Raw genomic sequence first — 57671 nt, 5'->3', positions numbered from 1 at the left:
CCTTCTCAATAGCGGACAAGCCGCCTATGCGCCGGTATATGATTTTACCCAACATACCCGCTCGGCCTCGGATACCGTTCATCTTAAACCAAACCGCATTGCCATTGTCGAGGGTTTATTCGTGCTCTATGACGAAAAACTCCGCAATTTACTCAATATCAAAGTGTTTGTGGACACGGATTCCGATGTTCGCCTGCTGCGTCGTGTTCTGCGGGATATCGAGGAACGGGGCCGCTCAATCCACTCCATCCATCAGCAATATCTAGCCACAGTGAAGCCGATGCATGAGGCGTTTATCGAGCCCTCCAAAAAATACGCCGACCTGATCATCCCCGAAGGCGGGCATAACGAGGTCGGCATCCAATTGTTGACCATATTAACGGAGAAGTACTTAACCGGCGGTGAAAACTGGCTGGTTTAGAATACTCATCCTATTTCATACCGCTAATCTCGCAAACCGGACCTATATGTATAGCCTGTCAGGATACGACCTCATAGGCTTGCAGCATGGTCCGGTTTTTTCCGCTTTTCTTGGCTTCGTAAAGCAGTGAATCCGCCTGCTCAAACAAATCCGAACGGGTCCGTCCTGCCCGGTATTCCGCCAGTCCGATACTGACCGAAATCCGGCGTCCGTCCATTTCCTCATGCCCGAGGCGCCAGATGTTCTCTCTAGCCTTTTCTGTCTCCCGGTAAGCCTCTTCCAGCGTTTTCCCCGGAAATATCACAACAAATTCCTCTCCGCCGTATCTTGCGATAATTTCATACGGGGAGAAGGATTCCTTCAGCGTACTCGCTACCCGGGCCAGGATGATGTCCCCTACCGCATGGCCGAACGTGTCATTGACGCTCTTAAAGTCATCGATGTCCAGGACTGCTAGCTGAAGCGGCATTTCGCAGTTATTGCTTTGCTCGATCAACTGATCCAGGTACTCATGCAAAGTCTTGTGATTGTAAAGGTCGGTCAATGCATCGATTTTTACCATCCGGTCCATCAACGCATTCTTGACCACCAGTTCCTGTTCGCTTCTTACCATGCGCATGAGGTCGTTCAGTATTTCCTCGCCCCTCTGAATAATGCCCCGCAAGATGTATAGCATCCCGACCATGGCAAAAATAAAGGCCGAAATCTCATATCCTCCCATGCTCTCCCGGATCCGGGGGAACGCCCAGTACACCATTCCAAAAGCCGCCATATTGACTGCAAAGGCAAAATAAAGCCTTTTAATGTTGAAATAGAACATGGAGACCAGTAATGAAAGAAGAAATATATATTGAAGATGAATTGTCTTATTGGCAATCATTAAAGCGGAGGCGATACAAGTGCCGCTTAGAATAATGAGCAAGGGCTGATCGATCCGAAACCGGTAGGCGACCTCATTGATTCCCAACACAAGGAGTTGAATAGCGGTTGGCAGGAACATCGTATGGACCAGATATTCGGAAACCCGATCGGGTTCAGTCGTAAATTTCACATAAAGGGCGACCATTTCCGCAATTACGGATATGCCAAGGACAACCCAATAAGTGATTAATATTTTTCTATGCAATGCCCGTGTATCGGATCTCATTATATAATGCTCCTCTGCTTCATCCACTCATCGATTTGCTCAATACTCATCGGCCTGCCGTAAAAATATCCCTGCATATTGCGGCAACCGAGCTGCAATAAAAAATCGACGTGTTCTTGGTTCTCGACTCCCTCGGCAATGACCTCCAGATGAAGATTCTCGGCCATGAGAATGATAGCGCTAATAATGGCCCGCTTGGTCGGGCTCTCCAAGTTATTCGTAAACAGGCGGTCCAGCTTGAGCGTATCCAGAGGAATCATGTCCAGCAGGCCAATGGAGGAATAGCCTGTCCCGAAATCATCCATCGAAATCTTGACCCCCATATTTCGGATGCCTTCGATTTGCCGGATAATTTCCTGGATGTCATACAGCACCATCGATTCCGTAATTTCGAGCTCCAGCCATTGCGGGTCCAAGCCCGCTTCGTCCAATATTCTTTGGACCGTCTTCTGCAAACTTCCCGTCTGAAACAAACGGACGGAGAGATTCACGGAAATCGGCTCCAGAACTCCTCGTGCCTGCCATTCCCGGCATTGTAGACAAGCCTTCTTCAGCGTCCAGTCCGTCATCGGTACAATCAGGCCGGTCTCCTCGGCGATAGGTATAAATTCACCCGGAGATATAATCCCGAGCCGGGGGTGATTCCAACGGATCAAGGCCTCCCAGCCGGCCAGACAATTTTCCTTCACATTCCATCTTGGCTGATATACCAAAAAAAATTGCTCATTATCCAGCGCCGGGTGAAGGTCCTTCTCCAGCTCCATTTTACGAAGCTCCTGTTTTCCCATTTCCTCGCTGTACACGCAATACCGGTTCTTTCCCGCTCCCTTGGCTCTATACATCGCCGTATCCGCAAATTTCAGCAAAACGGAACGGTCCGTATCGTGGATAGAGCTTATGCTGATCCCGATGCTTGCCGTAATGAACAACTCGTTACCTTGAATGGAATATACTTTTTTAATGCTCTTTAGAACTTGTTCCGCTAACCGTTCGGCCTGTTCCTGATCGCATGGCGCTACGGTAATCAAAAACTCGTCGCCGCCCATCCGAAACACTTCGAGCCCGCTATGCACGAATTTACTTAACCGTTCGCCTACCTGCTGGATGAGAAAATCCCCAATATGGTGACCCAGCGTGTCATTTACCGCTTTGAATTGGTCCAGATCCATAAACAAGACCCCGATGCTCTCTTCACCGGTATGCCTGTCAAAAAAACGGTTCATTTCATTCCGGTTAGGAAGTCCGGTGACCGTATCCAGGTAAGCCATCTTCTCCAGGAAATACCGGTCAAAGAATAACGCGCCCCACGACACCAGAAAAATACTAAAGATAACTATAGTAACGCCCAGCAACAGCATATAATCGGCTACAGGCTCCGGCTCTAACACCGCGCCCGCATGCTCGGTGAAATTGGCGGCTTTCATTCCCGTATAATGCATCCCGCAAATCGCAAGCCCCATTAGGCAGGCTGACAGCCACTTCAACCAGCTTGTTCCGTATTGGGTCCGGAACCGCAGCAGCAGAAACATGGCCGCATAGGAAGCAACTAGAGCAATGCCGGCGGACAAGGTCCAATACAACGGATCGTACGATATATGTGCAGACATCATCATTGCTTCCATGCCCACGTAATGCATGATTACAATCCCGCTGCCCATAGCGAAGCCGCCGACGGCAAATTTAATCCAATCTATATTTTTAGGCAGGGTCAGATAAAACGCAATAAATGAAGATATTATGCTCACCATCATCGAAAGCAAAGTGAGGCCTATATTATATTTGACAGTCATCTTCAAGTGGAATGCCAGCATGCCGACGAAATGCGTCGCCCAAACCCCCGTACCCATTACGAAGGAGCCGGCCATGATCCAATAAAACCGGGTCCTGCCCGTCTCCCGCGTAATTCTCGCTGTGATGGTTAGAGCCGAATAGGAAGCTAATATGGCAATAAAAATGGATAACACAACGATATAGGAGTTATAGCTGCCTTCTAAATACACTATCTTCATTCCTGCCTCTCATGATGCCTGTTGTGGATGCCTGTTGTGGATGCCTGTTGTGGATATCTGTAGTGATTATAATATGATAGTAATTCAAATGAATAGAGGATCATAGGCTTTTCTTGCGTAGGATCCAAAATATTTTAAATTTGAGTCCCGTCTATGGATTTCGAAGCGGAGATCATAGAAAAAACCGGCATTGGATTCATTCATCCTGTACCGGTCTTTACTTTTAGCTTGTCTCTATTAAACGCTCTGAAGCAGTTCGCTAACCGTCACCAGTTCATACCCTTCGGCTGTCAATTCGGATACTAAAATTCGAACGGCTTCCACGGACTGGGACCGGTCATCGTATCCATCATGAAAGATCAAAATACTGCCCGGTCTCACCTGCTCCCGGCTCTTGTCAACAATATGCCGGACGCCCGGCATCTCCCAGTCCGTCGCTGCTCCGTTAAGAGCCCCGATCGCCTTGTAGCCAAGCTCCTCAACAACTTCCGCTACCAGCTCGTTATATGCAAAATAAGGCGGACGGAACACTTTCGGAGCGACTCCGGTCAACTTCTCAATCAGCTTCTCGGTCTGGATCAGCTCTTCTCTGCATTCCTGTTTGAGAAGCTCCGGCAGGCTCGGATGCGTATAGGTATGGTTTCCGATCTCATGACCCTGCTCGTGAGCCTCCCTTACCAACTCAGGGCTCAACTCCATCTGGCTGCCAATCATAAAAAAGGTGGCCTTTGCTCCGGCCTCCCGGAATATATCCAACACCTGGGGCGTATAGACCGGGTTGGGACCATCGTCAAAAGTGAATGCAACCGCTTTCCTTTTGATCGGAACCTCATTGATTATCTCGAAATTGGACATGATTCTGACTCTCCTTAGGAAGATTGGACGCTGTACAAGGAAAGGATAATACTACGCTGCAAGTCCGTCAATCCCGAGTTTCTTATTTTCCCTTCTTCAAAGCCGCTTCCTGCTTCGCAGCAAACTCTTCGGGGGTAATCGCGTTGCCTAAAAGCGCTTGGATCAGGTTGTAATGCTCTTCCGCGGCGACCGGTTTCATTTGCACGTCCAGATACAGAATAACCTTGCTTGCATTGTTCAACTCGTTCAGCACATCGGTGAACATTAGCGGCAAATTCACGCTGGTCGTATCGACCTTCGTACCGGGGATGATTCCCGCTTCGGTTACCGAAAGCTCTCCCCACCGTTGCACGAAGAAGCTGACGAACTTCTTGGCGTCCTCTTTCACCTTGGAATTTTCGGCTACGAACAAGCCGACGCCAACGCCTCCGACCCAATCGTCGATGTTACCTTTCCCGCCTTCGATCGTCGGGAATTTAAAGAATCCGATCTTGTCCTTGAACTCCTGCGGAATGTCCGCCCTCGTCGTATAGTTGGGAACTTCCCACGTTCCCATCGCATACATCGCTGCCGTTTCATTCATAAATTCCAGTTTGGCCTCATCGTTGGACAATCCGTTAAAACCTTTGACGAACGCGTTGCTGTTCACCAGTTCCTGGGCTTCCCTCGCAGCCGCAATCAAGCTGGGATCACTAAAATTGCTGCTCGCAACCGCCCGGTCCTGCACATCAGGACCTCCAATCCTGTCGGCGAGGTACATATACCAGAACGATCCGGTCCAAGCATCCTTGGAGCCAAGGGCAATCGGAGTGATCCTGTTGTCGTTCAACGTTTTGATGATAGATTTTAATTCTTCATAGCTTTGCGGCGGTTGAAGATTGTATTTGGCGAATATTTCTTTGTTGTAGTAGACAGGAACGATGTTCAGTTCCACGGGAAGTGCATACGTCTTTCCCTCAAAAGCATAGGCTTCCGTCGTACCGGCCACGAATTTATCCTTCAGTTCCCCCTGCAGAAGATCATCGAGTGAAGCAAACATCTCGCCCTTCACATAGGGCTCAAGGAATCCCGCCGCCCAGGTAAATCCCACATCGGGCAAGCTGTTGGACGCGGACAACACTTTAATTTTGTTCTTGTACGGCTCGTTATCAAGAACTTCGGTTTCGATGTTCACGTTAGGATGGGCCTGCTCGTACTCGCCGATAATTTGATTTACCAGCTTGTTTTGCGCGGAATTGCTGCTGTCCGGCCAAAGATGCATCATTTTAATCGTCACTTTATCGCCGGTCGAAGCGGCGTTACTGCCCGAGTCCTCTGCGGATACGCCGTTACCGTTCAGGTTCGAATCTCTATTCTTAGTACCGCTGCTGCAGGCAGCCAGAATCAAGGCCAACACCAGCAATAACATGGATGCCGAAAACGCCTTTTCTTTCATGCAAGCCTGTCCCCCTTATCGTTGCGACTAAAATGTATGCGTTTTCCCTCCGAACCCAGTGTAACACCCTGCCTTATAAGGACATAAGGGTACAGCTTATGGATATTGTTCCATTTTATTTGGAATCGGCGCCAGGCCTCAGACTTCGGGATTCTGGTTCCTGACCTCGCTCCGGTACAATCCGGGACTGTGCCCTTCGTACTCCTTGAACACTTTGTTGAAGTACTTGGTCGTCTGATACCCCACGTGTTCTGCGATTTCCGCTACCGACAGCCTGGTCTGCAGCAGCAGTTCCTTGGCCTTTTGAATCCGCACACGGGTCAGGTATTCAATGAATGTCATCTGCATCTGCTCCTTGAACAGAACGCTGAAGTAGCTTGGATTCAAATGGACGTGATCGGCCACTTCGCGCAGACCGAATCCCTCATTTAAATGAGCCTCCACGTACTGAAGCGCCTCCCTGACCGGTTCGCTGACCGGCTCCATGTCGTCGGTCGCCTGGATCAGCTTGCTATCGACGATCCGCTGGATTCTGCTGATCCGGTTACGGTGCTCTCCAGCCTCCAAAGCCTGCTCCACGGCTTCGATCAGCTTGTCCTTGCGGATCGGCTTCAGTAAATATTCGACCACGCCCAGCTGAATGCCCTGGTGAGCGTAATCGAATTCGGCATATCCCGAAATGAGAATTACCGCAGGTTTATAAGTCAGAGAAGCCGACTCCAGTTGCTTAACCAGATTCAATCCCGTGATTTCCGGCATGCGGATGTCGGTAATCAACAGATGTACCGGCTCGTTCTCCAGTATCGTAATGGCATCCCGGCCATTATCCGCCGTCTTTACCTCAAAGCGTCCGCCGCCCCAGGCCTCCAGCATATTCTTCAGTCCCTGTCTGGTTCGCGGTTCGTCATCGACGATCAAAATCGTTTTCGGTTTAAACATAGTCCATCCCTCCCGTCTGGATTGGAATTACCAGGCTGACTGCAGTCCCCTCGTTCTCGCTGCTTTTGATCGAAAGTCCGGGTGTTTCTCCTCCCGAGTCGCCGTAGTAAAGTTTCAACCGCTGCTGTACATTGAAAATCCCGATACCGGACCCTTTGGCGGAAAGGGTCTTGCCAGTATTAAGCGCGGTAACTATAGTACGGAGCGTTTCACCGTTCATCCCCTTGCCGTCATCTTTAACAGTGACGACCAAGTGCGCGGCATCTTCGGCAAGCGAGACATGCACGGCAACCGTACCGGGCCCGATTTTGCCCTCGACGCCATGGAGAATCGCATTCTCGACCAGCGGCTGGATCAGCAGCTTGGGCATATTATTAGAGGCATAAGCAGGCGATGACGAGATCGACCAGGTCAACCGCTCGCCCAGCCGCATTTTCATAATCAGGAGGTAGCGTTCAATATGCTCCAGTTCATCCCCCAGCGTGACCCATTCTTCCTTGTTCGGACCGGTAATCGTATACCGGAACAAGTCGGACATCGCAACCACAAACTCTGCGAGCTCTTCCTCCTGCTTCTCCTGTAACGACCAGTAAAGCGCCTCCAAAGTATTGAACAGGAAATGCGGATGGATCTGGGCCTGGAGCGCTTTAAGCTCCGTTCGGCTCTGTATGATCTCTTTTTCATAGACCAGTTTGATCAGTTCGTTCATGTGCTCAACCATCTGATTGTAGGTATGATTCAGTTCGTTGATCTCAATGGTGGATGAAATTTGCGTAGTCGGCTTCAGACCTCCGAGCCGCGCACTGCGCATCGTCTTGATCAATTTAAAAATCGGGCGCGTAATGATCGTTGACATTAAAAAGGACAATACGATAAACAGGAGCGTGCCGATCCCCGCTGAAACGAGAATTGCCGTGCGGAGTACGGAAATACCGTCCGTAATGGCGCTGACCGGCGTCAGGATCAGGAAACTCCAGCCTGTAACCTCGGACTGCTGCTTGACCAGCATGTATTTCTTCTTGCCGAGCGCCACGATCGGTTCGCGGGCTTCCATCAGCATTTGGATCGAATCGACCGGAAAACGGTCGTCATTCGTCGCGATCAGGCTGTAATTGTGGCCGACGACCAGCATCGTCTCGCCCCCGGCTTCCCCGGCCAGCGATTCGCCGATTTTTAGCGCGGCCCGGTCCATCCGGACAAGCAGATACCCGCCTGATGTAAACCATTGATCCATCAGACTGACGCTGCGAATGGCCAGCAAGGAATTCGGATCCTTCGGGTCGATGCCAGCCCAGATCATCCGCCCCTTGCCTTCTCTTGCCTTCGTAATCCAGTTAAGACTTATTTTTTTCTCCAAATTGCTGCCATCCAAAGGAAACAGACGGCGATACTCGCTGCTGTACAACTCGACCGAGGTAATACCATCCGCATAGGTCTGAACGATTCTTATACTGGCAAGCAGTCCCTGCCGCTCGGAAAAGGTCGCTTGCTTCCCGTTCTTTTCGTTGAGAAGAAGTTGTTGTACATAAGCGCTTGTAGCGACCTGGGTCGTCAGCGAATCAATCTGATTGAGCACCGCCTCCAGCCGGCCGTTTGCCTGAATCGCCGTCTGCTGAATATGCTTTTCCGCATTATTTTTCAATAGCCGGGAAACCGAGTCGAAAGTGACGACACCCACTACGAACAAAATAATCATCATCACAAACAGGAACCCTACCAGCATCTGGTTTCGCAGGGTATTCCATCGGCTAATACGAGCTTTCATGTCCTTATCCGCCTTCTTTCGGTTCCGTCCTGCTGCATATTGCATTCGAGTTTATCTAATTCTAGGCTGGCTGCGGATTCCCCTTTTTTTGAGCTGGGCTGCTCCTGAATTAAGCCGTCTCCGGCTGGTACCCTAATTATCGCTTTTTAACAATGATAGTGTTATGGTAATTTCTAGAATGAGAGGTTCCAATATGAAGGGAGAACGAAAATGAGAATTTATGTCGCCCTGCTGCGGGGCATTAACGTCGGCGGCAAGAACAAGATCAAAATGGCCGATTTACGAGCGGAGCTGGAAAAGATCGGGCTGACCCGGGTACAAACCTATATTCAAAGCGGAAACGTACTGTTTGAATCGGAAAAGGACGAGCCCTCCCTTCGTCAGGACCTCGAGCGGATGATCGAGGCGGTATTCGGGATCAAGCTGACCGTGATGCTTCGAACGGCGGAGGAAGTGAAGGGGATCGTGGAACAATGCCCGTTCCCGGAGGAGCTTGTTGCCGAGGCAGCGGCCACGCGTGTCGGCGAAAGCCTGCATGTCGCCATGCTTACGGAACCGCCGGCCCCGGCGGGAGTGGACAAGCTGGAGGCGGTGGAACGCGGCACCGATCTGTACAGCATCGCAGGCCGCGACGTATATTTATTGTTCCGGGACAGTATCCGGGACTCGAAGCTGGCCGCCAACCTGCATAAACTGGGGGTGGAAGTAACGGTACGGAATTGGAAGACCATGAATAAGCTCGTTGAATTGGCGGAGGGAATGAAGCGCGCTTGAGGCGGAGCTGTTCATAAAAGACAAAAGCGACCCCGGAAGGTCGCTTCTGTCTTTTTAATTCAATAATAGACCAAAATATAATTGCTAAGGCTAGCCAATTGGACATTCTCGTATTGCTCATCAGATAAACTGCTTAAAGCCTTCCCCGTTTCGGTGGCCAAAGCTTCCTCATCTACCTTGCCCGCAAGACGAAGCACAATATAAGTTTCCCCTGCTTTAACTTTCTCTTCCAGCTTGGATCCGAACTCCTGTACACTTTTTACTTCCAATCCATTCGCCTTGTAATATTCCATGGAATCGTCTACCGCCGCGAATTCAGGTATTTCGGCATCTACCCAAAACTCGTTGTTGAGCGAATAATTAAGCGTTTGAGCCGTATCATCACTAGAATTGAACAACAAGTAAGGCACCCCGCTATTGGTCTCATTATTGGTGGAATCCACATGTACCCACCCGTTATTCAGCTTCACTTTGTTCCAGGCATGCGGCACGCCTCCCATGTCTCCGGTCACCACGACGCTTTCCAGACCGGCCAGATCTCCCAGCAGCTTGTAAACAGAAGCGTAGGAGGCACAGACTCCGACCTTTTTAACCAGAATACCGTAGGTTGTAAAAGAATCATCGAATTTCGAGTCAACGGTACGGTAGCCGTTTGCCTTCGCATCCTCCAATGCCGCGTCGTCATATTTGGTGTTTTCGTTCAGATATTCGTAAATGGCTTTGCTCTTATCCTCCGCCGACATCTCCGCAGTAATGACGGAAGCTACGACCTTCTTCGCCTCGTCGATGATTTCCTTCTGCTTTTTCTTAATCGAAGCTGCCGAGTCATTATATTTGATATGGAGGGTCAGCGTTTTGTAATCGTATTGGAAACCTTCTACGCCAAGCACAAGAGGATTTTGGTACATTACTTTTAAAACCATGTCGGATAAAGTCTCGAAGTTCTGCGCCTCCGGGAAGGCCTCTAACGACACCTCTTGCACAGTGTCTATCATACTTAGAGCGACGATTTCCTCCACAGCGGAGTCGGCGTTCACCGGAACCTCTTTGACGATCTCCGGCACTTGAACTTTCCCCTTGTCGCCATCCTCCACTCTTTTCTTCGTATTTTCCTTTTGCGACTCCGTAATGTTCTCCGGTTCCCCGCCTTGCTGCGCACCCGAGTCTCCTTCTTCTATGACCGTAGGAACATTCGGATCGGGAATATATTCGGTGTCATTCTTGGGTTCTACATACCCTGTACTCGGCTTAGCCCGACGCTGCTGCTCATTCAATTGATCAAGATCGGCGGCGGTGACGTTCTGTACGTAGACATACCCTTTTAACGCCGTTCCTTCCACTCCCACATAAATGGTGGGCCGGTAATCCTCCAGGTTGGTGCGGGAGGTATCGTAAATCAGGTTTCGGCTTTTCACGGAACCGTCAATGAAAGTAACCTCGGTCGTTGTCGGCAATTGTGAAATATCGCTATAGGCTTCGTAGGTGATGTTCCCCTCCCAATCCGCCGGAATCCGGGAAGACAAAGGATACGTGCTGACTACGTTACTGAAGTTTGACTCTTTGCCGCCGCGAATCGCGGTGACGTAGTACTCGCCGTATACCCCCGCATTTTGAAAGGAAATGTAATCCGGATCGGTACGATCCTCGCTCGAGTCATAAAAGAACTCTGTTGCCTTTACCTCTTCCAGCAGGCTCGGAATTCCTCCGGCATACGCCTCTTCCGGCCCGGATACCGGCAAATTCTCAATCGCCAGCAGGTCGCCAAACTTGGAATCGCGATAAATCCGGTAAGATTCGGCTCCCTCGACAGGGTTCCAAAGCAGCTTGAATTCTCCCTTTTCGTTGATTTCGTATCTTAATGTCGGCACTGGAATTTCGGATTTGATCGTGAAAGGAATGATGATCGGCTTCTCCAGCTTGGAAGGCTCCGGAGCGTCCAGATCGTAGTTGATTCGTATGTAGTAAATCGGGGCATTTCCCCATCCTCCAAAACCGTCGAGCGTATCGGACGAATCCAGCACGCTGCCCAGCGGACTGATCTCCACCGTATCGGTTTGGGTCATGTTCTTAAAGAAAGTGGAGGTTAGCACTTGGCTTTTGGGTAGTGCCTTAATGTCCGTATGTACGGTAACCACTTCCGAGGCCATCAGGTCATCGAACCTGCTTTTGAATTGGAACGTAAACCTTTCGTCCTTCGCCACATTGTACATCGGCATCATAGCCTGATCGGTATCCGATCCGTACTTCTTCTTGACGTCGAGCACGCTCAATTCTCCGGTAGCCGTATCTACGGCCTCAAGTTTATCGCTTTCGTTGTTCTCTGTCAGAGCCACCTCCGCAACGGAGCTCAAATCGGTTCCGGCATTTCCGAAACACCCCGTCAACGCTAACATGACTCCAATTAAAACCAACCACAACCTTTTCACTTCAACACCTCTTTCGTAAATAATTCATGCACCATTTGCACATCAACAATAAACTCACCCAATTTCCAGAATATAGGATGCCAGTGCCTCATACGCTAGGATACAATAAAACACTACATCATTCCATAAAAATTTCCTTTCATTCCATAAGGATACAAACAATCCATCCGTTTGCCTGAAACGCAAAAAAGGGCGATCGTCAGATCGCCCCTACTTCGTTTATAACGCTATTGTTTTACCGTCATTAACGTTAAATCAGCTTATGCGCATACCACTTCTTGCCGCGGAAACGCCACAGGAAGAGTGCTCCGCGCACACCCCACTCGCAGTTCATGGCCAGCCAGACACCGAGAATTCCGAAGCCCAGCACAATGCCGAGAATGTATCCGAGAATGACCCGGAACAGCCACATCGTCATCATCGAGGTAATCGAGGTAAACTTGGAATCTCCCGCAGCCCGGAGGGCGGACGGCAATATAAAGCTGATAGCCCAAAGCGGCACCTGGGCAATGGTATTAACCAGCAGCACCAGGAAGATATCATCGACGATTTCAGGCGGCGGATCGAAAATGCCCACCAACGGCCGGAATAACGGCATCAGAATCAGTCCGATTAACGCGAGAGAAGCAGAACCTAGCCAGAGAAAAGATTTGATAAATTTCCGGGCATCCTCAATATTCCCCCGCCCGATGCACTGGCCCACTACGGTGACGATGGTCAAGGACAATGCACTGGCGGGAATTTGAAACACCATGGCCAGCGAGCCGCTGATCGCGTTGGTCGCGATGGCGTAAGTGCCCAGGCTGACGATAAACACCTGGGTCAACAGCTTGCCCCCATTGAAAAACATCTGTTCGGCCGCGAACGGAACGCCGATGAACATGATTTTTTTAAGCATCGATAACGGAATATGAAAAAGATCGCGGATTCGCAAATGCAGCGTACCGTCCAGTTTAAACAAGTAATACAGCGCGCAAGCGGCCCCCGCATAGCGGGCGATATTTACCGCGAGCGTCATCCCAAGTACACCCATATCGAGGACGTTAATAAAGACCACGTTCAGCAATACGTACAGAAGATTCATGATCAGTGACAGGGCTAGCGACGCACGAGTCTTGCCGACTCCGCGGAGCGCCCCGCAGACCGCCTGAACCACCGCGATACCTACATAGGAGATGCTGCTCCCGATGAGATAAATCCGGGCGCTATCCAGTACGTCCGCCGAGGCTGATCCGAACAGGACATTGAGCACCGGGTTATGAAAGCCCATAATCAGGAGCCCGATCCCCAGGGCCAGCATGGACACTGAACTAACCGTACTCGCTGAAGCCCGGGACACCATCAGGTCATTGCCGCTGCCTTTATACTGCGCAACGACCACCGTCCCCCCGGTAGCCACGGCTACAAACACATTGATGAGGAAAATATTCAGCGAATCGACCATATTTACCGCACTCACAGCCGCCACCCCGGACGAACTGATCATGGCGGTATTCACCAGATTCAATCCGACGATGAACGCCTGGTCGATCAGAATCGGAAGAAATAAAGCTATAATTTGCCGGTAATCCATCGACTCCCCGGTAAAATATTTGTCCAGAAAGCCCTTCTGTTGAAAACGCAAGCGAAGCTGCTTCAAGATCATCACATTCTTTTCTCTAAAATGGAAAAAACCCTTCGTGTGAAGAGCTCTTAATCAGTGTATCGGTTAAATTACGACAAGATATGAATATATCCAGGTCTGCGCCCGATGCGGATCAATACCTGTTTGAAGATATCACTGACCGCAGGTTCTGTCAATGAAGGCGTTCGCTCATCTCATCCCATTTTCGGATAAACAATAGCTCCATCTTCCTCAATGATCGGCATGGCGCCCCATTTTCCAAGCTGGTGTTTGACGAGCTCAGATTCACCTCGGGAATTGTCTATAATGTGGTATACATCCCACCCATTTACCGTAAGCCAGTTGCTGATTAGCAGACGGTGACAACGCGCCGGATGCCTTTCTGAACACATATAAGCGAGATTCATCGAAGCTGCTTTATTCACTAGTTCCTCAATGCCTGCAGAGAATTCCTCGCTCAACGTATAGTCCGCATAATTATGAAAAGATGGATTATTCCATCCCTCGTTCAAACTTGTTCCCACCAGGGACGATTCCCCCCGCCTCCCGCCAAGCTGCGGAAAGTGCTGGTACCCGATATTTCCTCCGGACAGCCATTCTATCATATCTTCTTTCCTAAACTGGGGATGCTTCCTGCTGGCGGGGAAGGCACGAACATCGGCGACAAATTCTATATTGGCAACGCCTAACATTGCGATAAAGTCCTCTTGTGAATGATCGGAATGTCCAATTGTAAATATATTCATTAAGATTCCTCCATCCACAGGTCTCCTCTTATTTAACAACCGTTAAGCCAAAAGCGAGTAAATGGCTTTATGTTCTACATATCCATTGTTTCTGGTAGTGAACCACAAGGCCAAATCAGTCTTGGAAAGTACGCCATAATAAAAAAAAAGCCCGGCAATGCCCACCGGGCCCCTCACACCCGCCACCTGCCTGCGGCTTGTCTGACTTACGCGTACAACGAACCCAATAAACCCTATTTGACCAAAATACAGCCGACTGTGATTCTAAGGAACTTCAGAACCCTTATTCCAAACAAAGGGACACTTTTCATGCCTCAATTTGCTCAATAGCGCCGCTGGAGTTCGTTAAATTTGGTAATGAGCCATTTTCCTGCTAATAAAAACACTACGGTTCGTTAGAGTGAGAAGGCGTGCGTAGTAGAAAAGCAATGTGGCTGGTGGGAGGAGGAGTAATGTGGTACACGGAAATTCCTTACGGACATAGGAGACCTTAACTAGCTGTTTTTTGCGTCCTAAACATTCTAATGGTCACAAGAGCCCTTATTCGCCCGAAAAGTCCATTTTCTTCGAAATTCGGCTCGATTAAGGGCTCTGGTGTCCTTTAAAATAGTAAACCCCCGTTTTGGGAAGGTTTAACGTCTCTCACGTCCGTTAGGATTGTGAGCAGCTGTTACTTTACGCCATAGAGTGAAACGTGAGACTAAGCCGTCTTCATTTTCCAGGCTCCGTCTGTTTCTGGGAACCGACATCGGTTTGATCCTCAGACTCCTGCTTAGTAAATTCCATAACTTTATATTCGATCCCCTTCACGGTAATCACACTTCCGTCAGGAATGGATTGCTCCACGATGACGGTAACCCGGCCGGGATACTGTTCCGGTGTTTTTATTTCCGGTTCGGAAGCGGGATCCGTCCCGGTAGTTCCGGTATTTGTGCCTGTACCTGGAGCTCCTGCATCTGTACCTGAAGTTGCCGTACCCGCACTTGAATTTCCAGTACCAGTAGCTCCAGCACCTGAAGTTCCTGTGCTGTCAGTTTCTGAAGTGTCCGTTGAATCCTTGGTCCCTGTATCAGCAGATTCCGATTTCCCGGTTACCGGGTCCGCTACCTCGCCGGTCGCAGGATCCGTTTTCTTACCTGCCGCCTCATTTCCTTCGGCCTCTCCCTTGCTTCCATCACCATTCTGGGATGGGTCAACTGCATCTCCGTCATCGTTTGCCTCCGAGTTCCCGTTATCGGGAACGCCGGCAGAACATTCGGAGGTGAATTTCAGCATGGACAGCTCCTGCGGCTCTTGGCCCGTTACCTGAATGGACAGTGCGCTTGGATCAAATACTTTGCACTCGGCCAAATCATCGAAAGGGAAAACCAGGCGCGTTTCTGCCTTGCCGTCATCCTTGGTTTTCAATGGCTCGGCAAATACTATAGGTTCCGAAACCGGATCCACCGGATCACCCGCTCCGTCGGTCGTTGCAGGGGGATTATCATCCTTCCCGATCACGCCGGTCTCTTTCAATACCCACAATCCTCCTACGATAACGATCACCAACAAGCAGAGCACTGTCGATGCGGCAACGACGGCCTTCCGATTCTTAACCAATAACCGGCTCAGCGGAGATGACAACTCCAGCTTAGCCTTGTCGAATACAGACCCCAGCGCCTTTCCTGCCTTCGAAAAATAGTTCCGTCGATAATCGCGGCTCTTGAAGGCGGACTTATCATGTCTTTTGAAGTAGGCCAAAATCGCTGAGCCATAGGCAGGAACCAAGCCCCGGGGACGCGAAAAATGCGGGTGCGCTTGAGACCACAGCATAAACTCATAAATCATTTCCTTGTTATCGGCATTTCTGCGTAAATAGTCAAACAGCGCGACATACTCCACAAAGCCCGACTCCGACTCCCGATAGAAGGCTAAGGCAAGTCTATGGAATTCAGAAGGCCTGATCTCGCCCTGAAGCCATCTGCGAACAATCTGTTGAACGCGGTCCACTTCCATCAAGCCTAATCCGTCAAATACCTCAACGTCCGGTTTGTCCTCAGTAAACATCCGGTGGAGAGCGTACAGCATAGCTGCATTACCGCTTAAACGAGTATCCTTCTGATCCCGCACCCAGGCCTTGCCGTCGATCCGGCTCAAGAACTCGGCGCTTAGCAGCTGCTCTTTGGTAAGCCTGTCCAAATCCAATTCGCTTAGCAACGTCCGGCTAGCTGCCCTGGATAAGGTCTCTACCATACCCGAATCCTGTAATGCGCTATCCGCCGGAGAATGGCCCTCAGACCATTTGCCGGTTTCCAGCAAAATCAGATTCACGGCACGAAGCAGCTGCGAATTGCTGCGCAGCATATCCAACAACCGGTTGCGCGCAGCCTCCTGAAACGAAGGGTTGTAAAGCACCCGTGGGTGTTTAGCCCCCCAGGAGTAGGTCAAGTTCAAAATTCCCTTGATATCTCCCGATTTATTGAATTTATCTTGAATATAAGGCTCGAATAAAGCTCTGGAGAGCCCATCGTTAGCCAATATACTCGTAAAGAAAGCGGCATCCAGACCAGGGTGCCCTTCAATCAGCGCATAGAATGCATCGGCCGCATCCCGCCGTTCCTGCAGCAGAGCATTTCTCAAAGCCCGGACGTAATAAGCGATGATCTTATCCTCCTGCCCGGCTCCTTGAATGCTGAAGTAGTCGCGGAAGCATTCCGCTACAGCAAGGTCGGGGATTTGTCCCTGGCTGACCCGGTCAAACTCAAGATCGAAGCGGGACAGGAATAGATCGTTCAGTTCCATCCTAGTTTCCAGGGATCCGGCCGGCTGCAAATAGTCCAGCAATCCCCGCAATACCGCAAGCTTATGATCTTCATACATTGCGTCATCGCCGGACTTCACCTGATAGAATACGGCTAGTTCATGATAGCTGGACAGGGCCGACTTGCGCTCGCTGCCCATTCCTTCCAGCATTTCATCGGCAAAAACAAAGAAATCCTCCAGCCGGTCCCTGTGCTCCAAGCTATTCCAGGCAAGATCGAGGTACGGCTGACGCGACCAATCCAGATCCATTTGTCCGGTCCGTTCGGCAGCCAAATCAAACACAAAGTCTTTCTCGATATTGCGATCATGAGGGCGCAGGCTCCCTTTTTCCACAAACTGAAGATGAATATACTTCTTGTTGGTCGGTTCCTTAGCATAAGTAAGAAAGCCCAGACGTCTGCGGAACTCAAAAGGAAGGCAGGAATACAAAATGTCCAGCAAAGAGAGCGCCTCTTTGGAAATGTCCTCAATAGGGACGTTCAACGAGATATATACTTTCTTTCTGCCCTGGCCCGAAGCGGTCATTACGGCGAACAACAATTGTTTGAAAAGGAGTTCATCCAGACCGAGCCGGGCCAGACGTTCCTTCGCGGAAGCTTGTCCCGCTAGTCCCGCAGCAGCCATGCTCCCTTCCAAGTGCGGAATTTGCGGCAATTCAGGCAGTTCAAGCCCGCGCTCCACATCATACCCGCCTTCAAAGGCGGCTTCGATCAAGGACTTATAATTCGTTACAATCTCCTCGGAGCGTTCTCCGGGGATGACATAGTTATGCGTAAAAAAAGCGCTCCGCAAGCCGGTGAAATCCACCGGCTGGTAAATGCTGCGCCCAAGCACGGTTTCGCCGCCTTCGGCATGAAACAAATGGACGGACTCGGGATACAAGGCTCCGTCCTTTTCGCTGCGGGCAGTAAGTTCGGCAGGCGCATCGTACAAGCAGAACGGATGAAGGACCTTCTTGATGAAGGCTGCTTCAAGACCGGGAGACTTGGCTACCGTATCGAAGCCTTCGGCGGAGCGAAATATGCCCCGCCGCTCCCGGGTGTACATTTGCTGCTGGATGCTTCCTGGAGAGATGGACTTCAATTCGATTCTCTCCCCTCGATGTAATTCAACTGGTACAGCAGCCAGATAAACGGCTCATCCACCCGGATCGGGCTGACTACGCCTTGCAGCTTCTGATCCACCGGATTGCTCCCGAGCGCGGAAACCGCGAAATACGCCGTATTGGTAAAGTACACATCCATCGTGCCTTTAAACGGACGGTCGACTTTCTCGATAAAGCGCCGGATCTCTCCGTCGATATTTTCAAATTCGGCGACATTGAAGCTTTTGCGGTGGACGACATTGTTGAATACGTTACTGTTCGATTTGATGTATTCCCCATCCCCATCGCTCAATGCGCGAAGCATATCGCTCTTGGTCAGGACGACGGCCGTTGGAATATCGGTTTTCCCCTTTTCCTCATAGGCGATGAAATCCCCGAACATCGTCAGCACCACGTCCCGCGGTTCATCGTACTGGGAGACCCATTCGCCCGGCTCCCCGCCGATATTGATGCGGATCTTCTCGCGAATCGAGCGGATTTGCAGCGGATCGACCATAAATAGAATGCCGGAGGAATTCTTGATGTGCTGGCCCTGCAATCCCAGATAATCCTGATCCACCATTCCCTCGCCCGCCACATCAAAGAAGACCAGCGTCAATGGCGGCTTCCGGTCATCCTTAAACACAAACTGAAAAATAAACGGCTCCTGCATCTTCTCTTTCTGAGTCGAAGCGAGCAGATCTCCGCGTTCGAACAACGGCTCCTCGTACATACTGCGGAACTTCCGGCTGATCTCCGCATTCAGCGGCATACAGGCCGCATCGAAGTGATCCGCCGTCGTATTCTGAAGCGTATGAATCAGAGAAGTCATATACACCGACTTCCCGACCTGCGAAGCTCCGATGATGGAGATGATGTTGCTCGGCACTTTGCCGGCGGTAACCGGAAGCTCGTTATGGCAGTGCGGACATAACCTCCGGCGCGTGATGATCCCGTAGCGGTCATTTAGCCCGATCAGCACGTGATCCGAATAAATCCGGTGTTCCTCCGGAACCTGATGAGGAGCGATAATCGCCTCCATATCATAGACCGTGTCCAGGCCAAAGCGCTCCCGGTACTTGTTCAACGCTTCGTCCTCGCCCAGGGCGTAGTCCTCGTCGTCCTCCCGGTGATGTGCCGCCCGGAACACTACTTCCTCCGGTGAAAACTTACTGAAGCAGTAAGGACAGACAATATCGTAGAATAACGGCCGCGGCGCGGCCTGTGGTTTCTTCTTGAACATCTCGAAAATGCCCATGGTTCATTCCTCCTTCAGGCTCTGCGATTACTCCGCGATGAGCTCATACAATTGTCCGTATTTGCGCCCATCCGTAAAGAACAGCCGGACGTAATCGCCTTTGCCCACCTCGATGACAGGCAGAACGTTTCTCCCCGGAGCAAAGTCCTGCAGAAAATGATAGACGGTCCCATCCTCCTTGCCTGCCGGATACCCGCCCTGTTTCTTGACGTAACAGAGAACATCCTTACCGAGCGCCGTCTCCGTCATCACTTGAATTTGAATGCTTTTATATTTGCGGAACAGGCTGTTCTTCTGCGTAACAGAGTAATAAATCCGTGCTCGGCCGGCATTCATCACCAACCGGTTCTGCCCGTCCTGCTGATGGATCAGCTGCAATTCGTCGTCTGCCGTCAGGCATCCGTATACCGTATATAATACGCGTCCAATTCCGTCCAGACGCTCGCGATAGCCGCCGTTCGCCTTGTATTCCTCCCGCGTGTAGAGCTTCAAGTCCGTTTCCGCCGGCAATGTATCCAAGGAACCGTCTGCGGGGCCTTTGTGAATATACACCGCCTGGACTCCCTCCGGCCAACGCCATCGCAGGCATATCCAGTCTTCATCCAGACTGTAGTTCATTTCCCGAATTAACGGAGTTGACGGTGCCGCATCGATAACCCGCATGTTCTCTTCAACCTCCCTTGCTCTAGAATCCCCGGTTGACTCCGTCCCGCGGCCGTTCCCCGATGCCGTTGCTGGCCGGGGAGCTATGCCCGTTCCGACGGCGCCCGGATATTCTGCCTTGGTTCTCTTTTACAGGCACCACCAGCGTAAACAGGGCAATAACCCCCGCCAGCAGCAAGCAGGCCAACAGGCGGACGATTACATCAATAAACTCTTCTCCGGACAATCCGAATTCCAGAAGCAGCCCCGCCAGGATTCCTCCCGCCGCGCCGCCGATGCTGAAGCTCTTGGCCAGATACCGGTTATCAAACATAATGCCGAGCCCTAATCCGATCACCGCGCCGATCAGAAGGATCGATAAGATTCGCAGCGCCATGTAAATGCCGCTATCTTCCATCGGACCTGTCCGCTTCGTTACAAGGGTACGCTCCCCTATGTTGTCGTATATTTTCTGGAAGGCAAAAGTCAGCTGATCCGCTTCGGCCACATCCTGATATTGTCCGCCCGTTTGAGAGGCAATTTCCTTAAGCAGAGCGGAGCCTTCCGCATTATCCAATCCCAGACCGATCGCATTGATGGCGATTCCGTCTTTTTTATACTCGCTGAGCGCATTCGCCGTATCCACTTCGCTGTATCCGTCCGACAGCAAAATTACCAGGGTTCCCCGGCTAGAGGAGTTTCGCGATTTAATCTGGTCCATCGCTTCAGTCAGAGCCAGATCAATGTTCGTCCCCCCCTGCATCGGCTCAAGGCCGTCCAGTCTGGAGAACACTTCTTCCTTTACTCCTTGATCCTTCAGTCTCACAAAAGGCTGAATCAACTGGACCCTATCGTCAAATACGATGATGGCCGCCTCTTTATCCTGATCCATCTTGTTAATCAGCATTTTGGTTGCCCCGTAACGGCTATTGTCCGGATCGCTGGCCTCCATGCTTCCGGAGTCGTCGATGACAAACACGATATTCTTGACCTGCTTCAGCCCGCCGAGATTCAATTCATAAACGAATTCAAGCGCCAGGCCTACGACGAACACCATCACCAGGGTTGCCGGAACGACCAGCTTCCAAGAAGCGCCTACGTATCGTTGGCGCCAGGAAGACCCGTTTAGCCGCGGCTTGGTCATTTCAGCCACCAGACAGAATACGCCGATGCACAGAGCCAGAATCCCGAAATACAAACCGATGATCACCATGCCGGGCAAATCGCCGGGAAGGCGATTCAGCAGGATTTCGCCGACGACAAAACCGACGGCCCCCCCAACCAGACTGAACAACAACAGGAGCAAATTGATTTTACGCCTCATCTTGTTTGCTTCCTTTCCATTGATTTAATAGTTCTCTCAACGCAGTTCCGGCAGGCTGTCGGGTTGGATACCGTGAAACTCATAACCGTTCGCAAGATAGGTCTCGTAATACACCTTGCCATTGCGGTAATACATCAGGTCCTCCAAATGAAAACCGCCCATCAGGTTCAGCTTCACTACGCCGCTGCTGCGTCTCTCATGAAGGCATCCGAGCTTATAGATCCGCGACGTTTCATCGACGCCAAACACATAACGGACGAATTCACTTTCATAATCCCCGAAAATATACTTCTCTTCATAACGGTGTTCCTGCGTGTAATCATACAGCCGCAAATGGATGGCGGCGCGGTCTTCGAGGGTTCGATACAGCTTCTTGAACAATTCGTCCTTCGAAAGAACTTCCTTATTGCTGTAATCAATCGTAACATTCGAACGCTGCAGCAACTCTTCTTCAAACGTCAGCTTGAAATAGGATGAAGTCAGCAGAGTGTCCCGGCAAACCGAAATCAGTTTCGTCAGAAGGCCCTCTGTTCCGTTATGATCCAGCAGTTCCCGCTGATTACCAAGCATTCTATCTTCAAAAAATACGCCAGGTCCGCGCTTCGCCTTCCATTCGTCGATCACGCGTTTTGTCACCAGCTCGTAGTATTCCATAATATTTTGGCCGATGTAGTCGTCCGCCCAGGTTACGCTCTCCTGCGCCGCCTCTTTCAGCTGGCTTTCCAGGCTTTCCAGTTGAGTGATCTTACCGCCGTAACGCTTATGCAAGGCCTCGACTTCCGCCTCGATCCTCGTGATCAGCTTCAGCTTCATCTCCAGAACCAGCAGGTTCCGCTTTCTGTAATAGACGGTCTGGAACAGCTCCGAGATGCAGGCCCGCAAATTACGCTTATCCATAAACGGCACCCGCTTAAAAGACAAATGATCCACGATTCCTCCGGAAATCTGGTCCAACTCGGCCTTCGCCAAGTCCAGCTCCATTTGCGTTTCCCGGTACAGTGCTTGCAAAAACGGCCTTATTCCGCCGTTCTCTTTATGCTCACCACTCCAGTGAAACAGCTGGAACAGGCCGATAAGCGGGTCAGCAGCCATGCCGGTCCGTACCGCATGATCCAGTTCTTCCGCTACATTCAGCTGTTCCAGCCGCCGCCGGGCTGTTTCTTCGTAGTTGCTTCGGAAGAAGGCGGCACAACCGCCTCCGAACAACGCTTCCTCCGCCTCCCGAAGCGACATTTGACGTATAGCCGCATAGCTGACCTCGTTAGTCATCAGGGCATGCATCTCGGAAATCGCCTCGACATCAGGTACCAGCGTGGATACCCGTTCCTCGATCAATACCGGGTTTACGCCGAACAAAGCCAGCCTCTGCTGCTCGCTTGCCCCCGGGTCCTGTGCCATATCTGTCATCATCTGACGATAGAAGTGATAGAGTACCACCAAGGCAATCGATTGGTTAGGCCGCTTCACCTTGGCTAAGCCAGCCGAAACGTATCCCTGACGACCCGATTGAGTCATGATGTTATTCTTGAACGAAGTGTTGTTGTAGCTGCTATTAGCCGGATCAAAGGCCTGTTCTTTGTATTTCCGGTTCTTCAATAGACTGATATGGCTGATCATTTCATAGCTGCTGTACAGTTCGCCCGCCGACATAATCCCCCGCTCGTTGCGATCCGACAGAACATACACCAGATCAAACAACGGGGCGGCCCGGTGGGTCACCGGAATCGAAAGACCGTCTTCCGTGACGTGCAGATTGGCCGTAAAAGAATAATCCGGCTGCTGCATATAATCGAGCTCCCGCAAGAAGGCCACGCCCGCCGAACTGCCGTAGCCGAACGCCTCCACTTGTTCCCGCTCGCTGATCAAGACGTACAAATCCATCTGCACCGATTTGAACGATTGACCGAGGATCGATTCCGCCAGCAGCGAAAGCTCGGGGACAAACACATTAAGCGGGTCATCGACCCGCGTAATCACAGAGAGATGAATCCGGTCGAAGGAAGAATAGAGCCGGCCGTATTCCGATATACTGCTGCTGACCTGGCGAATAGCCCGGTTTAATTCAAACAATCCTTGCCCATTGCGGTAAAACTCCCGGTACATGCGGGGACGAACCGTCTTCGGATCGTCCCCTCCCCCTATACCGTCGAGAATATGCCTTTTGACCGAAACCGAAGAGCTGCCCTCTGATTGAGCAGATGCCCCTTGTGCGGTCATGACGTGTAAATACATAACCCCTTTGCTGTTATCCCATTTTCGGTCATTGAGTTCCTTGACTACGTCGATCGCCTCCGCGGTCTTGTCGCCAATGAACAGAAACAAAGCGGGATAATGAATGCTGCTCTGATCGTCGCCCTGAAGGGTCAGGCGTTCCTCATTCCGGTCATAATCTATTGCAAATTGCTCCAATTGCTCCTTCATCGCTTACTTCAACCTTTTACGAATATCGTTTAATTGGGCGGCTATTCCCTTGTAGAATTGATACAGTTCCTCGCCGTTAGCCAATTCGATCTTCTCGTATTCCAACGCATCGCGGGCTTCCAGGAAATTCACGGTCAGCTCATCCAGCTTGGACAGCAGCGGCGCGATATCCTCCGAAGCCGTCATTTCCGAAGCACGGCGGGACGCCTTGCGCAGTAAAGTATTCCGGCTCTTCTCATCCAGCCCGCGGAAATGAGTAAACACCTCGTATTCCGCATAGTTCCGGCTCTTCATCAGGTTGGCAAAAGGCTCCCAAGCCTCTTCCTCGGCGTCGCGATCATAGACATAAAGGGCGCCCTTCTTCACAATTGTGCCCGTATACATCGCCTCGATAAATTGCTCCAGCCATTTCTCCTCGTCGCGATATTGTCCGAGCAGTCCTTCCAACCGGTCGGCCATTTCACGAATCGCATTATACTTGGCCAGTTCGCTGCGGACCGTAGCGATCAGTTCCGGAGAGCGAATGAGGTTCTCTTGGGCTAGATCTTCTGTGATACTGCCGAAGATATCTTTACTCGCTGCGACCTCCAAACCGTCGGACAGCAGCCGCTTCAGCTCGGTCAAGGCGGACTTCACCTCGCCCAGATTCGGCTTCGGCGCGTCAAGACGCATATCGTATCCGGCCAGCTTCCGATCCAGATCAAACGGTACGGTCTGAACTACGGCAAACCGGTTGCTTGTATTTTGATCGATACTCTTCTCCACAATGATCTTCAAACTGCGGGCTTCGCCAAACTCGCCGCGAACACGCGCATTGTAGCTCTGCACACGCTGGTTCACATAAACATCGCCCCAGGATTTCTCGGGAATCGGAGAAGGCAGATACGTCCAGTTATTCTTGTCGGTTTGCACCAGATGGCGTCCGATGCCTTCCTTATCGAGAATCGTACGTTCATAGCTTTCTTCGTACACTTTAAGCGGTGTATAGACGAAGAGCGGCACACCGTTGCGGGTGTTAAGCCAGAAGATGCGGTTCTTGACTTCGCTCTCCTTCACCGTGAAGTGGGATTTGCCTACCGCGTTATTCTGATAATTGCGAATCCCCTTCAGAATGCTCGGAGCCTGAACCGGAACCGATACGAAGCCCCAGGCCGGGAAGTTCAAATTCCCGGTGCTGTTCGATAAATGGAACACCGGTACGGCTTCATCGTCCAGCTTGCTCGCAATATTGCGCTCCACAAACTTCTCGATGGATTCATCCTGCCCATACTTAATAATCAGGAATTCCTCCATCGACTTCGTGATCAAATCCCCGAACTTGTCGCTAAGGAAGGAAGAGATCGAGCTGACAATGTCAATTTCCTGCTCCTTGATCCACTGGTTGGAGTGGTTCAACAGCTCCGTCGAGAAATCGCGGATCAGATCGTCCACGTCCTTCTGCTCCATCAAATTATTAACGACCTTGGAGATATCGGGAACGCTGACGATGTTCCAATAGTACGTTTTGTTCCCCTTATGATCGGACTGCTCCTCCCCGTTAATGAGGATGTCTCCGTTCTTGGCAAAAATAGAGCTGAGCGCGTTCAGCACTTCCGTAAATACGTTATAAATCCGGTTGTTTTCCGAGTTAAGCAATTCGTAAAGATCCTCGTAGAACTCGATCAATTGCTCCGTGCGCTCCGTATCGGCATGGAGCCAATACTCATTGATTTTCGCTTCGATATAGAAGTTCTTCTTCTTATCCTTGGATACGAAGGCGCTCTTTGCGTCGCTCAGCTTATCGGCAGCCTGCTCTTGCGCCGCTTCGATCTCGCGAGGAATGCGCAGCAGATTCTCCCGCAGCGCTTCAATGTAGGACAGAAGCATTTTTAGCAGGCAGAAGCCTTTCTCCGTATAGACCAGCCGGGACACGTAGAACGGCCCTTGCTCCGGATGAAGAAACAGCCGGCGGACCTGATCGCGGAACTGCTCCATGATTTCGCCGGGAAGCTGCTTCTTCGCCTTGATGTATTCTTCGCGGGCCCGTGCCAGGAAATTCTGCTCCAGCTCGGTATCGATATTTACCACCTGCGATTTCACCACATTGGCATGGCTAAGCCGTTCGCTGTTCTCATAACCGGGAAGCGGCTCGGGAACGCGCGATTCGAAGGTTTTGGCCATGCTGTCGAGGTCGATCCCCAGCTTCCGGGCAAATTTCTCCACGTCCTCCTGGTTCGGAGCCTTCTCAAACATGCCTTCCATCTTGTCAAACAAACGGTAAGCCAAATACGTCGTCATTTCTTCGATCGGAAGAACCGCCGACGAAGCGCCGATAATGTTGTATTCGTAGTTGGCGGGATAGATTTTGTTCATCTGCGCGATATTCGTGCGAATGTTACTGATGTAGTCGTGGATGGCAAATTCCTCTCCGGATTGCTTATCCTCACTGGCCATAAAGTTCGTGATATTCTCGGCCGTCACGTTCATGCAGTAATCGTAGGCATTCTCCAGCAGCTTACCTTCCGTATTCGTCGCCGAGATCAAATGGCAAAGATTAAACGGCGGCAACGGGGAATTCACGGTAAGAATGTTGCCGTACTGCTGTTTGAACCGCTCGCCGCGGCTATCCACGTTCATCCAATAGTCCAGTTCCTTCAGCGCGGCATACCCGTTCTTCTTAATATACTCCCGGGTATGCTCGCTCAGGCTCTTGTTCGAAAGGTTGATATCCGGGGTGAACAAATATCCGAGCGTATTCACCCGGTCGATGCCCGCTGAGCCGTGATCGCGCTCGATGATGCCCCGTACGATATAGGCGATGTCCAGGAAGCAGCCGCTGCCGGTTCCGCCGGATAAGCCGGTAAGGAGGAATACCATCAGCTTCTTGTTGGTGCCGACGGACAACGTCTTGATCTTCTTATCGATGGCTTGCACCACTTGGGTAATCTTCGTAAACAGCAGCAATCTTCCGGCCTGGCGCACGCCAGCAGCGCCGTTCATCCCATCGGTGATGCTTAATTCAGGCGACAGCCATTCCGTAATGTAAGGTTCGAGGATACTGCGGTTTTGCAGTAATCCGCCGATTTCGGCATTCGATAACAACACGAATTCATTGATCGGGTCGAGGCCGATGCCTTTATATTTCTTGGTCCGGTCCTGTTCATTCGTTTCAAATGCCAGGAACTCTACATTGTCCGGCTTTTCCCGCTTTTTCTTGGAAAGCGGATCTTCCGGGAGCCGGAACCGCCGGTTAATCTGGTATTTCAGCCGCAGCAGCGCATCGATCCCCGTGCCGCCCAAACCGATGATCAGCATCGGGTTGTCGATCGTGTCGACCCGGATCTTATCACTGACAATGCCTCCGCCTAATGAAACGTCCAATTGTTGAATATGTTCTCTTACTACGGGCTTCATATGTGTTCCCCCTATTCGCTTTTAGAACAACCCTTACACGAGATATTCGATAAAAATCGTTTTGTCCACACTGCTCAGCGGGAGGGTGATACGATCCCCGCCTTTCAGCTCATAGCCTTTGCTTGCGTCGATGGCACGCCCCGACTTTTCGATCGTTCCGGCGGTGCCGCTCGTTATGATGATCCGGTCATTGCTGCCGGGGGTGAAGACGATTCTTTCCGTCTCCTTCAGTTCAGGCGCCAGCTGCAGGAGCTGGTGAAGATTAAATTTGCCGCGGAAGGCGGTTAATTTCTTGTACTGCGGATAAGACTTTTCGTTTGTATTCTCATCGCGGATTTCGAGGACGATTTGTCCCACAAAACCGCGGTTGTTCTGCTTCACCTTCCGGAATATGAAATATCCCGCACTTAGCAATACAAGCGCAGCCGCTACGCTCAACAGGACCGGCATCAGTGGAAAAGACTTCTCCTCTTCACCCGTGCTTGGCGAGGAGGCCGGTGGAGTCGCGGCTGAACCTGCCGGCTTGGCGGTTATTTTGACGGGAGGACTCTCGCGGTAAAAGCTCTTCTCCTCCGCCTTCACCACCAATTCATATTCATGCTTGTCAGGAATCTTGTAGGTTCCTTCAAATTTGTCGCCCTTATTGTCCAATTTGATTTCTTCCGTCTTACCGGAATCGAGATCGGTCACCTTCAGGACCGCAGCCATATTCTTATACATTTCGTCGTTGGCCAGCTTCTGTCCGTTACTGGTCAGATAGGAGGAAATAGCGACTTCATCTCCCGGTTTGTAGCTTGTGGAAGGCAAGGGCTCCATGGCCAGTTCCAGATCGTAATTGAACACGAGATTTATATCGATTTTGTCTTTCGATGTTCCCTTGACCTTCAGTTTCCAATCCCCTTCGCTTGGGGACAACAGCTTGAGCAAGGTATAGCTCTTCGATTTGGTAACCACCACGTCGCCTGACGGAATCGCTACCGCCTTTCCGGAAGGGTCGACGAGCTCCGTCTCCACCGGCTTGGACGACATGATAGAGATATTCGCTTCCAGTACGTTGGCGTTCGGAACATTGACGGTAACCTCTTGAAAATTACCGGTACCCGTCATACTCTGGATCGGTACGATTTTCAGCTTCAGATGACTGGCAAAGATCTCGCTCAAAATTTGCGGCAGATCCTCCGCCGAATTGGTGGAGAAGGATTTGGCCGCGGTTTTGTCGGACAGGGCAGCCAAAGCCTCTTTATTTAATTTGCCGTCGGCGTTCAGCCCGATCGTGTAGATCGGAATCCCCGCCTGCTTGGCCTCTTCGACCGAAGCATTCAATTCCTTATCGGATTCACTCTGTGTTCTGCCCGAGTTTTTGTCAAAATCGTTATTCCCGTCGGCCAGAACGACGATCATCGGATCGTGGTTCGGGTCGGCACCGTTCTGAAGCACTTTGATCGCTTCTTTTACACCGACCGCAATATCCGTGTAAGGCCCTCTGTCCAGGCCGTCGATAAATTGCTTCAAGTCCTCTTTGTCGCCCGGAGTCTTGATTTCCAGCAGGGCCTTTTCTCTCTGGATTTTATCGGTAAAGGCGACGATGCCCACTCTGTCGCCATTAACCGACAGCATATCGATAAACATCTTCATGGCTTCATTACCAATTTTATTAGTATCGCTCGTATTCATGGAGTTGCTGACATCCACAACAAGCACGGCATCGATCTGCGAGGTCTGTCCGGCGGCATAAGCCCCCGGCAAACGGAAGCTGAAGAGAAGCAACATCAGCGATAATGCGAGCAGCAAACTGCGAGTTTTTATTTTTCTTTGGAACATGTGTAGTACTCCTTTACTGAAAAATCGTTATGTTATTGCCGCTGCATGATTTGACAAATCTCCCCCTAAGATCTGCCAATGCTATGCCAATATGATATAATTAACGCCTGTAAAGTTCAATTATTTTAAAGGTTGTTCAAAAAGACATCTTTCCACGACGAAGCAGAACATGAAGCGGATTCGACGTCGAATCTTGAATTCAGCCGGGCCTTCCGTTGCTCACGTACCTCATGTACGCTCCGCTACTCAGTCCCTAGCTTCATCCAACCTTCTTGGTCCTGAAAACCTGTCTTTTTGAACTCGCACTTTTAGGTATAATGGCCTGCTCGGCCTATAAAAGAAGGAGACTGTATATGATTACTTACGTTTGCCTGGCTATTTTGTTTCTTTTTGTCATTGCAAAATCAATCATATATTGGAGACGCAATAAGAATTCGATTGCGCCCGAAGAGCTGGACCGCAGGCTGGTACTCCAAATAAACCGGGATAGTGATAACCATGGACAATAAGATTCCTGTACAAATTAAACCTACTATTAAAACGAAATATGTATATGAAAAGTTAAGAATATGCAACAATTGCCATCGCTATACGATTTTACGCGAAGATAACTGTACGTTCTGTGGGAAGCCCGGTCTTCTTCCCCTGCGTGAAAAGGCTGCTGCAACCGTACGCCGCACCATGCGCAATGAAAGGCTGGCCGCGATACTGATCACCCTGATCAGTATCTTCTTCGGCAGAAGCTTTCAAGAGATGGCGATTGGGCTGGCCGGAGGGGTCATTCTGACCGGGTGTCTCTGGTTTGTTCAGCACAGGCTGCTTCCGCGGGCCGTTTCCCGGGAAATAGCCCGAATGTTCCTGCACGATCGTCAAAGAATAGCGGACGGACTCATCGCTAATCTGGACCGGGCCGTCGAAACGGGCAAAGAAGATAAAGCCCGCTCTTATGAAATGCTGCGGGAAATCGCCGCGCTGGTCCATGATGACACCATCCGGTCGCTGCAAATCATACTGCTGCAATCTTTTGTGCTTCGTAAGGATATGGAGCTGGAATTGGAGCCGTTGCTGCAAAGCCGATTTGATCCTGATCTTGCCCGCTATATCGGCGAATTAGCAAAAATCAAACGCGAGCTGATCAAAGACAGGACCTTTCGCTACATATTAAAATATGAACATGAAATTGCCTCCTTGGAACGCGGAGAAGACATTCTTGCCGGGGTGGCCGGAGCCGCCGTAAGGTTGAAACGTTACGTCCTGAGCTACTCCGACTTCATTTCGCGGTATGCGCGCCTGCTTCCCAAAGAGCGATTCTTGCGCCTTTACCGGGTCATAGCCACAAATCCAAACGAGCCGTGGACTTCCCTGGCGGATGAGGTTTACCGGATTTACAATGAGAAATACCAATGGGATGCCGATTTTCAGCAAATAACACCAAGGAGCATTTCCTTATGATGATTCGTAGATTGGTCTCTCTGCAAAGCCTGCTTCTTGCATCATGTGCCGTTATGCTGATTCTTATCGGTCTCAAGGGTTATGGAATTTCGCAAAAGATGGCCTGGTTTGACGAGGCCGAGCGCCTCTATGCGGAGAAGGATTTAATCCAGGCCGAAACCTGGTATTTGAAAGCCCGAAACAACACCTCTATAGACTATAGGGAGGACATCATCTCGGCTCGTCTGAAAGAGCTGGCTCCGATTACGGATATGAAACGGCAGCTGGCGGAGTTAAGCTCGCAAGGAGCTAAGGCCACTTCCAAAGGCGATTTCGATAAGCTTATGGATGTCTATGCGAAGTTATCCCTGCTTCGCAACACCTATTATACGGGGAACGGGCCTTATAGCGAAAATTACCGTGAAATTTCGAAATCGAACAACGTTTCCGAGAAGTTCGTCTCCTATTTCGCCCAGTTCAAGGACCGGTTCTACGCGGATATGGATCACAATCTGGATACCGGCGATTATTCGAATGAATCCTTTAAATGGAATCTGCTCCGGATCCCTTCCAACTTTTACGGGGACAGCTCCAAGCAAATCAGCGAATTAAGCGCCAAATTCAAAACCTACGACGCAAGAAGAATCAAAGCCACCGCGTCCAAGGGCCTTTATGACACTTTATTCGCTGAAGCAAAGGATATGCTGGACGCCTACAAAAGCCATCAGTTTGAAGCGCCATGGATCACAAGCACAACGAAAGAGCTTATTGGAAGCCTGCTGGAATACGATCTGAAAGAAGAAAACTATGCCGCCTTCGCCAAGCATGCCAAACAATACAAGGAATTCGCAAACCAAGCCGACCCCGGGTCGTCGCTGACGGAATATGCGGAGGGCCAAATTGCGCGATTGATGAAAAAAGCCAAGAAAATGGCGGCACAAGGGGAGTATCAGGAGGCCATTAATCTCTATAATGCACTGAGTGGTTACCAGGATACCGGCGAAGCCGTGGATCAGGTCAAGCTGGCCTGGATGGCTGCAGAACCGTCCCAACTGCTCCCTATTCGAAGTGAGGGGGACAGCTATCAACACGTAAGCGGGGGTACTGACGCTTACGGCTCCAAGATATATGTCACGGCAGCCGATGAGACAAACCGGATTTATTTCGGCAGAATGAACGCCCAGGAACAAGTTCAGGTGCTCAGCAATACGGATATAACTTCAAATGCGACCATCCGGCAGCTGTCCATTGAACGTAAATTAAGCAACAAAGAGACCCCTGTCCTTCTCGTTGAAGCCGATTCCGCAAGCAGGAACGCGCTTTATGCGTTGTTTGAAGTTCAGGATGACCGGATTGAGCTGATCCTGTGGGTTGAAGCGGACAATCTGACCATCAACCCGGATGGCAGCCTCCTTGTAGAGAATCCCGCAGGATCGGGCGAGGGACAAATCGCCATTTACGAACGGTCAGGCTCCTACTATGAGTTTACCGGCGTCAAGACCGTTATCCCGGAGATTGCCCCTGAAGATATCGCTCAATATCCGCAGAAAAAGGTACGCTTCACGTGCACGATCTCCGCGCCGGGCGAATTCGAAACTACGGCATGGGCCGGAGACAATTATATCGTGCTGACAGGTGACTTCCAATTCTCGGAGGGACCCGCTGTTATTACCGGTACGTTTGTTGAATATAAGGACATCATGATCAATGAGGACCTGCTAAACGTTCCCGTAGTTCAAGTGGATTCCGTTGAGCCATCTACGTTGCCCTGACTCTTTCGGGATAGTGACCTTGGCTCCATTTTCGATTTCAGATAGGCCGTGAACTTGAATTCAATGTAATGATAGGACAGATGCGATATCAGGACCGACAGCGCTAACGATAACAGCGCGTAGATTCCGAAGGAAACCGCATTTGTCCCTATCATAGCGGCGAATTTGGGCACGGCTATTTTTAATGGAAACATGACCATCGTATGCCACATGTACAGACTGAAGCTGATCCTTCCCAAGTAGCGCATCACACTCGTTCGCAGAAACCGGGACAGCAGCCCATACTCCATAAGGATAGGGATAAACAGCAAGAAGCTCAGCACAAGCGCGGCCCAAATCGGAACCTTTAACGTATAGTAGGACAGATAGATTGCAGCCAACAGAATTACGCCATTGAAATAAAACGCTTTGACGGGTTTCCAGTGGCTCTTTATCTGTGCCTGGCTGAAATACGCCGCGACACCTACGGCAAAGAAGGAGAAGTCTCTGCGATAATAAATAATGATCATCGCAGCGGCAGCGACCACGACATACAGAATGCCCTTCCGAACCCCGGGCAACTTGGAACTGCGGTAGATTAACCAAGCCAATCCAGCAATAATATAGAAGAATAACTCGTAACTCAGTGACCAGGCAACGATCTGAGCGATCGGAAGCGGGAACATGCCGGGCAGCAGAAGAGCGTTGGATAAGAAATGAAACACGTATTGCCCCGGTCCGATTCCGTCCATCCATTTATAACCGATCACCGGTCCGACCGCGAATATAATAAGATGAATCGTTATAAATACGGGATAAATGCGCAGCAGCCGGTTGACGGCAAACTCCCGGAACGACTTTTTATTCAACAGGCTTTGGGTGATCAAGTATCCGCTGATTACGAAGAACAGGTTTACTGATATGGGCCCGGCCTCATTGATCATATAAAGAAAATTTTCCTTGGGAATCTCGGGAATGTATCCCTCGATCACGGCGGAAATATAGATATGATAGATCACAACCGACAGGGCAAGCAGTCCGCGCAGTCCCATCAGCGTATAATTCATCTTCTTCACGAATCTTTATCCCCTTTGCCAAAAACGGTCAAATCCTCTCACTCTACTTAATCACAGGATGGCTATCTAGTCCACTGGCGGACCAACCGCAGCCCGTCTATATGCAAAAAGACACCCTTCCGGGTGCCTCCTTCGCTAAATAACTACTTGTTTACAGTCTCTTGGCAAATTGATTCAGCCGTTCGGACATTTGTTGAATTTCCTCAATAAACGAAGACATGTGCTGGGCAGACTCCGCTTGTTCTTCCACCACTTGGTTGATCCGGTCGATGGATTTCCCCATTTCGGCCGTAACCTCCCTGAATTCCTTTAAAATGCCCTGTATGACTCTGGTGGAGGAAACCGTCTCATTGGACAGCTTTCGGATCTCCCCCGCTACAATGCCGAACCCTCTTCCTTTATCCCCGGCATGTGCTGCCTCAATCGAGGCGTTAAGCCCGAGCAAATTCGTCTGATCTCCGACGGCTTTTACGATGGAGACGACTTCATCCGTCTTGTTGACCTGTTCCTCGGTCGCCCGTGCGAGGGCGAGGAGCTGATGAGTAAAGCCCGCCAAGTCATTTGAACCGCTCGCCATGCGGGACAGCCTGGCGTTTGCCTGGGTCAGCGAGTCCGCGATTTGATCGGAAATGTCCCGGAGTTCGCTCTGCTTGCGCAGTTGGACCGCAATACCGCCGATAACATGGCCTTCATGGTCATGCAGCGGGGTAGCCGTCCCCGTAAATTCAAATCCGTAAAAATCGGCAGGCACTTCTGCCTTCAGGCTTATATTGTTTTTGATTGCGTTCGTCAGCGGTTCATCGGGATGCAATAACTGGTCGACCTTGATTTGCAGGTCGATATTCTCCCCCGGCCAATAAGCGACGAACTTGTCCAGATCGCAAATCGCGATCGACAAATCCATCGGAACGGCCTCCTTGATAACAGGTATGATTGCCATGAAGTCTTCCAGCGTTCTCTCTTTATCCATTTCCAAACCCCATTCTTCGAATATTGCAATGAATTATATCACAATATACGCCCTGCTAAAGTAGTTCTACCAGCTCATAACATCTTTCCTTGGTAATCCGGGCTTTGGCGGAAAGCAGCTGCAAGGCCTCCATCGTCCCGCCCTTATATTCTGCCGCTTCCTTCTCGGCGGTTTCGTCTCTCTCCGTAATCCACTCACGCTGCTCCTGCTTCAAGACTGCCATATCCTTCTCGGAAAGCCGGTCTTCCAGTTCACCATAAATTTCGTTCAGGGCCGCATCCCACCGTTTATAGGTTTCATCGGCGGCCTGGGTCATCGAAACGGTGGTCCCCTCCTCGTTCAGCTCCTCCACATCCGCAAGCCCCTTCTCGACCTCATCCAGCTTTTTCGTATATTCAGACCGCAATGATTCGCTTTTGGTTGATTGGTCAGCTTCATTCGATGGCTGGTTCCCGTTCTTTTGCTGATCATCCTCAGAAGTTGCAGGCTCCTTTGTTACTCCGTTCTGGTTCGTCTGCCCGTTCTGACTCGGCGGTGCGCTTTCAGTCTCTTTGTCCGAATTCCCATTTCCACATCCCGCCAAAATACTGCACGCCAGCAAGCTTAAGATCAGTATTTTCCTCATCATTCTCCACCCATTCTTTTTGAATTTTTCTAATATAAGGTAAAACGAATATACAGCCGGGATTGTTGCGATATCATTGACAGCCTTTCCGGAACGGCCTGTATAATAAGAAGGCTTAGCCGAAGTATCAATAAAGAAAAACGGTATCTTTTCATCTAACCGACAAGGAGAATTACTAAGTTATGTGGTTTCTATTCGCTTTACTGACCGCCCTCGCTTGGGGAGGCGCAGATTTGTTCTACAAGAAAGGCAGCGACTCCCGCGACCGGTTCAGCCATATCAAAATCGTCATCATGGTCGGACTCGTCATGGGGATTCATGCCACAGGGTATATGCTGTTTAAGGGAATTACGCTGGATCCGGCCGACCTGCTTCGTTATTTGCCCGTATCGGTCCTTTACATCTTATCGATGACGATCGGGTATATCGGGCTCCGTTATCTTGAATTGTCCATCGCATCCCCTGTCCAGAACTCCTCCGGGGCTGTCACCACGATTCTGCTGTTTCTGTTTTTTACCCATTCGTTAAATACGCTGGAGGTCACGGGCATAGTCATTATTACCCTCGGCGTGATCGGTTTAGCAGTTTTGGAAAAAAGAGCGGAACAAATCGCGCTTCAAGCCAGCTCGACCAAGATCGACCCGAAATATCAAATCGGCATGATGGCGATCCTATTTCCGGTTCTATACGCTCTGATCGATGGGCTCGGCACGTTTGCCGACGGGATATATCTCGATGAACTGAGCCTGATCAGCGAGGATGCGGCCCTGCTTTCCTACGAATTCACTTTTTTCGCCTGCGCTGTTCTAGCCTTCATCTATCTCCGGTTTGTGAAAAAACAGCGGTTCAATCTGTTCCAGGAGCGCGTCAAAGGCTATGCAGCCGTATTTGAAACGATCGGTCAATTCTTCTATGTATTCGCCATGTCCAGCAACGCCATCATTGCCGCGCCGCTGATTACTTCTTACAGTATCTTTTCCGTCATTCTGTCCCGGATTTTCCTGAAGGAACGACTGAACAAGGCGCAGTACGCCGTCGTTATAGCGGTCATTATCGGCATCGCCCTGCTCGGAATTGCGGATGAATTGTAATATACTGGAGACGAGAGGTGATTGAGAGATGAATAGAATCGGTCCTGATCCGAATGCCATTTTTCCTAACCCAAGCATGAAAAGAATTTGCTATATCAAAAATGTGATCACCAGGTCTAACATCAGTATCGGCGACTATACGTATTATGACGATCCCGATGGTGCGGATCAATTTGAATCCCACGTTACTCATCATTATGAGTTTTTGGGCGATAAGCTGGTGATCGGCAAGTTTTGCGCCATCGCCAAGGGCATCGAATTCGTCATGAATGGCGCCAATCATCGGATGAACTCCGTAACTACGTACCCTTTTAATATTATGGGCGAAGGCTGGGAGACCGTCCCGGTCTCATTGGACCAGTTTCCCTTCAAAGGAGATACCGTGATTGGGAATGACGTATGGATCGGTCAAAATGTGACGATCATGCCGGGAGTCCATATCGGTGACGGCGCCATCATCGCAGCCAATTCCCTGGTGGCCAAGGATATCCCCGCTTACCATATCGCGGGCGGTAATCCGTGCCGGATTATTAAGAAGCGGTTTGACGATGAGCTCATATCGTATCTTGAACAGCTAAAATGGTGGGATTGGCCTGCAGACAAAATTTTCGATAACCTGGAGATTCTGTGCAGCTCTGACCTTGAAATGATTAAAAACGTGAAGTAGAGAACGAAAAACAATTCGACGTTCAAACCCTGCTGCGCAACCTAAAAATCTGCACAAAAAAAGAGCTTCACCCTTTTGGGGCGGGAAGCTCTTTTATCGTTTTGAAGATCTTGCGCGACGTCTGTTACCGGGCCCGTTCTTGACTTACGTCATTGTAAAATTTGATCGAGTAGATGGCACAAATCCCGACAATAACATAAACGATCCGGGATAATGTGGAGGTTTGCCCACCGAAGATGCCAGCCACCAGGTCATATTCAAAGAGGCCGATCAATAACCAGTTAAGTCCGCCCACAATCAGTAAAGTGAGTGCAATCGCATTTAGTGTTTTCATTTCAGCCACTCCTCAGATAAGAGTTTTTCATTAAAAAAATGCCCTTTTCCATCCAACTTTATACATCCGGTCTTGTGACAAAATAGGAAACATGAAATTCTGAATCCAGCCATTCCGCTCCGGATGTGAAGGAGACGCTCTATTTTGATATACTCACAATACAGAAACCTCTATGTAATAGAATTTAAGAAATGAGGAAGAAAATGCGGGGCAATCACATGGATGATAATGAGGGGGCTATTCTGGAACCGTCACTTTCGGAATGGCATGAACTGTTCAATTTATGCGCAAATGCTGTAGATGATAAAACGATTACCGTACGGTATGTAGAAAACGTCTTGAAAGCGATCCGGAGCGTTAAGCCGGAGCTCAAGCCCGGCTTGGGACTTATTTATGATCTGAATGCCGCTCTTTACTGTCTTAAGCTGTTAATTTTACCTGCCAAGTCAACCTCCACTACTTATCATGCCAATTTTATGGGCTATTACAATTCGGTGGCCGTAAAGGAAATGCAAGATTCCATCGGGCTAATCCTTGGTGAACCACTACCTCTCGGGCCTGAACAACAAGGATGGACAGTTGTCTTACAGACACTGGACTTTATACGCAATGAAATGCTGAATGCACAGCAGGATCAGATTTTCGGAGAACCTTATTATCAACTCTGGCAAGCCTGGATTGTGCCAAATATAAAAGATAAAAATGTTTTCTTGCGCGAATTGGAGCTATTGGAGCAAGCGGGGAAACAACCCGGTTCAAGTGTGCATCAAAAAGCGCTAATTCGGGCCCAATGCTGGATGTACTACCGCTTATCCGATGATCGGATGGCTCTGGAGCTACTCAAACAGGCGCAGGAGAATACGAAGGATTATTATGTTTTCATTCTGAATATTCTGGGCTTAATGCTGATGGAACAAGACTGGACCCGGTTATTGGAATGGCTTATTACGGTCGGACCTCTGCTGGGAAGCCGATACAAAGACGTCATGGACAGTTATGCAGGCTACTGGAGCAAGACGGTAGAACAGCTTCCGGAATGTGAGGAACGGATGTGGAGCACGCTCAGAGAGATGCTCCCTTATTCCGAGCGTATTTACGAACAGCTTATGATCGAGCTGGGACAATGGAGGCAGTGGATGGATTTGCAGCTTTCCAATAATGTCGATCCTCTCGCTATTCGTGCAACCGATCTGAAGCCCCTGGAGAAAAATGCTCCTGAGGTATTGCTGCCTTTTTATCATCAGGCTGTAGAGAGATATGTGCTCGAGAAGAATAGAGGCAGCTACAAGAAGGCTGTAAGGCTGTTGAAGCGGCTCTCCAAGCTGTATACCAAAATGAAGCTTACCGCGCGATGGGAGCAATTTATCGACTCCTTTACCGACAAGCACAGTCGTCTTCGTGCTTTACAGGAAGAGCTGAGGAAAGGAAAACTAATACCATGACCCGATTCAAACAAGCTATATCCATCGGTATCCAGTTGAGCGAACATGGGGATGCGTTATTTTTCGGTACGGTAAACGACCGAAATTTCGTATCCGGACTATCTTTGAAGCACCACCTGTTCGCCTGGCACGAGGAGTCTTATTACGGGACGGAGTTGGAAATCTCCCAAATCCAAGATATCGAAATCGTACTGCTCCCGGCCGAGCAGGTCATCCCTTTCCTGGCGAATTGCGAACTGCTCCGGCATATCAACTGGACCTGGCAGCCGCAGGCCCAGCCACTCCGTCAAATAGCTCCCCTGCTGGCCGTCTGTCTGGAGGAGAAAGCCTATATCCCCAGCTATACAGCGGCTAAATCGGGTAAACTGGCGTGGGAATGGGACTTGAGTGCGTCCGCCCAAGCAGAACTGGACGCGATCAACTATGACGAGATAGATCCGGATTTTATAGATAGAGTGCGCGCCGCCTTCTCCGCTTCCGTTTTCTATCGTTATTACGGCACTCAAGAAGCCGCTGCCGATTTGCGCCGGGATTACCCGCTGTTGTTCAGCAAAGAACGCATGTCCGCAGGAAGCGATGAACAGAGCTGGCTTATTGACATCGGCTGGAAGCCGGATACTTCCCCCTTCCGTCCGTTGCTGCAGCTGCTTGAACCCGGAATGGAACCGGAAACCGAATCGGAAACCGAATTTGATCCATCGGCTGACGAGGACTGGCGACTTCAGCTTGTTCTGCAGGACAAGCTAAATCCTGCGCTGCTCGTGCCCATAAGGCTCGGCACTGACGGCCGATGCTTCGGCACTTGGCCCGAGACGTGGTCAGAATACGTCCGCAGCCGCTCCGCCAATTGGCTGGACCGCTTGCAAGCCTGCCTGCCGGAGGCCTATTTCTCAGCAGCGACTGCCGCCGGCGATGTCTTTGCGGAACCGCTGAACGACCGGGCGGCCTGGCAGTTTCTGACCGAAGACAGCCGGCGGCTGCTGGACGCCGGCTGGCAGGTGCTGCTTCCTTCCTGGTGGGAAGCAGCCAGCCGCACCAAGCCGCGAGTGCGGGCCAAAATCTCAGCGGGTGCCGGCGGCAGCAAATCCGGCGGCGGGGAATCGCTGTTCGGGCTGAATTCGCTCATCGACTTCGATTGGCGGATCGCGATTGGCGATGCCGATCTGACCGAAGCCGAATTCGCCGAGCTGGCGGCCCGCAACGAAAGACTTGTCCGCTTCCGCGGACAATGGATTCCGCTCGACCCCCGGCTGCTCGCACAAATTCGCAAAGCCATGGCACGGGTCGACTCCTCGCGGGGAATGTCCTTTCAAGAGGTGCTCCAGCTTCATTTGCTGGGTGGAACCGAAGGTGCGGCAGACCGTCTGGACCCGCTGACTGGTACGGACGATTTCGCAGGACAAATCCGACTTGAAGTGGAATTGAACAAGCACTTGAACCAGCTCATCCGACAATTGGGCCAACAATCGGAATTGCCCAAGCCCGAGCTGCCGGCCGGACTGCGGGCGGAGCTGCGTCCTTATCAGCATGAGGGATTCGGCTGGCTTGTCCTGCTGGAGCGTTTCGGCCTCGGGGCCTGCCTCGCCGATGATATGGGACTCGGCAAAACGGTGCAGCTCATCGCCTATCTCCTTCACTTAAAGGAGCGGCAAGGCGAAGAATCCGGACAGCCGTCTCTGATCATATGCCCTACCTCTGTGCTGGGGAACTGGCAGAAGGAGCTCAACCGCTTTGCACCATCACTGCGCGTGATGCTCCACTATGGCGGAAGACGTCTGGACGGCGATTCTTTCCGCGAGGCTGCGGACCATGCCGATGTGATCCTCACCTCCTATGCTACCGCCGCGCTGGATCAGGAGTTATTGAAGGAATATGCTTGGGGAACGATTTGTCTGGACGAAGCCCAGAACATTAAAAATGCGCAAACGAAGCAATCCTCCGCCGTCCGCAGTTTTCCGGCCAGACACCGGATTGCGCTCACCGGCACGCCGATCGAGAACCGGCTTTCGGAGCTGTGGTCTATTTACGACTTCATCAGTCCCGGCTTCCTGGGTAGTGCATCGGCTTTTCAACAACATTTTGTTCAAGCCATTGAGAGGGAGCACAATGAACAACGTACGGCCGATCTGCAGAAGCTCATCAAGCCGTTCCTGCTCCGCCGCAAGAAGAGAGACCCGCACATTCAACTTGATCTTCCGGACAAGAACGAGATGAAAATGTACGTGAATCTAACCGCCGAACAAGGGGCCCTCTATGATCAGACGGTAAATCAATTGATGGAACGCATGCAGAAGCTGGAGGGAATCGAGCGCAAGGGAGCTATTTTAGCAGCGCTCACTCAATTAAAGCAGCTTTGCGACCATCCTGTGTTGATGACCAAGGAGCCCATCCCTTCGCCGGAAGATTCCTCGAAGGACGGAAAGGATTTGGAGGCGCTCATCAGCCGTTCCTCCAAGCTGGAGCGTTTGCTGGAAATGGTCAAGGAATTGCGGGAAGAAGGAGAACAGTGCCTTATTTTTACGCAGTATGTAGGGATGGGACAGATGATGCAGCGAGTGCTTGAGCAGGTACTCCAAGAGCCTGTTCTCTATCTGAACGGCAGTACGCCGAAATCCGCCCGGGATAAAATGATCGAGCAGTTCCAAGCGCCGATTGAGACGGGAAGCGCCCAGGCCGGCACCAAAAAGCCGTGCGTCTTCGTTCTTTCCTTGAAAGCCGGCGGTGTCGGCCTGAACCTCACGGCGGCCAATCACGTGTTCCACTTTGACCGCTGGTGGAATCCGGCAGTAGAGAACCAGGCGACCGACCGGGCTTACCGCATCGGGCAAACCCGCGACGTACAGGTGCATAAATTTATTTCGCTGGGCACGCTTGAAGAACGCATCGATGAAATGCTGGAAAGCAAGCAGCAGCTCAGCGACAACGTCATCGCAAGCTCCGAGGGCTGGATCACCGAGCTTTCGACCGAGGAGCTGAGGGACCTGTTTTCACTCCGGAAAGAGTGGGTCGGCCAAGATTAGGGAGGGCTCTGTGAGAACTCCCGGCTTTCCTCTTCCCTTTTCTACCTCACCACGAAACTACTCAATACTATTTACCAAAGAAGTAAAATCAAGTATGTTCATATAGAAAAGTTAACGGGGGTGTTATATGAGATATAAAGGAGCAGCCTTGGGTGTCCTATTGCTATTAGGAATTTCAGCGTTTTTCCTCTTCCCTAAAAATACTCACAAAGATCTGATCCTCATCCAAGAGACGGAGCACGGCCTTTTTTACAGCCCTACTAACGATTCCGAAACCACTCAGATGATCGACATTTTAGCCCTCGAATTCGACGCACACTACACGCGCCTGTCAACGATGTTCCATTTTGAATCGGAACGCAAACTCCCTGTTCATGTGTACCCGGATTACGAAGCATTCCGTAAAATGATCGGCCGCGATACGGAAGGCACCTATGATGCAAGAGACAAAACGATTAAAGTGTACACTCCGGTGAACCTCGAAAATCCGAATACCCGAAAAGCTTTTACCGATCAAATTACGCATGAACTCGTTCACGCTGTCATCCAGCAGGTCAACCCGAAGGTCGGGCGTACAAAGTGGCTTGATGAGGGGACCGCCTATTATGCGTCCAATCAATTTGAAGCCGAGTTTGAATCTAAGCTCCTGTTCGGTTCCGCCTTTTTAGATTTTCCGGATCTGGAGCAGTTTCAGCGGTCTGACTATTTCAATAAGGCTGGGGGAGCAGCCTACTTTTACAGCGGCACCTTGATCGATTACATCATTGATGAATACGGGATAGACGCGCTTAATGAAATCATCCGCAAACCTAATCGAATGGAGAAAATTCTGAATACGTCTCTCGAAGAATTGTATGCTGAGTGGAAATCCCGGCTGCAGAATCCAGAAGACTAACGGCTTCAAGGACTCTTCCCACATAAAAGACTCCTTAAGAAAAAGCCGGAATCCTGGGATCCCGGCTTTTCTTAAATTATAGAACGCAACCATTGCCGATTGTACGTCCAGATTACCTCAAATGCTATTCGCTCTCCACGTACTTAATGCCGTCGCCCTGAAAAAACTTGTCTTTGTATGAATACTCAATTTCTAGTTGGCCGGATGAAAGCGCCGGAGAGAACCATAAAGGTATAATCGCGTACAGTTTATCATTTCGAACCTCGTACCGGAAATATTGACCATATGCCGGGCTTTCATACCAATAAGGCTTGTCGGACTTAAAATCCTCTTCTGGAATACCATGCGGAATGGCCAGCTCTTTATGATCAATCTGGATGCTGGCCCCCTCTTTCGTAACTTTTCCCGGCACGACATGTTTTAAAGTATAGGTTTGCCAGTCCTCCAGAGGGATCTCCGAGAATTCCTCGCTATCGAAAATATATGCATTTTCCTCTTTAAATCCTGTTCCGTAACCCGTCGTTAAAATGATCAATAATTCGTCCTTGCCGTCCTGATTCAGATCCTGAAGATAAACCTGAGGGGCATAGGATGGATTGCCGACATTATACCAGAAAGGAAAGTTGCGGGTTATCTCACCAAGGGTTATCCGCATTCCCCAGTATCCGCCGTCCGATTTTTTACCCCATATTTTGACCTTCTGAGTTCCCTTCACATATTCGGTCAATAGGTCTTCCCGATCAACGATATTGACCTCTGACTTCTGAGCATTCCATTGAACCTCTTTACCCAGAGCCTCGGCTGTCGTTCTTATGGGGACCATAACCCTTCCGTTCACGAAGCTTGGAGCTTCCTTCGAGCCGATCTTAGATCCGTTTACCAGCAAAGTGATGGGATTCTGAGCAAATACGGTGGCCGCTGTGCCGACGAGTATACCTGTAGTAAGTGTGAGGATAAGCGTTAGCTTTTTGTTCTTTTTCATAGACACAATTTCTCCTGGTAGGGGATATTTGGTGATTTTGCTATTTACCTCTACCTATTATACATCGATTTAGGGCGTGCGATAGGAAAATACCATATATATCACCCTTCTAAAAGTCTTAATCTAATAAGAAAAGCACCGACCAAGGTCAGTGCTTCTCGATATTAACTTAACCATCCGGTAAAAGAACAACAGGAACTGCCTGCCCAATCTTACTTCCGGCGGCGGCCCTTCGTCATACGGTTATAGGTCACCAACGCCGCAATAATCATGGCGACAAACCCGATATCGCCCGCCAAGCCGCGCTCTAGTCCGAACAAAATGCAGAGGTTCGTCACCAGCGTATTCGTCAACAACGCAGTTGCAATCAACAAAACCGGTCGCCAAACATTATATCCTCTCAAATGTACTACCCCTTCGCTTAGGTATTCTTCTAGGACAATTTGAACTCGATCCAGCCGATTTGCAAGCCCGGCTTGACGAAATCAAGCGTCAGCTCGTAGAGACCCGCTTCCAGCTCGACTTTTACGAGCCGTTGCCGGAACCATTTGCCTTCGGTCCCGTTCGTTTGGACGGTAGTCATTAATTGGCCGTTCAACATGATATTGCAAGCGCTCTGAGCCAAGTAGTCGTCCGGGGACATCATGTTCACCGTAATCCAATATTGACCTGCTTCGTCTGCCCGAATGAACGTCGATCCATTAGCAACCGGTTCAACCTGTGCTTGACGGGACAGCTCTTGCACCTGTGCCGGCTCTGAAGAAAGACTTGCCGCCTTGAATTGCTGAACCGTTGCATGAAGAACCTGCTTTCTGGAGAATACAGGTGCATTCATGAGGAACCGGCAAATATTCATCGCGTTCCGCTGCAGTTCACCACGGGTCAGAGTTCCGTTCTCGAGAGACGCCAGCGTATTGTCGTCATAAGCGTTGATTTCTGCGCCGTAATTGCTGACAACCATATAGAGATCGTTTTGGGCACGAACCATGAAGTTCGTAAACTTCCGGTCGGCCGGACCTCCATTAGCGACATCATTCATTACAGCCCACCAGTCGGTCATGACGATGCCATCAAAGCCCCATTCCCCGCGCAGAATGGTGGTGTTGAGATCATAGTTCGACGCGGACCAGTGCCCGTTGATCGGATTGTAAGCCGTCATGATCGAATTGGCTCCGCCTTGCTTAACCGCCATTTCAAAGCCCTTCAGATAAATTTCCCGCAGCGCGCGCTCGGATACGACCGAATCCACTTTACTGCGGTATTTCTCCTGGTTATTGCAGGCAAAGTGCTTCAACGTAGCGTTAGAGCCGCCCTTCATGATGCCGCGCGTACAAGCCGACGCGAATACACCGGTAACCAACGGGTCTTCGGAGAAGTATTCGAAGTTCCGTCCGTTCAGAGGACTGCGCCGGATATTAAGACCCGGTCCGAGCAAGGTGTCGATCTCGTTTCTGAGCAGTTCTTTGCCTTCCAGGACGTAAAGCTCTTCAACGAGCTCCACATTCCAGGTAGCAGCCAGCAAAGTGCCTATAGCAACTTGAGTTGCCTTCTCTCCGCTGTCCATCCGGATGCCGGACGGACCGTCCGCCGTACAACCAACCGGAATTCCGTAGTTGAACAGCCGGTCGCTAACACCGCCAAAAGCTGAAGCCGTACCGGAGGTGACAAGCGGGCTGACCATTCCCTCGCCCCGCACGAGTACCGCCAAATCATGATCGCTGAGTTGAGCGATAAAGGTCTCCAGGCTGACTTTTCCGTCCGAAACATCCCGAAGCGTATAACCCTGATCCCCGGTTTGCTCCAAGGTCTCTGGAAGACGGCTTTGAATCCGGTCCGCCAACGAGATCTTGCGCGTCGGAACCTCTTCATAGGTGAGCTCGTACGAACCGTCCGCCTTTTGCGTACCCGGTCTCATCCGGGAGTAGCTCTCGATCGGTGCTAGCGCTTCTTCCATCTGCTCCACGACTTGCAGCGACTCCACATGGTACCCGCTTTGTCCATCCACGCCGATCTGCACCAGGTCCTTCACACTACCGCCTACATAGAGATGATAAACTCCGGCTTCCAGCACAAAGGCGGAACGATGCCCCGTTACGCCGCCGTCATCGTAAGAAGCCAAAGAACGTACCGGGAAGCTTAGCGTAAGGCGCTGCGATTCACCCGGCTGAAGCTCGTTCGTCTTGCCGAAAGCGGCGAGAACTTTGGACGGCTTGCCCAGTTTGCCTTGCGGTGCTTCCACATACACCTGAACGACCTCTTTACCGGAGAACCGGGTCCCGGTATTTTGCACGTTTACGCCGATTTCCAAATACGCTTCCCCTTCCCGGGAGACCACTTTAGCCTCTTCGGAATCGAGCTTAAACTGCGTATATGAAAGACCGAAACCGAATTCGAAATGAACCCGATCCGGGCAGAAAGTTTCGAAATACCGGTATCCTACATAAATATCTTCCTGGTATAAGTTCTTGAACTCATTGCCGTAATTCCGGGTCGACGGATAATCCTCAATGGAATAAGCGATCGTATCGGTTAATTTCCCGCTCGGCGTCACTTCTCCAACAAGCACATCCGCAATTGCGTTGCCGCCCTCCATACCGCCATGCCAAGCATAAATCACGCTCGAAATCGGATTCGCATATCCTGCGTCGTCCAACCAGCTCATATCGATAATGTTGGAAACATTCAAAACAACGATCGTTTGTTCAAAATAGGAAGTTACCATGCTCAGCATAGCCTTCTCATCATCCGTTAAACGATAACTTCCCGGCGCATCGGCATTATCCTGATCTTCGCCCGCGGTGCGTCCGATAACGATAATCGCCTTGTCCGATTGGCGCCGGGCCGATTGCACCAGTTCATCGGTCAAAGGCATTTCCTTCTGATGCCATGGTTCGGCAGCCCAGCCGCCTCCGCCGTTGTCGAACGGATTTTGCTCAATCCATTTTTCATAGACGGCCGCTACGTCTTCGTTGACCTTAATCTGCCCTTTGCTCCGGAGTCCGTCAAGCAGGTTCGTGGTATAAGCCACATGGACGCTGCCGCCCGATCCTGTACCGCTCCGGTAATAGTTGACCTGGGTCCGGCCAAAAATTACAACGTTTTCTTGATTTTGAAGCGGAAGAACTTGTCCGTCATTTTTCAACAACACGGCACCTTCCGCAGCTACTTTTCTGCTGAACTCGGCAAAGCCTTCTAATGGAATTCCCAGTTTCTTTGTAGTCAATTTGTTCTCTCCTTATGTCGTTAAAAACGTTTTTGTCGTTATATATTAAGTTACCTTATCTCTATTGAAAATTCCAATCTTTTTGAGGGTATTCTCGTTTTTTTGTAAACGCTGCCTTATAAAAAAAACGCCATGTCCCCGGAAAACAACCGGTTCATGCCGTTTCATCAGCTTATACTCCTATGCATTCATTCCTGTGAATCTCCGATCGCCGAAATGGCCTCGCGATAATCTGCATACCGTTCTTCCCATTCTGCTTTGCGGGACGGGAAGTCGCGCCCGGCCAACAAGGCGGCAATAACGTCGAGGCAAACATGCCAGCCTGCCAAATCCCGCGGCGTATGGTCGGTAATCCTTGTTATCTTCTCAATGAGAAGAAGCCGGCAGCCCTCCGCCGTAGGGAACAGTTCAAAACGGACGCGGTCCTGGTCCCAAGTATATTCCAACACGTTATAGGGTTTAACCTCCAGAAGGGTCATCTCCTCGAAACTACCGTTTCCCATATCAAACTTGATCTCTCCGCCTTCGACCAGTTCATCCACGCTTAGTTCCGGGAACCATTGCTTCAGCTTGTCATTTTCCGTTAAGAAAGACCATACCTGCTCGGCGGAATGCTTCAAGCTGCGCTCAAAAGTTGCGGTATACCCCTGCTGACCGTGACCTGCTTTTTGGATAGTTGCTATGTTCATGGATTGGATTCAGCTCCTTATTTCCTGTGGACTGCGACGATTCCTCGAGTTTTAGTATACATTCCGCGCCCCCATCATTGAAACCAGGAGTGAACCCTTGCGGCAGTTGCAGATTCCTTAGTTTCGAAGCTGTGGTGGGTGGGTTACTTCTTGAAATTGAATTTCGCACTATAAGACAAAACGACAGAGATGGCGAGAAGACAAATCGGAACGATGCTGATAAGCACCCGGAAGGTCAACTCCGGCGCGGGTCCCGGATTGTCGCCGCTCTCATAGCCGAGTATCATGCCGACCACAAAAAAGGCCAGCGCAGAGATCAGACCGCTCGAACGCGTAATAAACCCGGCCACCGCGGTATAAATTCCTTCTCTTCTTAACCCTGTTCTTTCCGCATCCTCATCGATGATCCGGCCGCTCACGATCGGCGGAGTCACCAGGAAGCCTGCCAATCCGAAGCCCGCCGCGACACCGGCCGCAATTCCGCTGGCCAAATCGTATCCGAACCAGAGCGGAATCATTGAAAGGCCATAAACGACGAGGGATAAGCGCCAAGCCTTGACCCCGTTCATTCTGCGGATGATCCAATACCAGACGAAGATCAACGGAATTACCGATACGAATACGGCGGCCAGCAAAATCGAAACTTGCGCCTCGCTGATATGCAGCACGTATTTTGCGTAAAAAGGAATCATCGAGCTGAGCAGTCCATTGACCGTCTGGGCAAAGGAGTTCGAAATATTGAACACCCAAAACTTCCTGTTCTTCACCGTCGCCTTGAACGCGGGGATTAGCTTCAACGGCTCCCCTTGGCTGGCATCCGGCTGCTCCCGGACGCTCAGTACCCAGACGGACATCGCTACCCCGAAGACGCAGGCATACAACACCGCCATCATCGAGAAGTTTAGGGCGGCATAAATGAGGGGCGTTACCGCCGTCGCAATCAACAACGCAACAATCTGATAACCTTGCTCCACGGCCGAAGCCTTGGCGCGAATGCGGCCCCCGCGGAACAATTCCGGAAATAGGGCGCCGTAGTTTACCCATAGCACGGTTGCGACCGTTTCGTACAGAATCAGCGTAACCAGAAACCAGACGAACAGCCCATTCTCCGTCAATCCGCCGGGAGGTGAGAAGACGAGCACGAAAAACAGCATAAACAGCGGAATCGCACCCATAACCCAGGGCCTGCGCCGCCCGAATCTCGTCTTTGTCCGGTCCGACCAGTAACCGAAGATCGGATTATTCACGGCATCCCAGATCAGGAAGATCGTACGGGCCAGAGTCGCCAGGCCGATGCCGAGCCCCAGCTTTTCCACATAGTAATAGCTGTAAAACGAACTGAAGGCCTGGCTGGGCACCATCATCGCAAACATGCCTAGCGCAAATGCGTACGGGGCATTGATCCATCTGTTCTTCTTGTTCATAGAATCCCTCCCGATCGATAAAATAGCGGAACTTCAGACTTCCGCGGCATTTCGTTAGGCATTCTAGTATATTCTTTGGGGTTGTGAACAAGATCATTTTTCCATAGTAAACGATAGAAAAATTCTACCAACAGGGCAGGCGGCTGCTTGCTGCTGGCGGAACTGTTCTTTAAGTTAAAGTATGTCCTTGGACAGAGGGGTGCTTGGACCAATGGACAGGGGGTTGCTTCCTCCTCCCGACAAATTAACTGGATAAAATATAGTTATTATTCATTGGGGCTTGCCTTGCCCAAATTACTTATTCAGTCCCCCCACTACTTCGATGTCGTAGATGCTCCACTTCTCTGTACCAGCACCCGAGTCCTTGGCAAGGCTGAAGATCGTTTGCTTCTTGGTCCCTTCTGCCCCCGTCTCTACCAAAGTAACTATGGCGTCGCTTCCGGTTTCCTCCACTTCGAAATAAGCATCTTCGCCGTCCAACTCCAGTTGCAGATTGCCTACTGTCCCGTAGTCCACTTCAAGCACGGGCCGTTCACCGCTCGCCTCGCGGAATTGACAAAGTTCGTCAAGACGCTCTTCCACATTCGGCGGCAGTCGGTCGTCTATAATGCTTAATGCCAAAAACTCCATTACGGCCGCTTTTGGAGTAGATGGGTATTCCAACAGTTCCACCGAGGTATCGGTTTGTACAAACTCGCCTTGCTCCAACGTGAAATAGCGGGTAACCCCGTAATAAAAGACATCATAGCTGCCCCGGCGCTGTTCATAGCCATCAAACTTTCCGTCCTCGTCGTCGTCCATCAGCATATCCTCGCCCGATCCGCTCGCAGAGGCGCTATAGGCCAAATCCTCCAAAGTATCGCCCGAAATTCCAACCAACCCAAAGCCGGTCATACTGACCCAATTCGTGAGTCCCAGGTAAATGACCTTCTCCTCCCGGTCTTCCAACTGGACGAGCCGGATTTCATTGATGCCGTATCCGCCGCTATTCAGACTATCTCCAATCTGATGTATCTTTCCGCCCTGATTTCGTAAAACGTAAATCTCGTTGAACTCAATATCCTCTTCACTTTCATTTTCCGCTATCTCAGCATCTCCAAATGCTGCTATCGCTTCTTCGTTCCCATCCAAATCTATATCTTCCTGTTGAAAATAGATTAGTGAGAGATCGCCTCCTAACCCTTTCTCTTTCAAATAATTTTTAAATAACATAGCAGTGTCCTGAGGTTCGGATGACTCTGCCTTTTCCGCAAGCTCACCGCCCCCCGCCGAAGCGGTCTCCGCAGCCATTTCGCCGTCACCCTCCGCATTAATCCCGTTCCCTGCCGGGGGCACGGCGGATGAATTCCTTTCTGCGGCTTTGCTGCAGCCCGCCAGAAGCATAACCAAGGCCAAAGCATAGACGATAAGCCTGAGTTTTTTCATATAAACCTCCCTGGATTCTGTCCCATGTCTGTTCAGGCAGGATAGCCTTGTCCCTCCGGTATCTATCCTCATTCCCTATTTGTCCTATATTCTACAGCCTTTTGGGTGTTTCTTCCATACATGCGCACGGGTTGGTGGCAAGGAAAAGGAGAATCAGGCAAAATATTATTTATAGCAAATGAACTTTTCCTTAGGGTTACGACTCTTATAGGGGAGAGAGGTGGAGCCATGAATGCCGTCAGGCAAATTAAACAAGCAAAAAGGGGAAATAAAGATGCCTTGCTGCAGCTGATTCTCGCCGATAAAGACGCTTACTACCGGCTGGCTCTCGCCTATACGGGAAATGAGCATGACGCGATGGATGCGATGGAGGAAATGATCGTCCTGCTGTATGAGCGGATTCATCAGCTCCGGAATGAGGATGCATTTTATAGCTGGAGTAAGACTGTCCTGGTCAATGTATGCAAAGCTCAGCTTCGTAAACGGCAACGGCTTGTTCTGCTGGAGGATTTGCAGACTGCGGATGGAGCGGACCCTAGCGGTCCCCCCCTTACGAGCGACCCTTACCAGAACAGCGATCGACAGATGGATCTTCAGGAGCTGATGCAGCAATTAAACGAACCGCAAAAAGAAGCGATCCAATTGAAATATTTTCACGATCTGGATTATAGGGCGATAGCCGAGGTGACGGAGGTTCCGTTGGGAACCGTGAAATCAAGGATTTTTCAGGGACTGAAGAAGCTGAGAGAACTGTATGGAGGTGAAGCCGATGAATAAGATCGAGGAACGGTTGGCGGAGGAGAAAAAGAGGATCGACTCCATTACAGCCCCGGAAGACCTGGAGATGAGGCTCCGAAAAGCGCTGGACAAAGCCCCATCTCGAAGTAAAAGGCGGGTTCCGCCCATTTGGAAGGCTGCGGCGGCCGTCTTGCTTTTTATTGTTATTCTCAGCTTCAACTTCCCTGCCTTTGCTTATTACGGCAAACAACTACTCGGGTTCGACGGATTAATTAGCGGTACACTCCAAGAGCTCAACGATCAAGGAAAAGGACAATCGATCGAAAAAAGGATGACCCTTCAAGGCGGAACCGTGCTCACCATTGACGGACTCATGGCGGATGCGAACCAATTGATCCTGTTTTACACCTTGTCCAATCCTCAGGGAGTATCGGAGGCGGATGCAACCGGCATCTTCAGCCCGGCCAAAATCACCGGTTTCCTGACAGATTCCTTCGTAGAGGCGGGTGCTTCCCTAATGAATGACGAACATACCGAGATAAAAGGCACGTTTACTTTCGAACCCGTCAGTCCGTTCGCCAAAAAATTAACGTTGCATTTCCGCCAGCAGCCGTCATTCGGAACTGTGAAAGACAGTGAAATGACTTTTGCCTATGATCCCAACAAAGCCATGCAAACCGAGGTCAAGCAGCGCATTCGCAAGACACTGGAAGTCGACAAGGGTACGATTACCTTTCAGACAATTACGGCTACTCCTACGATGACGATGATCAAGGGAACGCTGAACATCGACAACTTCGATCGGATTCGAAACTCCCTGGACGGAATTGAATTGATAGCAAACGGACAACCGGTAGATCAAGTCGGCAGCGGCCGTCAATCTTCCTATGGGGGAATGAAATTTGATATCCGCTACGATGCACTTCCTCAGGACTTGAAATCTTTGAAGCTGGTTATAAAAGAGTTCGTCGGGTACCGGAAGCTGGACCTCAAGATCCCTCTTCCTTCCCCCGCCGATCAACCGGTGTTGCTGGAAGACAAGGAACTGTGGATTAAAAAGGTGTCATCAACCTCGCGCGGTTTCGAGATCACGATTGCTACCGAAGAGGACGTGATGCTGGACGGCGTATCCATCCAGGCGAACGGAGAGAATATCCCGCTGAATACGACCTTGAATCAACACGATACCAAGTTGCCGGACGGAACCATTCTGAAGGAGCGCACCCTGTTGTTCGATGCCTCCGTTCAACCGGAGCAGTTAATCATCAAAGGAATGCATTACATGAAGCCTTACAATATAAACATCAAAATCCCTGTGGACTAGATCTTCACACAAAACAAGGAGCTGCTCAAAGGAGCAGCTCCTTGTTCAATTAAAACCACGTTAAAGGCCACCGAGTTGGGCGGCTAGGAGTTTTTTTTCAAATCTCCTTACCGTTCCGCGCCTGTGTCGGTCTTGTCATCGAGAATGGACTCCGCATACTCCATCGTATCCGTGGTAGTTTCTTCAATCAATCCGTTATCCAGAGTCACATTGCCGCCCCCCAGGCCTTCGTTGATCATTCTGTCTATGTCCAGGAAGCGCTCTTCTCTTCCATCCTGCTGATCTTTGTTTTCTGCCATCTCTGCATTCACTCCTCCAAATTAATCCGAACCATATAAGTAAGTTTGCCCGGATTGGAAAGCCTCATTCCAGAGCGGAGGCGGCTAACTGCCAAAGTAGGTATAAATAAATGAAAATTCATCAAAGCCAAGGCTGAGATCGACCTTATAATCCAGCTTGAATGTTACGGCAGTGTCCGGATTGTCCGTACTCCTGCGGAAGCTTCCGTTCACCACTAAATGAGTCCAACCCTCCGTTGGGGCAACTATAATAAGCTGCTCTAAATTATTAGCTGGTATCCGAAATCCGTTTAACGCCCCTTCGGCAGTCTGTACATATTTTGACGTAGTGACCACATTGCTACCCGTTTCTCCGAATGCAAACCGTTTCGGTGTGTTGTTTTTTTGCTGCTCTGCCTGATTGCTTGCTTTGCAAGCTTCGTTTTCAGTGAAAATAGGTACTCTTGTAATAGTGCCTTGCGAAGAACTGTTGTCTATTACAACTCGACTTGTCACTTCCGTACAGTCCTGCAAATTTACAGTGGGCAGTGCCTCTCTTTCTTTTTGATAAATAGACACCAGTTTCTTGTTTCCTGGTTCAAAGGACAACTCATAGTCTTGATCCCCATCATTATAAAAAGTCAGGTAGCTGTACAGGTTACCGTCTTTAAAACCATAATGACCCACCCGCAAAGTTAAGTCTTGATCAGGGAGATATAAGGTTTTTGAGCGTGTCTCTTCGTTCATTTTCAAAGTCGTACTGATTTCCGGAGGAAGTACCGGCCATTGCTCCTCCTCGCTTGTGTTGGTTAATGCGTTTGCTTGTGTTATAGGGAGCGATTTAATATTTACCGAGTAAGTTACTTGGTTCCAGGTGACCTCGTTACCAAGTGCTTGACTAATGAACCGAAGCGGCACCCATTGCCTTTGCTGGTAGGTTATGTGGGGAGCAGTGGAAACCTCAATTCCGTTGATCACCATTTTCCCCTTATCAACCATATATTCAATGTTACGCTCTCCTTTTGTTGACTTAATTATCCTCTGGCTGCTATCCCAGCTGACCGTGGCACCTTGAGCCTCAAAAACAGCTCTTAACGGTACGTACACAATTCCATCCCGAGCCAATGGATTCTGCTCCAAATGGATCTGCTGGCCGTTTAAATAGACTGTTACTTGACGTTCTTCGGCCTTTATAAGGCTAGCCGGGAACAGAGTTAGGATGATAAGCGCGATAAATAAAGCGAGCCCGCGGGCAGAAGTACTTTTCTTACGCAACGAGGCAGCCACCTTTCCAGGTACATGTAATTTCAATAAATTCCATATGTATCCTTATTCAACATCACTTCTCAAAATCCTATTGCTTGAAGATTGAAGAATGAACCATCTAATGGGAATAAAAAAGATGACCCCTGTGCAATACAGGAATCATCTCTTATGGTGCTGTTTATTTTTATTGACGAATCATATAATCGAAGGCACCCAATGCAGCGGTGGCACCCGATCCCATCGAAATGATGATTTGCTTGTAAGGACTGTTCGTGCAATCGCCGGCGGCAAATACGCCCGGAAGCGTGGTTGCGCCATGGTTGTCCACGATAATTTCGCCCATACGCGTACGTTCTACCGTACCCTCAAGCCAATCGGTATTAGGAACGAGACCGATTTGAACAAATACGCCTTGCAGCTCGACATGCTGCGTTGTTCCGGTTTCCCGTTCGATGTAATCGATACCGTCCACTTTATTAGTTCCGGTGATTTCTTTGACTTGAGCGTTCTTAATCACCGTTGTGTTCGGCAGGCTGTTCAAGCGGTCTTGAAGCACGGAATCGGCTTTCAGTTCAGGCATGAATTCGAACACGGTAACATGAGCCGCAACACCGGCAAGGTCGATTGCCGCTTCTATGCCGGAATTACCACCGCCGATAACGGCAACGTGTTTACCGGCAAACAAAGGACCATCGCAATGCGGGCAGTAAGCAACGCCCTTGTTCTTGAATTCGGCTTCACCCGGAACGCCCAGATTACGCCAGCGAGCCCCGGTGGAAACGATGACCGTCTTACTCTTGAGCACAGCCCCGTTCTCCAGCTCGACCTCGATGAGATCTTTCTTCTCCAAGCGTTTCACGCGTTGAGCCTTCATGATATCGATATTGTATTCCTTGGCATGCTCTTCAAGGCTTGCGGCAAGCTTAGGACCTTCCGTGTACTTCACACTGATGAAGTTCTCGATGCCCAAGGTATCGTTGACCTGTCCGCCGAAGCGCTCAGCAACGATCCCTGTCCGGATGCCTTTGCGCGCGGAATAAATCGCTGCGCTCGCACCGGCAGGTCCGCCCCCGACAACCAATACTTCAAAAGGCTCCTTGTCCTCAAACTCGGAAGCGTCGGACGTTCCCAGTTTGGCAAGAATATCGTCCACGGTCATTCGGCCGCTTTCGAAGAATTCGCCGTTCAGATGAACGGTCGGCACCGCCATGATTTCTTTGCTTTCCACTTCGGACTTGAACGCCGCTCCGTCGATCATCGTATGCGTGATGTTCGGATTCAGAACGCTCATCATGTTCAGGGCTTGCACAACGTCAGGACAGTTATGGCAAGACAGGCTGACATAAGTTTCGAATTGGAATTCGCCTTTGATTCCCTTAATGCGGTCAATGACGCTTTGTTCCGCCTTCGGAGCTCTTCCGCTGACTTGAAGCAAAGCCAATACCAGGGAAGTAAATTCGTGACCGAGCGGCACTCCGGCAAAAGTGATGCCGGTGTCCTCGCCCGGACGATTTACGCTAAAGCTTGGTGTTCTAGGCAAAGATGCCTGCTCTACCGTAATGCGGGAAGACATGCTGGCCAGTTCGTTGACCAAATCCGTCATTTCTTCCGATACGGAATCAGAGCCGGTACTGACCTTCAGCAGAACATCGCCTTCCATAAGCTCAAGGTATTGTGCCAGCTGGTTTTTTATGTCTGCATCCAGTTTCATTTTATTCTCTCCCTTAAATTTTACCTACAAGATCCAGGCTCGGTTTCAAAGTTTCGGAGCCTTCTTTCCATTTAGCCGGGCAAACTTCGCCTGGATGATTACGTACGTATTGAGCAGCTTTGAGCTTGTCCACCAATGTGCTTGCATCGCGGCCGATGCCGCCAGCAGTGATTTCAACAGTTTGAATCACGCCGTCCGGATCGATGATGAACGTTCCGCGGTCAGCAACGCCTTCTTCTTCAATCAACACGTCAAAGTTGCGGGAGATCGCATGAGAAGGATCGCCAATCATGATGTACTCTACTTTGCCGATGGCTTCGGAGCTGTCATGCCAAGCTTTGTGCACGAAGTGGGAATCCGTGGATACCGAGTACACTTCGCAGCCCATTCCTTTCAAAGTCTCGTACTGATTTTGCAAATCTTCAAGCTCGGTTGGGCAAACAAAGGTGAAGTCGGCCGGATAGAAACATACGACGCTCCATTTTCCTTTCAAGTCTGCTTCTGTTACCTCGATGAAACTTCCGTTGTGAAATGCAGATGCTTTAAATGGGAGTACCTCTTTACCAATCAGTGACATATGAACCTACCTCCAAAATATTATTTTAATGGGTTAATCTCTTGTTTGTATTAATTATTATATGAGAACCCTTCTCAATGTTCAAGACTGTTCATAAACTCTTCATCTTTCTGTGGGTGAAAACGCTTATAACTTTAGTTATCACTGTATCCTATACTAAAAGCTATGATTTCTCTCACAACCAACATTTATTCTCGAAGAAAAATTTATTTAACCCATTTATGCAATAACGGCCCCTCTTCTCCGAACACCGGATCTTTATCCGGGACAGGTACATTCCTAACTTCGGCGATCGCTTGCGTGCGCTCCTCCGGCCTGCGTTCCCGCAAATTAGGTGATTTTCCTTCCGGATAAGCGCCTACCACTGCAAAGTCCGGGCTGCTTGCCAGCTTCTTGTGTGCGGTTCCTGCCGGCAGCACGATGACATCTCCGGTTTGCAGTTCTAGCCGCTCCCCCGCCTCGCCGCCAATCAGAACGGTCGCTACTCCGGATTTAACGCCAAGCACCTCATGCGTGTTGGTATGGTAATGGTGGTAGTCATAGATGCCACCGGTCCAACTGCCGCTCCACCCATGGCGCTGAAATGCCTCTTCCATCCCGTCCGGGTTATCCTTGAATACGCCCAGGTACACAATTACCGGCAATTCGGAGTTATTCGGGACCTCCCCATCGTCCTTAACAAAAAAAGATCTGACTATCTGTTCCATGATCGTCAACTCCCTTTCCCTCGTTGGTGTACTCGTAGTACCAGTACCCTTCAAGCGCAAGGGTTAAACCCAAGCCGAAATGATAGGATGACATAAAGAAAAAAGCCCCCGTCAAGGCGGCTTCTATGTTCTATATACTAATTTTATCTGCGGCGGCAGCGGTGGCAGCAACGACAGCGGCAATTGCATCCGTGGCGTAATTTTTTTCTTCCTTTTGTCCGACGTTTTCGCGGTCCCGAAGGCCCCTGTTCCGCTGGACGTTCTCTATTCTTGTCAGGGCAGGTGGTTTGCTGCTCGTTGCTAGTTTCTTGATTATCGCAGGGAACGAGCCTTCCCCATGAATCGATCCTGTACTTGTACATCATCACCCCTCCTTTGATTCATTGTATTCCAGGGAAGGAGGAGTGCTTGGACCAATGGACAGGGGAGTATGTCCGCAAAACTATTTATATAGCGATAAAAGGCATCATTCCACAGCGGGTGCAGATTCCGCTGCCGCAATGATGCGCCGCATACAATTCAGATGATGTTCTTCTTCTCTCAGATGAAATGTGAACATCCCCCGCACATACTTAACCCGCAAGAACGGCTGGGCCACGAGATCATTCAGCTTTCCGTCCGAAGCAGTAATAATCTCGTCCACCTGGCTTCTCAGCCTGGATACAATCTCCTCGTAGGCCGGCGGCTCTTCTGTCCAAGCACTCGGCCTGCTTCCTTTAGGAAACATAAAATGATATTTCTGCGGTATTCTCCTAGATTCATTGATTTTAGGGAAAATGCCATGGTCCCAGGCCACCAGAATATGGCCCAAATTCCACCGGATGCTGTTGTTAAACCCGGATGGAACGATATCGATCAAATCGGGCGAAACGGACTCCGCCAAAGAAAGGGTCTGTTCCCGGAGTTCCCGAAACTGCCTGAAGAACTTGCTTTCATTCATCATAATTTCCTCCCGTCATTTCAAAGATTGTGCCCCATGTCATCGTAAGGTACATATTCCCTCTAATAAGAGGGAATTCCTCCAAAATAATAGAATCATGAACCGTTATAGCGGGTTTTGATGTCTGGAGTCCAGGCTTACACTTACCGGCGTTGAATTGCCCTCTATAGGTTGGTAGAATATAACTTTATAGGACTAT

The 57671-nt window shown here is 50.3% G+C and carries 43 protein-coding genes (1 of these 43 cut by a window edge); 11 read left to right on the top strand and 32 right to left on the bottom strand.

Annotated elements, in window-relative coordinates; translation table 11 throughout:
- Positions 1-421 carry the 3' portion of a uridine kinase gene (gene udk, locus KJS57_RS08375; protein ID WP_211022375.1) on the top strand. Its footprint begins 212 nt before the window's first position, so only the last 421 of its 633 coding nucleotides appear in the window; its start codon lies beyond the left edge, outside the window; its stop codon occupies positions 419-421.
- Between the two features lie 58 nt (positions 422-479).
- On the opposite strand, the gene KJS57_RS08370 is transcribed toward udk, so the two are convergent.
- The 6 genes from KJS57_RS08370 to KJS57_RS08345 form a co-directional block, all read right to left on the bottom strand.
- Positions 480-1568 (bottom strand): GGDEF domain-containing protein, encoded by a 1089-nt coding sequence (locus KJS57_RS08370; protein ID WP_211022376.1) that lies wholly within the window; start codon positions 1566-1568, stop codon positions 480-482.
- Entirely contained in the window at positions 1568-3577 is a 2010-nt protein-coding gene (locus tag KJS57_RS08365) for a bifunctional diguanylate cyclase/phosphodiesterase (protein ID WP_211022377.1), read from the bottom strand. Before KJS57_RS08365 ends, KJS57_RS08370 begins: the two co-directional genes overlap by 1 nt.
- Positions 3578-3814: 237 nt before the next feature.
- On the bottom strand, positions 3815-4432 hold the full coding sequence (locus tag KJS57_RS08360) for a polysaccharide deacetylase family protein (RefSeq protein ID WP_211022378.1): 618 nt from the start codon (positions 4430-4432) through the stop codon (positions 3815-3817).
- An 82-nt stretch (positions 4433-4514) separates the two neighbouring features.
- On the bottom strand, positions 4515-5867 hold the full coding sequence (locus KJS57_RS08355; RefSeq protein WP_213654401.1) for an extracellular solute-binding protein: 1353 nt from the start codon (positions 5865-5867) through the stop codon (positions 4515-4517).
- 138 nt (positions 5868-6005) lie between these two features.
- Positions 6006-6806 carry a response regulator transcription factor gene (locus KJS57_RS08350; protein ID WP_213654400.1) on the bottom strand — a complete coding sequence of 267 codons (801 nt, stop codon included), beginning with the start codon at positions 6804-6806 and terminating at the stop codon, positions 6006-6008.
- Positions 6799-8571, bottom strand: coding sequence for a sensor histidine kinase (locus tag KJS57_RS08345; protein WP_213654399.1), 1773 nt, complete (start codon positions 8569-8571; stop codon positions 6799-6801). The genes KJS57_RS08350 and KJS57_RS08345 overlap by 8 nt, the downstream gene beginning before the upstream one ends.
- A 210-nt stretch (positions 8572-8781) precedes the next feature.
- Between KJS57_RS08345 and KJS57_RS08340 the strand changes: the two genes are divergently transcribed.
- Positions 8782-9345, top strand: coding sequence for a DUF1697 domain-containing protein (locus tag KJS57_RS08340; RefSeq protein ID WP_213654398.1), 564 nt, complete (start codon positions 8782-8784; stop codon positions 9343-9345).
- A 59-nt stretch (positions 9346-9404) separates the two neighbouring features.
- Here the strand turns inward: KJS57_RS08340 and KJS57_RS08335 are convergent, their stop codons facing one another.
- The 10 genes from KJS57_RS08335 to KJS57_RS08290 form a co-directional block, all read right to left on the bottom strand.
- A complete protein-coding gene (locus KJS57_RS08335) occupies positions 9405-11771 on the bottom strand; it encodes a transglutaminase domain-containing protein (protein WP_213654397.1) in 2367 nt (788 codons plus the stop codon).
- 250 nt (positions 11772-12021) lie between these two features.
- Entirely contained in the window at positions 12022-13416 is a 1395-nt protein-coding gene (locus tag KJS57_RS08330) for an MATE family efflux transporter (protein WP_211022541.1), read from the bottom strand.
- 173 nt (positions 13417-13589) lie between these two features.
- A complete protein-coding gene (locus KJS57_RS08325; protein ID WP_213654396.1) occupies positions 13590-14141 on the bottom strand; it encodes a DUF488 domain-containing protein in 552 nt (183 codons plus the stop codon).
- A 711-nt stretch (positions 14142-14852) separates the two neighbouring features.
- Positions 14853-18026, bottom strand: coding sequence for a GAP1-N2 domain-containing protein (locus KJS57_RS08320; RefSeq protein WP_213654395.1), 3174 nt, complete (start codon positions 18024-18026; stop codon positions 14853-14855).
- Positions 18023-19285, bottom strand: coding sequence for a TRAFAC clade GTPase domain-containing protein (locus tag KJS57_RS08315; protein ID WP_213654394.1), 1263 nt, complete (start codon positions 19283-19285; stop codon positions 18023-18025). The genes KJS57_RS08320 and KJS57_RS08315 overlap by 4 nt, the downstream gene beginning before the upstream one ends.
- Positions 19286-19312: 27 nt before the next feature.
- Entirely contained in the window at positions 19313-19948 is a 636-nt protein-coding gene (locus KJS57_RS08310; protein WP_213654392.1) for a beta-mannanase, read from the bottom strand.
- Positions 19949-19970: 22 nt separating this feature from the next.
- Entirely contained in the window at positions 19971-21251 is a 1281-nt protein-coding gene (locus KJS57_RS08305) for a vWA domain-containing protein (RefSeq protein WP_213654391.1), read from the bottom strand.
- A gap of 36 nt (positions 21252-21287) precedes the next feature.
- The gene (locus tag KJS57_RS08300) at positions 21288-23672 is read right to left on the bottom strand and encodes a transcription initiation factor TFIID (protein ID WP_213654390.1); all 2385 of its coding nucleotides are present in this window, start codon (positions 23670-23672) and stop codon (positions 21288-21290) included.
- Positions 23673-23675: 3 nt separating this feature from the next.
- A complete protein-coding gene (locus tag KJS57_RS08295) occupies positions 23676-27065 on the bottom strand; it encodes a tubulin-like doman-containing protein (RefSeq protein WP_211022390.1) in 3390 nt (1129 codons plus the stop codon).
- A gap of 33 nt (positions 27066-27098) precedes the next feature.
- The gene (locus KJS57_RS08290) at positions 27099-28886 is read right to left on the bottom strand and encodes a vWA domain-containing protein (RefSeq protein ID WP_213654389.1); all 1788 of its coding nucleotides are present in this window, start codon (positions 28884-28886) and stop codon (positions 27099-27101) included.
- Positions 28887-29384: 498 nt separating this feature from the next.
- Between KJS57_RS08290 and KJS57_RS08285 the strand changes: the two genes are divergently transcribed.
- A complete protein-coding gene (locus KJS57_RS08285; RefSeq protein ID WP_244861449.1) occupies positions 29385-30338 on the top strand; it encodes a hypothetical protein in 954 nt (317 codons plus the stop codon).
- Entirely contained in the window at positions 30335-32089 is a 1755-nt protein-coding gene (locus KJS57_RS08280) for a hypothetical protein (RefSeq protein ID WP_213654387.1), read from the top strand. The genes KJS57_RS08285 and KJS57_RS08280 overlap by 4 nt, the downstream gene beginning before the upstream one ends.
- Here the strand turns inward: KJS57_RS08280 and KJS57_RS08275 are convergent.
- The 3 genes from KJS57_RS08275 to KJS57_RS08265 all read right to left on the bottom strand — a co-directional run bounded on the left by KJS57_RS08275 (position 32053) and on the right by KJS57_RS08265 (position 34739).
- Complete coding sequence (locus tag KJS57_RS08275; protein ID WP_244861461.1) at positions 32053-33135, bottom strand: acyltransferase family protein; 1083 nt, start codon at positions 33133-33135, stop codon at positions 32053-32055. The two genes, KJS57_RS08280 and KJS57_RS08275, sit on opposite strands and share 37 nt — an antisense overlap.
- Before the next feature lie 160 nt (positions 33136-33295).
- Entirely contained in the window at positions 33296-34114 is an 819-nt protein-coding gene (locus KJS57_RS08270) for a methyl-accepting chemotaxis protein (protein WP_211022395.1), read from the bottom strand.
- Between the two features lie 55 nt (positions 34115-34169).
- Positions 34170-34739: a lysozyme inhibitor LprI family protein gene (locus KJS57_RS08265; protein WP_213654385.1), complete on the bottom strand. Its 570-nt coding sequence runs from the start codon at positions 34737-34739 to the stop codon at positions 34170-34172.
- A gap of 182 nt (positions 34740-34921) precedes the next feature.
- Between KJS57_RS08265 and KJS57_RS08260 the strand changes: the two genes are divergently transcribed.
- On the top strand, positions 34922-35830 hold the full coding sequence (locus KJS57_RS08260; protein WP_213654384.1) for a DMT family transporter: 909 nt from the start codon (positions 34922-34924) through the stop codon (positions 35828-35830).
- Between the two features lie 28 nt (positions 35831-35858).
- Positions 35859-36497: a Vat family streptogramin A O-acetyltransferase gene (locus tag KJS57_RS08255; protein ID WP_213654383.1), complete on the top strand. Its 639-nt coding sequence runs from the start codon at positions 35859-35861 to the stop codon at positions 36495-36497.
- Between the two features lie 124 nt (positions 36498-36621).
- On the opposite strand, the gene KJS57_RS08250 is transcribed toward KJS57_RS08255, so the two are convergent.
- Complete coding sequence (locus KJS57_RS08250) at positions 36622-36831, bottom strand: DUF378 domain-containing protein (RefSeq protein ID WP_211022400.1); 210 nt, start codon at positions 36829-36831, stop codon at positions 36622-36624.
- Positions 36832-37049: 218 nt separating this feature from the next.
- On the opposite strand from KJS57_RS08250, the gene KJS57_RS08245 reads away from it, so the two are divergent.
- From KJS57_RS08245 to KJS57_RS08235, 3 genes are all read left to right on the top strand, one after another.
- Positions 37050-38273: a hypothetical protein gene (locus KJS57_RS08245; RefSeq protein WP_213654382.1), complete on the top strand. Its 1224-nt coding sequence runs from the start codon at positions 37050-37052 to the stop codon at positions 38271-38273.
- Positions 38270-41293, top strand: a complete 3024-nt coding sequence (locus KJS57_RS08240) for a DEAD/DEAH box helicase (protein WP_213654380.1) — start codon at positions 38270-38272, stop codon at positions 41291-41293. Before KJS57_RS08245 ends, KJS57_RS08240 begins: the two co-directional genes overlap by 4 nt.
- Before the next feature lie 127 nt (positions 41294-41420).
- Positions 41421-42188, top strand: a complete 768-nt coding sequence (locus KJS57_RS08235; RefSeq protein ID WP_213654379.1) for a gluzincin family metallopeptidase — start codon at positions 41421-41423, stop codon at positions 42186-42188.
- A 124-nt stretch (positions 42189-42312) separates the two neighbouring features.
- Here KJS57_RS08235 and KJS57_RS08230 read toward each other — a convergent pair whose 3' ends face one another.
- From KJS57_RS08230 to KJS57_RS08205, 6 genes are all read right to left on the bottom strand, one after another.
- Positions 42313-43170, bottom strand: coding sequence for a stalk domain-containing protein (locus KJS57_RS08230; protein ID WP_211022404.1), 858 nt, complete (start codon positions 43168-43170; stop codon positions 42313-42315).
- Between the two features lie 212 nt (positions 43171-43382).
- Entirely contained in the window at positions 43383-43574 is a 192-nt protein-coding gene (locus KJS57_RS08225) for a hypothetical protein (protein WP_211022405.1), read from the bottom strand.
- A gap of 29 nt (positions 43575-43603) precedes the next feature.
- Positions 43604-46393: a glycoside hydrolase family 3 protein gene (locus KJS57_RS08220; RefSeq protein ID WP_213654378.1), complete on the bottom strand. Its 2790-nt coding sequence runs from the start codon at positions 46391-46393 to the stop codon at positions 43604-43606.
- 188 nt (positions 46394-46581) lie between these two features.
- The gene (locus tag KJS57_RS08215) at positions 46582-47082 is read right to left on the bottom strand and encodes an SRPBCC family protein (RefSeq protein WP_213654377.1); all 501 of its coding nucleotides are present in this window, start codon (positions 47080-47082) and stop codon (positions 46582-46584) included.
- Between the two features lie 143 nt (positions 47083-47225).
- Positions 47226-48506 (bottom strand): MFS transporter, encoded by a 1281-nt coding sequence (locus KJS57_RS08210; RefSeq protein ID WP_213654376.1) that lies wholly within the window; start codon positions 48504-48506, stop codon positions 47226-47228.
- Between the two features lie 294 nt (positions 48507-48800).
- Positions 48801-49931: a hypothetical protein gene (locus KJS57_RS08205; RefSeq protein ID WP_213654375.1), complete on the bottom strand. Its 1131-nt coding sequence runs from the start codon at positions 49929-49931 to the stop codon at positions 48801-48803.
- A gap of 228 nt (positions 49932-50159) precedes the next feature.
- Between KJS57_RS08205 and KJS57_RS08200 the strand changes: the two genes are divergently transcribed.
- Both KJS57_RS08200 and KJS57_RS08195 read left to right on the top strand, forming a co-directional pair.
- Positions 50160-50708, top strand: a complete 549-nt coding sequence (locus KJS57_RS08200; RefSeq protein WP_213654374.1) for a sigma-70 family RNA polymerase sigma factor — start codon at positions 50160-50162, stop codon at positions 50706-50708.
- On the top strand, positions 50701-51993 hold the full coding sequence (locus KJS57_RS08195) for a DUF4179 domain-containing protein (RefSeq protein WP_213654373.1): 1293 nt from the start codon (positions 50701-50703) through the stop codon (positions 51991-51993). Before KJS57_RS08200 ends, KJS57_RS08195 begins: the two co-directional genes overlap by 8 nt.
- A gap of 107 nt (positions 51994-52100) precedes the next feature.
- On the opposite strand, the gene KJS57_RS08190 is transcribed toward KJS57_RS08195, so the two are convergent.
- The 6 genes from KJS57_RS08190 to KJS57_RS08165 form a co-directional block, all read right to left on the bottom strand.
- Positions 52101-52292 (bottom strand): hypothetical protein, encoded by a 192-nt coding sequence (locus tag KJS57_RS08190; protein ID WP_211022413.1) that lies wholly within the window; start codon positions 52290-52292, stop codon positions 52101-52103.
- 84 nt (positions 52293-52376) lie between these two features.
- Positions 52377-53546 (bottom strand): copper amine oxidase N-terminal domain-containing protein, encoded by a 1170-nt coding sequence (locus tag KJS57_RS08185; RefSeq protein WP_213654372.1) that lies wholly within the window; start codon positions 53544-53546, stop codon positions 52377-52379.
- Positions 53547-53721: 175 nt separating this feature from the next.
- A complete protein-coding gene (ahpF, locus tag KJS57_RS08180; RefSeq protein WP_213654371.1) occupies positions 53722-55248 on the bottom strand; it encodes an alkyl hydroperoxide reductase subunit F in 1527 nt (508 codons plus the stop codon).
- A 13-nt stretch (positions 55249-55261) separates the two neighbouring features.
- Positions 55262-55825: an alkyl hydroperoxide reductase subunit C gene (gene ahpC, locus KJS57_RS08175; protein ID WP_211022416.1), complete on the bottom strand. Its 564-nt coding sequence runs from the start codon at positions 55823-55825 to the stop codon at positions 55262-55264.
- Between the two features lie 206 nt (positions 55826-56031).
- Positions 56032-56532: a cupin domain-containing protein gene (locus KJS57_RS08170; protein WP_213654370.1), complete on the bottom strand. Its 501-nt coding sequence runs from the start codon at positions 56530-56532 to the stop codon at positions 56032-56034.
- A 466-nt stretch (positions 56533-56998) separates the two neighbouring features.
- Complete coding sequence (locus KJS57_RS08165; protein WP_213654369.1) at positions 56999-57472, bottom strand: DinB family protein; 474 nt, start codon at positions 57470-57472, stop codon at positions 56999-57001.
- Positions 57473-57671: the final 199 nt, after the last annotated feature.

Source organism: Paenibacillus vini, assembly GCF_018403325.1.
GTDB lineage: Bacteria > Bacillota > Bacilli > Paenibacillales > Paenibacillaceae > Fontibacillus > Fontibacillus vini.
This window is presented reverse-complemented; position numbering and strand designations above follow the sequence as displayed.

Coding starts and splice junctions, on each gene's coding strand:
- KJS57_RS08370 (WP_211022376.1), bottom strand. CDS start 1,568: ATGAGATCCGATACACGGGCATTGCATAGAAAAATATTAATCACTTAT.
- KJS57_RS08365 (WP_211022377.1), bottom strand. CDS start 3,577: ATGAAGATAGTGTATTTAGAAGGCAGCTATAACTCCTATATCGTTGTG.
- KJS57_RS08360 (WP_211022378.1), bottom strand. CDS start 4,432: ATGTCCAATTTCGAGATAATCAATGAGGTTCCGATCAAAAGGAAAGCG.
- KJS57_RS08355 (WP_213654401.1), bottom strand. CDS start 5,867: ATGAAAGAAAAGGCGTTTTCGGCATCCATGTTATTGCTGGTGTTGGCC.
- KJS57_RS08350 (WP_213654400.1), bottom strand. CDS start 6,806: ATGTTTAAACCGAAAACGATTTTGATCGTCGATGACGAACCGCGAACC.
- KJS57_RS08345 (WP_213654399.1), bottom strand. CDS start 8,571: ATGAAAGCTCGTATTAGCCGATGGAATACCCTGCGAAACCAGATGCTG.
- KJS57_RS08340 (WP_213654398.1), top strand. CDS start 8,782: ATGAGAATTTATGTCGCCCTGCTGCGGGGCATTAACGTCGGCGGCAAG.
- KJS57_RS08330 (WP_211022541.1), bottom strand. CDS start 13,416: ATGATCTTGAAGCAGCTTCGCTTGCGTTTTCAACAGAAGGGCTTTCTG.
- KJS57_RS08325 (WP_213654396.1), bottom strand. CDS start 14,141: ATGAATATATTTACAATTGGACATTCCGATCATTCACAAGAGGACTTT.
- KJS57_RS08315 (WP_213654394.1), bottom strand. CDS start 19,285: ATGGGCATTTTCGAGATGTTCAAGAAGAAACCACAGGCCGCGCCGCGG.
- KJS57_RS08310 (WP_213654392.1), bottom strand. CDS start 19,948: ATGCGGGTTATCGATGCGGCACCGTCAACTCCGTTAATTCGGGAAATG.
- KJS57_RS08305 (WP_213654391.1), bottom strand. CDS start 21,251: ATGAGGCGTAAAATCAATTTGCTCCTGTTGTTGTTCAGTCTGGTTGGG.
- KJS57_RS08300 (WP_213654390.1), bottom strand. CDS start 23,672: ATGAAGGAGCAATTGGAGCAATTTGCAATAGATTATGACCGGAATGAG.
- KJS57_RS08295 (WP_211022390.1), bottom strand. CDS start 27,065: ATGAAGCCCGTAGTAAGAGAACATATTCAACAATTGGACGTTTCATTA.
- KJS57_RS08290 (WP_213654389.1), bottom strand. CDS start 28,886: ATGTTCCAAAGAAAAATAAAAACTCGCAGTTTGCTGCTCGCATTATCG.
- KJS57_RS08285 (WP_244861449.1), top strand. CDS start 29,385: ATGGACAATAAGATTCCTGTACAAATTAAACCTACTATTAAAACGAAA.
- KJS57_RS08280 (WP_213654387.1), top strand. CDS start 30,335: ATGATGATTCGTAGATTGGTCTCTCTGCAAAGCCTGCTTCTTGCATCA.
- KJS57_RS08275 (WP_244861461.1), bottom strand. CDS start 33,135: ATGAATTATACGCTGATGGGACTGCGCGGACTGCTTGCCCTGTCGGTT.
- KJS57_RS08270 (WP_211022395.1), bottom strand. CDS start 34,114: ATGGATAAAGAGAGAACGCTGGAAGACTTCATGGCAATCATACCTGTT.
- KJS57_RS08265 (WP_213654385.1), bottom strand. CDS start 34,739: ATGAGGAAAATACTGATCTTAAGCTTGCTGGCGTGCAGTATTTTGGCG.
- KJS57_RS08260 (WP_213654384.1), top strand. CDS start 34,922: ATGTGGTTTCTATTCGCTTTACTGACCGCCCTCGCTTGGGGAGGCGCA.
- KJS57_RS08255 (WP_213654383.1), top strand. CDS start 35,859: ATGAATAGAATCGGTCCTGATCCGAATGCCATTTTTCCTAACCCAAGC.
- KJS57_RS08250 (WP_211022400.1), bottom strand. CDS start 36,831: ATGAAAACACTAAATGCGATTGCACTCACTTTACTGATTGTGGGCGGA.
- KJS57_RS08245 (WP_213654382.1), top strand. CDS start 37,050: ATGGATGATAATGAGGGGGCTATTCTGGAACCGTCACTTTCGGAATGG.
- KJS57_RS08240 (WP_213654380.1), top strand. CDS start 38,270: ATGACCCGATTCAAACAAGCTATATCCATCGGTATCCAGTTGAGCGAA.
- KJS57_RS08235 (WP_213654379.1), top strand. CDS start 41,421: ATGAGATATAAAGGAGCAGCCTTGGGTGTCCTATTGCTATTAGGAATT.
- KJS57_RS08230 (WP_211022404.1), bottom strand. CDS start 43,170: ATGAAAAAGAACAAAAAGCTAACGCTTATCCTCACACTTACTACAGGT.
- KJS57_RS08215 (WP_213654377.1), bottom strand. CDS start 47,082: ATGAACATAGCAACTATCCAAAAAGCAGGTCACGGTCAGCAGGGGTAT.
- KJS57_RS08210 (WP_213654376.1), bottom strand. CDS start 48,506: ATGAACAAGAAGAACAGATGGATCAATGCCCCGTACGCATTTGCGCTA.
- KJS57_RS08205 (WP_213654375.1), bottom strand. CDS start 49,931: ATGAAAAAACTCAGGCTTATCGTCTATGCTTTGGCCTTGGTTATGCTT.
- KJS57_RS08200 (WP_213654374.1), top strand. CDS start 50,160: ATGAATGCCGTCAGGCAAATTAAACAAGCAAAAAGGGGAAATAAAGAT.
- KJS57_RS08195 (WP_213654373.1), top strand. CDS start 50,701: ATGAATAAGATCGAGGAACGGTTGGCGGAGGAGAAAAAGAGGATCGAC.
- KJS57_RS08190 (WP_211022413.1), bottom strand. CDS start 52,292: ATGGCAGAAAACAAAGATCAGCAGGATGGAAGAGAAGAGCGCTTCCTG.
- ahpF (WP_213654371.1), bottom strand. CDS start 55,248: ATGAAACTGGATGCAGACATAAAAAACCAGCTGGCACAATACCTTGAG.
- ahpC (WP_211022416.1), bottom strand. CDS start 55,825: ATGTCACTGATTGGTAAAGAGGTACTCCCATTTAAAGCATCTGCATTT.
- KJS57_RS08170 (WP_213654370.1), bottom strand. CDS start 56,532: ATGGAACAGATAGTCAGATCTTTTTTTGTTAAGGACGATGGGGAGGTC.
- KJS57_RS08165 (WP_213654369.1), bottom strand. CDS start 57,472: ATGAATGAAAGCAAGTTCTTCAGGCAGTTTCGGGAACTCCGGGAACAG.